This is a genomic window from Streptomyces sp. NPDC030222, from assembly GCF_055573115.1.
On the sequence record NZ_JBVICA010000036.1, the window covers coordinates 1 to 42,191 of the forward strand.

A 42,191-nucleotide genomic window follows, 5' to 3' on the forward strand; every position below is an offset into this window, starting at 1 on the left:
CACGGCCGCGGTACCCAACGCCCATGCGGACCCTGAAGTCCATCGCCCCCGTCATTCATGGCGGGGGCGGCGTCGTGTTCTGCGCTGCTCGCTGCCCGGATGCCGTGTCATAGGCCTGCGACCTTGATTGATCAACGCCGGTAACTACTATGTCCTGTCAAGTTTCTCGCCGCCCTCGCCGACCAGGTGGGCGAGGAGACCGGCGTTGTAGCCGGTACTGGCACCGAGTTCGAGGATGCGGTCGCCGGGCTGGGCTTCGAGCTGGTCGAGCATGAGGGCGACGACGCCCGGCTGTGAGGCACAGGAGATCGAGGTGCCGTCGGTGTGTCAGGCAGCACGGTGCGGGAGGCTGCGTGGGAGCTGCAGGGGTTCCCAGCGCCGCCGGACACCGTCGTCGTCCTCGCTCCAGATGAACTGCTCTTCCGGGGTGCAGGTCATGCCGAAGTCGTAGAGGGACGGTTGGCCGGCTCGTTCCCAGTGCTCCCAGCCGACGGCCACCTCGTCGGCCAGGCGGCGGGGGCCAGCCTGGCTCGCGGCTGCGGTGCCCTTCGGATCGGTGGCGGACATCGTGGCCCACGACGAGCGGCCGTCGTGCAGCCATGCCTGCGACCCGCCAGCGTCGAGCCGGGTGGTGATGCGGATGTCCGGCAGCAGCACGCGCAGCGCGAACAGCAGGCTCCCGTCCGCCAGCGCTGGTACGGATCGCGGGAACGGTGTCTCCGCCTCGGCCTGCCGGTTCCGGTGGACCTGATCCCACTCCAAGCCCTGGTGGACCTTCCGGCTAGGCATGAACATCCCGAGGCCTTGCACCCAGCCAGAGGCGGACTGACCGTCGTCGGCGACAGTGAGCGCGACGTGCCCGAGGTGCCCCCACGGGGTGACGATCCGTCCGCCGGGCCGGGTCTGCTCCACCCATGCCCACGGCACTGCCTCCACTGCGTACGTCGCGATCAGCCGGTCGTACGATGCGCCGGCCGGCCAGCCCGCCGCCCCGTCGCCCGTCTGCACCTCGACCTTGAGTCCCGCAGCCTCCAGCCGACCCTGTGCCTCGGCTGCCAGTTTCGTGTCGATCTCCACACTGGTCACGCGCCCGGGTCCCGCTCGCTCGGCGAGCAGCGCCGTGTTCCAGCCAAGGCCCGTTCTCAGTTCCAGCAACCGGTCGCCGGGGGCGGGCTTGAGCGAATCGAGCATGTCGGCCACTACAGAGCCGCAAGACAGACTCCCGCACAGCAGCAGCACCCTGCCGGCACTTCCCCCGCAGTGGCCGAAAGCGCGCTATGCGCTTCCCGTAAAGCGGCCGAACAGCGGCACCGCGTCGAACGGGTCCCGCATCCATGAACATTTCACACGGCTGCGCCGCGCCCCCTCAGTCCTGTTGCAGGGGCGTCGGCCGTACTTCGAACCCCGCCAGTCCCTCCGGCTCCTCCTCCAGGGCCTCGACCCGGTCCACCCTCGCGGCGGACGGCCCCTGCCAGGACCACCGCACCAGCCGGTCCACGGCCTCCGGGCTCCCCTCGAACACCGCCTCCACCTGACCGCCCGGCAGGTTCCGCACCCATCCGGACACCCGGTGCTCCCCGGCCACCATCCGGCACGTGTCCCGGAAGAACACGCCCTGCACGAGCCCTGTCACGATTACGCGCTGACGCACCACCATGAACCGGATCGTAGGAGTCCCAGCAGCCAGGGGCGGGCTGCGGCGCGAAGGGCGCGCGGGGCAACCGGCCGATCACGCATCCCCCGCGGCTGCCGCCGACGGCCTCCAGACGTAGCGGACGTCCGGCTCGCGTTCCTCATTGCGCAGCCCGTCCGTCCGGTCGGCCTCGACGAAACCGTGCCGTGCGTAGAACCGCTGGGCGGGCTCGTTGACCTGGAACGTCCACAAGGCCAGCCCGTCCGGGCGCCGCTGCTTGGCCAGTTCCACGAACCGGTCGCCGAGTCCGCGGCCCCACCACGGCGGATCGAGGTACAGCTGCTCCAGTTCCCCGCCGTCGAGCACCAGAAGTCCCACCGCCGCGCCCCCGGAGACCGCCACCCAGCTCTCGTGACGGGGCACGACCACATGGGAGAACCAGCCGCGCACCTCGTCGTCATCATGTGCGCGACGCACGGTCGGGAGTGCGGCGGCATAGGAGCGCAGCCACACCTCGGCCATGCCGAGCGCATCGGAGTCGTGGGCGCGCCGAAGGGTCACCTGTTCTTCACCGTTCACAGAGCGCGACTGTTGCAGAAGGGAGAACCCACCGCATCCCCTTTCCCAGTGCACCAGCCGACGCGAAATGGCCGGATCCGCCGAATGCGACACGACATCGTTGTGCGTGGTGGATCACTGTCCGTATCCGGGAGAGATCGCAGACTGGGCAGACGCGGCCCCTCCTTCTCCGACCGCCCAGCACTGTCCCCGACGACACCAAGGACCCGCTCATGAGCCGACGCGTCATCGCCCCGCGCAACCGCGGATTCCTCTACCTCGACTCCCACCCGACGGGATGCGCCCGGCTCGTCGAGGAGATGTGGAACTCCGTCCCCGCCCCGTCCCCCGCGCCGACGGCCGCTCCGGACGGCGAGGGCCCGGTGGCACTCGTGGTCGGCTCGTCCGCCGGGTACGGTCTGACCGCGACCGTCGCCGGACTGGCCCGTGCGGGGATCCGGGGCATCGGCGTGTGCTTCGAGAAGCCGGCGACCGAGAGGCGCACCGCCACGGCCGGCTGGTACCGGACCGCCGCGACCGCCGAACTGGCCCGCAGGCACGGCCGGGACATGGTGTTCCTCAACGGCGACGCCTTCTCCGACGCCATGAAGGAGCAGGTCGCGGACCTCCTGGCCGAACGGTTCGGCGGCCGCCTGGACCATCTGGTCTACTCCGTCGCCGCCCCGCGCCGCACCGACCCCGACACCGGCACCACCTACGCCTCGGTCCTTGCGCCCATCGGCCGGCCCCACCGCACCAAGACCCTGGTCTTCGAGGCCCAGGGCGGCGCCCCAGAGGTCCGGGAGGTCGAAACCGCACCGGCAGCGGACGACGACATCGCCCAGACCGTCGCGGTCATGGGCGGCGCCGACTGGGAACGCTGGACCGACCACCTGGGCGACCGCGGCCTGCTCGCCGAGGGCTTCACCACGGCCGCGCTGTCGTACGTCGGTTCACCGCTCACCGCCGCCCTCTACCGGCAGGGCACCATCGGCGCCGCCAAGACCCATCTCGAGGCCACGGCACGGACTCTGGACGAACGCCTGGGCAAACTCGTCGGGGGCCGCGCGCTCACCTCGGTCAACGGCGCGGCCGTCACCCAGTCCTCCACCGCCATCCCCGGCATCGCCCTCTACGTCGGTCTCCTCCGCGGCGTCCTCGGCGATGCCTTCGTGCCGCCCGTCGCCCAACTCGCCGATCTCTGGGACCGCCTCACCGGCACCCGCCCCCTCGACCTCGACGACGAGGGCCGCGTGCGGCTCGACACCTGGGAACTCGCCGCCGACGTCCAGTCCGCAGTCGCCGACCGCTGGCAGCGCGCCACCACCGGCACGATCGCCGAACTCGCCGCCCTCGACTGGTTCCACACCGAGATCCACCACCTCTACGGCTTCGCCGTACCGGGCGTCGACTACTCGTCGCCGATCGAGGTCGACGTGCCTTGGCCCGACGCTGTCCCGTTCCCTGTCCGTTGAGAGGTTGAGAGCCTGACCCGTCCTCTCGGCGGCTCACATGGAAGGACGCCCTCCGATTTGCCATGCACGCGCCGCCTAGGCAGGGCGTCCTTCAAGCTTCATCATGATCGGATGGCAGCAGAGCAGACCATCGGGCACATTGACGGCGTCATCCCGGGTGCGGTGTTCCATAGGCGGACAGATGTCAAGAAGGCTAAGTTGCACACTGATACACAACGGGGCATATCCAAGTTCCGTGACAAGGACGGCAGCTACGTCGCGGACGCCATAGTCCTCAACGGGGGCTATGAGGACGACGAGGACTATTGGACCTGGATTCGTTACACGGGTGCATCGCCCAAAGAGGAGCGGGACCCCAAAACCGGGCGAGTCCTCAAGGATCAGAGCTGGAACTACGACGACAACGCGTGCTTGAAGCTGAGCTACGAGCGTCAACATCCCATACGCATCATTCGCGGGTACGACGGCGACGAACGCTATTCCCTCCCGGACGACTACAGGTACGACGGGCTCTACGTCATCACGGCGATACGTACCGCTGTATCGAAGTCGCTTGCGCCGGACGGGTCGCCGGTCAAGATATGCCAGATCGATCTTGAGCGACTGCCCATGGCGCAGCAGGAATTAACCAAGGCCGAAGAATGCGTCGTCGAGATGCTGGAGCTCGATGAGGCAGAGAAGCGTCCCGAGACGCGGACCACACGGGTGCAGCGGCTAGTGAGGGATGCTGCCGCGGCGCGGCGTATTAAGCAGCTCTACGGCGGTCAGTGCCAGGTGTGTCGAATACGTCTTGTAGCGGGGGACGGTAACACTTACAGCGAAGGCGCACACGTCCGACCTCTGGGAAAGCCGCACAACGGCCCGGATGTAGAGCGCAACATCCTGTGCCTCTGCCCCAATTGCCATGTGCTGTTCGACACCGGGGCCATCTCCGTTGCAGAGGACGGGAAGGTCATTGAACGTAATCCTTCCCCCGGTGAGGTACCCCCTCCTCGCAGTCTCCTTGTGCACGCCAAGCACGGCCTCCATCCGGAGTACCTGAAGTATCACCGGGACTGGTGGGACCAGGCGTTGAATGACTTCGGTCAGGCGTAGCGGAGCCTCCGCCGTCTAGAGGAGTTTCCCAGCCTCCCGTGCTCGCGGCCTTCGCTGAACGGACGGCGGCCTACACCCCCGCCCCATGGCAGTCCCGGTACGTCGTGCCCGAGGTGCACCAGCAGTGGGCGGGGCCCGGCGGGGGCCAGGGGGTGGCGCGGCCGCGGGCGGCGAGGGTGGTGGCGTATTGGGGGAGGAGGTCGGGGGTGGCGGGGGACGAGGCTTCGGAGGCGGCGAAGGCCTCGTAGGAGGGGACCGTGCCGGTGACGATGCCGAGGTTGGGGGTGCCGGCCGCGGAGAGTTCGCGGAGGGAGGACTCGATGTGGAGGAGGTGGGCCTCGTGGGTCGGGTACTCGGTGGTGAGGGCGGGGTACGAGGCGAGGAGTTCGCGGAGTTCGGCGGCGGGCCAGTGGAGGACGGCCACCGGGAACGGGCGGGACAGGGCGGCGCGGTAGGAGCCCAGTTCGGCGCGGAGACGCTCGATCTCGGCCTGGAGTTCGGCCGGGTTGTCGGAGCCGAGGGCCCAGAGGCGCTTGGGGTCGTGCAGCTCGTCGAGGGGGACGTCCGCGGTGTGCAGGCGGTCCGCGAGGGCGTCGCCGTCGTCATGGGGGAGGCCCAGGAGGCGGCGGACCCGGTGACGGCCGAAGACGAGTGACTGGGCGGCGTACGGGACCTCCGCGTCGGGGGCGTCCTGCGGCACGGTGAGGGAGACGGCCGTCGTGAAGCTGTCGTGCGCGGCTTCCAGCTCGTCGTGGGACTCCAGGGTCTCGGCGACGATCTCCCAGGCCGCGGCGTCCTGGGGCGCGGCCGTACGGATGCCCTCGATGATCGCGCGGGCCTCCGCCTCGTGGCCGTACTCCCACAGGTTGGACGCCTTGAGTGCCTTCACCAGGTGCGGGTGGGCGAGGTCGTCTCCGGTTCCGTTCAGCAGTCCGTCGTAGAGGGTGGTCGCGCGGGCGCGGTCGCCCGCCAGTTCCAGGTGGGCCGCGGCCTGGAGGAGCAGGGGTTCCTGGTCCTCCGGGTACTGCGCCGCGGTGCGCAGCAGGCGCTCGGCTTCGGCGTGGTGGTCGGCAGGCGTGTCGGGGCGCATGGCAGACACCGTACTGCTGTACGGGGCCCTCGGAGCAGGAGTCTTCGCGCTCTGATCGGTGGCGCGTTGTCCGGCCGGGGGCGTCTGCGGGGCATGGAGAGCGGTCCAGGCTATGGAGAGTTGGGGATGCAGCCCCTAGGGTGCGCCGCGTGCGGGAGCGGACGGCGCGGATACCGGTGGTGGTGCAGCGGCGCTCACGCGGGCGTGCGGCGCTCGCGCGCGGCCTCTGGGCCGCGGCCGAGGTGGCGGTGACGATCGGCGTGGTGGTCCTGCTGCTCGTCGCGCACCAGGTGTGGTGGACCAACCGGCAGGCCCGGGCCGACGCAGGGCGTACCGCGGACGCCCTGGTCGGGGAGTGGGAGCAGCCGTCGAACGGCGAAGGCGCCGAGGAGGCCCCTGCCCGGGCGGCGTCTCCCGGCAGGGGTACCGGCGTGTCCCCGGCGCCCCCGTGGACACCCGTGCCCGGCACCGGCGGGGCGGAGGCGGACCGGCGGGTGCCCCGCCGGGACCACGCCTACGCCGTGCTCCGCATCCCCCGTATCGGCCTGGTCGCACCCGTGGCGCAGGGTGTCGGCAAGCGTGGGGTGCTCGACAGGGGATACGTCGGTCACTATCCGCAGACCGCGCAGCCCGGCGCGGCCGGGAACTTCGCCCTCGCCGGGCACCGGAACACGCATGGCGAGCCGTTCCGCCGCATCGACCGGCTGAGCCGCGGTGACACGGTGACCGTGGAGACCCGGAAGGCCGTTTACACGTACGTCGTCGACCGCACCCTTCCGCGGACCCAGCCCCGTGACACGGGGGTCATCGCGCCGCTGCCGCGCAGTGTCGTGAATCCGGCGTACGGATACGCGGAGCCCGGTCACTACCTCACGCTCACCACCTGTACGCCGGAGTTCTCGTCCGCGTACCGGCTGGTGGTGTGGGGGAAGCTGGCGTCCGCCCGGCCACGCCGGTAGTGGTCCCATCGGCGCGCCGGCGGGACGGGTCCGGAAGGCCGGCGGAACACGTCCGGGAAGGGCGGCAACCTCAAGAACCCGCCTCGCGTCTCCACCATTGGAAGATCAACAATCGGCAATCGGATCGACGAACGACCCGGGGAGGAGGAGACACGTGATCGGCCCGCGTCCTGCCGCAGGACTGCTCGTTCTCCTCCTCGCACAAGTGCTGATCGCCGACGGCCTCGGGCTGTCCGCCGCCGTCGCGGTCGCCGCGACCGCTGCCGCGGGCTCCGCGTTCGCCGTCTGCGTCGTCGTCGCCGCGCGCAGCACGCCCGTCGTGGCGCCCGACCGCATACGGACCGTCATCCGGGACCGGGCGGACCGAACCGCGTTCCTGCCCCAGCTGGATCCCGACGCCTCGGGGCGCAGACGTCCCCGGGCACCCGGCCGTACCGCTCCGACGGCCGGCGCGTACGCGTAGAGCGCGGAAGCGCGGAGAAACCGCAGAGGCAGCGGAGGCAGCGCAGGCTGCAGGGCTGAAGAGGTGGCGGGGCCGCAGCGGCAGCACAGGGCATGTGCAGGAATCACCTGTCCACGCAGGGCCGCGAGCGGGCGGGCCAGGGCTTGGACCACCGGCCCGGGCAGGGACCACGGACCTCGGCCACGGCCCAGGACTCCGGGCAGGGACCACGGACCTCGGCCACGGCCCAAGACCCGGGCAGGGACCAGGACCTGGACCACGGACCACGACTCCGGGCAGGGACCAGGACCCCGGGCAGGGGCCTCGTACGGACCGGGGTCCTGAGGCTCGGACCGCGGCACCGCATGCCCCGCATCGACACGGGACCCCGCAGACCCAGCAGTCCCCTGCCGCGCACCCTCCGCGCCTTCCCCCGCCCCGCCGGCCGTCATGCCGACCGACACACGACTTCCCGACCGGCACGACCGACCCCGGAGCTTTCCCATGTCCGTTTTCGCAACACTTGTCGACCAGCTCGCGCAGCTGCTCCAGCCGTTCTTCCATGCGTCCGCCATGGCTGCCGCGATCGTCGCCTTCACCGTGCTCGTCCGCCTCGCCGTGCATCCGCTCTCCCGGGCCGCCGCCCGGGGCGCGAAGGCCCGCGCGCGGCTGGCGCCGCAGATCGCCGACCTGCGCAGGAAGCACGGCGAGGATCCCGAGCAGCTGCAGAAGGCGCTCCTGCAGCTGCACGCTGAGGAGAAGGTCTCGCCGTTCTCCGGCTGCCTGCCGAGCCTGCTGCAACTTCCTGCGTTCTTCCTCATGTACTACCTGTTCTCCAGCAGCACGATCGGCGGCGAACCGAACGCGCTGCTCGCGCACACGCTCTTCGCAGCCCCGCTCGGTGACCGCTGGGCCGATGCGCTCGCGCACGGCGGGCTGCTGGCGGACCAGGGCGTGGTCTATCTCGTCCTGTTCGCGATCGTGGCCGTCGTGGCCACGTTCTCCTCGCTGAGGACGCGTCGGCAGCTGGCCGCCGCGCCGGCCGGGGAGGGGATGCCCGGGATGCCCGCCGGGGTGGTCAGGCTGCTGCCGCTGCTGTCGTTCGCGACGCTGGTCACGGTGGCCGTGGTGCCGCTGGCCGCCGCGCTGTACGTGGTCACCAGCACCACCTGGAGCGCGCTGGAGCGCGTGGTGCTGTACCGGGACATGCCGGGCGCGGGCGCCGCATTGGTCGCCGCTGCGTAACCGCGTAAGGGACCAGCAGGTGAGCAGGGTCTTGCAGAGCGCACGGCGGACTTGGAGGATCAGCCAAACCCCCGATGGCCGCTACCCATCGGCCGGGCCCTCGGCCGACCACCTCGGTCGGCCGACTCGACCAGGGGAGACTGGCGATGAAACTGCTGCGTGTCGGCACTGCGGGCGCGGAGCGTCCGGCGCTCGTCGACGACGAAGGCGCTCTGCGGGACCTGTCCGGGCTCGTCGCGGACATCGACGGTGATCTGCTCGCCGACGAGTCCGCGCTGGCCCGGATCCGTGCGGCGGCCGGGGCGCGGGAACTGCCCGCCCTCGACCCGGCCGGTCTGCGCGTCGGACCGCCGCTGCGGCGCATCGGCAAGATCGTGTGCATCGGGCTGAACTACCACGACCACGCATCCGAGGCCGGTGCGGCCACTCCCACCGAGCCGGTCGTCTTCCTCAAGGCCCCGGACACGGTGGTCGGCCCGGACGATCCGGTGCTGGTGCCGCGCGGCAGCGTGAAGACCGACTGGGAGGCCGAACTCGCCGTCGTGATCGGCCGTACGGCGCGCTATCTGGAGGACGGCGACGATCCGCTGTCCTACGTGGCCGGGTACACGGTCTCCCACGACGTGTCGGAACGGGAGTTCCAGATCGAACGGGGCGGCACCTGGGACAAGGGCAAGAACTGCGAGACATTCAATCCGCTCGGCCCGTGGCTCGTCACCGCGGACGAGGTGCCGGACCCGCAGGCGCTGTCCCTCAGGCTCTGGGTCAACGGCGAACTGCGGCAGGACGGTTCGACGGCCGACCAGATATTCCCGGTCGCCGACGTCGTCCGGTACGTCAGCCGGTTCATGACGCTGTACCCCGGCGATGTGATCAACACCGGCACCCCGGCGGGCGTCGCCATGGGCCGTCCTGAGCCCAAGCCGTACCTGCGCGAGGGCGATGTCGTCGAGCTGGAGGTCGAGGGGCTGGGGCGGCAGCGGCAGCAGTTCAGGAACGCGTAGCGCCTCCGGCCGGGGCGGCACGGGAGGAGCAGGGGCCGCCGCAGCGCCGAGGGGAAACAGGCGGGGCCGCCGGGATCGTGAGCGTGATCCCGGCGGCCCCGCCGTGCTCGTACCAGCGCCCGCCGAGGCGATGCCGTCAGCCGGCCTGGCCCGCGAGAAGCGCCTCGAGTGCCCGGACCACCAGGGCGTGGTCCTCCGCCTGCGGCAGACCGGACACGGTCACCGCGCCGATGACGCCCACGCCCTCGACGCTGATCGGGAACGATCCGCCGTGGGCCGCGTAGAGCTCCGGGTCGAGGCGGGAGGACTCCTCGAACGTCGTGCCCTTGGCCCGGAAGCGCGCGCCGACGAGGAAGGAGCTCTCGCCGTAGTGCTCCACGACCCGGCGCTTGCGCTCGATCCAGAGGTCGTTGTCGGCGGAGGAGCCTTCCAGGGCGCAGCGGAACAGCCGCTGGGGGCCCCGGCGGATGTCGATCGCGACCGGAGCCGAGCTTTCACGGGCCATCTCGACCAGCAGACTGCCGAGCGTCCACGCGTCCTCGTACGTGAAGCGCTTCAGCACGAGTCGTGCCTCCTGGGCCTCGATCTCGGCGATCGAGGTGCTCTCGGTGCTCTTCGCGTGCTCCGAGCGCCCCTGGGCCTCGCCGGCACCGGTCGTACCGGCTGTACCAGCCGTGGGGGCCGACTCCGGGGCCGGGGAGGCCTCGGGGATCGCGGGGGGCTCGGTGAGTTCGGAGGCCATGTGCATCGCGGGGGTGAGGGTCACGGAGGTGGTCATCGAGGCAGCTCCAGGTCCACGGTGATGCCGTCACGGGCGGAGCGTCGCGCCGCCTCCAGGACGTCGAGGGCGGCCGCCGCCTCGTCGGCGGTGACCGGGGGCCGGCCACCGTCCCGGAGGGCGGTGGCGACCGCTGCGTAGTACGCGGGGTAGTCGCCGGGTACGGAGGGGACGGCGCGGCCGCCGCCGGTGACGGGGGACTCCCCGGAGCCGACGGTGCCCCACAGTTCCCTCGGCTCGACGCCCCACGGCTCACCGGCGGCGGGCCGCCGGCCGTCGCGGAGGTCGGCCTCCTGCGGGTCGAGTCCGTACGTGACGAACCCGGCCGCCGACCCGAGGACCCGGAACCTCGGGCCCAGCTGGGCGGCGGTGGCGCTGACGTACAGATGGGAGCGCACGCCGTTCGCATGGGTGAGGGCGATGAACGTGTCGTCGTCGGCCTCCGCGGCGGCGCGGCGCACATCGGACTCGGCGTACACCCGGACCACCGGGCCGAACAGCACCAGCGCCTGGTCGACGAGGTGGCTGCCGAGATCGTAGAGCAGTCCGCCGATCTCCTCCGGGGCGCCGGACTCGCGCCAGCCGCCCTTGGGCTGCGGGCGCCACCGCTCGAAGCGGGACTCGAAGCGCTGGATCGCGCCGAGCCCGCCGTCGGCGATCAGTTTGCGCAGGGTGAGGAAGTCGCTGTCCCAGCGGCGGTTCTGGAAGACGGAGAGGAGCAGGCCGTGCTCCTCCGCGAGAGCGGCCAGGTCGCGCGCTTCGGCGGCCGTGCCGGCCAGCGGCTTGTCGACCACCACCGGGAGGCCCGCCTTGAGGGCGGCCGTGGCGAGCGGCACGTGCGTCTTGTTCGGGGACGCGATGACGATCAGATCCAGCTCGTCGGCGCGCTCCCACAGGTCGTCCGCCGACCCGGCGACGCGGATCCCGGGGTGCTCGGCGCGGGCCTGGTCCTGACGCTCGGGGTTCGCGGTGACGACGGTGTCGAGGACGAGACCGTCCGTCGCGGCGATCAGCGGGGCGTGGAAAACGGAGCCCGCCAGGCCGTAGCCCACGAGCCCGACGCGCAGCGGAGAGGTGCCGGTCATGCATTCCACTTAAGCAACGCTGTTGCCAAAGTGCAAGGGCAAGCGACAATGGCCTGGTGAACACACGGAATGCCGGGGTGAACCTGCCGGGCCTGCGGAGCCACAACGCCGCGCTGTTGCTCGATCTGCTGCGTACCGCCGGGGACGGCGGGATCAGCCGGCTGGAGCTGGCAGAGCGGACCGGGCTCACCCCGCAGGCCGTCAGCAAGATCACCGCACGGTTGCGCGCGGACGGACTCGTGGCCGAGGCGGGCCGCCGCGCGTCGACGGGCGGCAAGCCGCGCACGGTGCTGCGCCTCGTCCCGGAGGCCGGGCATGCCGTGGGACTGCACCTCGACCGTGACGAGCTGACCGCCGTCCTCGTCGACCTGGCCGGCACGGCCGTCGCCATCCGCTCCGCACCGCTCGACTTCGGCGCCGGAGCGGGGGAGGTGCTGGGGAACGCCGTGGCCGAGGTGGCGGCGCTGGTCGAGCGTCTCGGTCTGTCCGGCGCCGTACTGGGCGTCGGCGTGGCGACGCCGGGTCCGCTCGACCACGAGGGCGGCGTACTGCACCGGGTCACCGGATTCCCCCAGTGGAACGGGTACCCGCTGCGGGACGCGCTGGCGGAGCGGCTCGGGCTGCCGGTCGTCCTCGACAAGGACACCAACGCGGCGGCCCTCGGGCTCGCCCTGTCCGGGCCCGGGCCCGGCGACTCGTTCGCGTATCTGCACCTCGGCACCGGTCTGGGATCGGGACTCGTCCTGGGCGGCGCGCTGCACCGCGGGCCGCGGACCGGCGCCGGGGAGTTCGGCCACCAGGTGGTCCTGCTCGACGGGCCGCCGTGCAAGTGCGGGGGACGCGGCTGTCTGGAGGCGCTGTGTCTCGCGGCCGTGGACCGCGGGGACATCGGCGAGGCGGCCCGGGTGCTCGGCACGGGAGCGGCCAATCTCGTGGGCCTGCTCGACATCGAGCGCGTGGTGCTCGGTGGGCGCACGGTCACCGCGGACGCCCAGACGTTCGTCCGCGGTGTCTCCTCCGTCCTGGCCGAGCGCGCCCGCCGCGAGGGTGCCGAGGCTCCCGTCCCGGTGACCGTGGCCCGCGGTGCGGACCGCCCCGTCGCGGAGGGCGCAGCGCAGCTGATCCTCGCCCCGCTGTTCGGCCGTCTGGGCGACTGAAGGGCAGCCGGGGACGGTCCGGGCCCCGGCCGTGGCCCGTCATGTCCGGTTGCGCCCGTGACTCGTCGCGTACGGCGCCGCCCGTGACCGGTCACCCGCGGATGGGGGCCGTCGGGGGGATTGGTCGTATCAGTCGGGTGATCGGACCGTCGCGGCGTGGTGGGCGTGGGCCGTGCGGCTGGCAGGGTGCGGTGACGAGTCGCGCCGATCGGCGCGCACCCGGACTGACGGAATCGCGCCGATCGACGCGCGTCCGAACCGACCGACCGCCTGTCCCGCGAGCAGCAAAGGCCTCCTCATGCGACTGCGCAGTGCCGCCCTCGCCGTCGGAGTCACCGCGGCCGCCCTCGTATCCGTCGGGATGTCCGCCGCAGCCTCCGGTGGGGCCGTCGTCCCCGGGGCGGGCGCCGTCCCGGCCGACCGGCGTGAGGCCCTGATCCCTTCGGCCGTCCATGCCCCGAGCTGCGGCGATCCGGTGGGACGGACCTTTCCGCTGGGTACGCGCATCCACGGCGGGCCGTCCAGGCATCGGGCCGGCAGCGGGGCCGTCACCTGGACCATGGACCTGTCCAACACCACCGACGAGGTCTGCAAGAACATCCACCCCGTCGTCGTCCTCACCGACCGCGACCGTCTTCTGACGCCGGACCAGGTCCGGCTGGAGTTCTACGACGAGGCGGGCCGCGCGCACCCGGTGACGTTCGAGCAGACCGACGCGGACGAGCTCGTGGGCGTCTTCGACGACGGTTTTCCCGGGTTCACCGTGGCGCCGGGCCGTACGCTCCCGGTGCGCGTGGGGCTGGCGTTCTCGGCCGCCGCCCCGGCGAACGAGATCGAGGCGACGGCGGCGATCGTGCAGCGCGTCGGCGAGGACGGGGAGTGGGTGGGGGAGTCCGCCGCGTACCGTTTCAGTGTCGTGGCGGCAGCGCCCTCGCCCGCACCGAAGGCGTCGTCGACGGCCCGCGCCCCGGTGAGCGCGACACGGCCGACGCCGAGCGCGACGACGTCGACGGAGCCGCCCGCGAGCGCGACGACATCACCGGAGCCGTCGGCGGAGCTCGCCGACGAGCTTGCCAGCACCGGTGATCCGCATGTGCTGAGGATCCTCACCGCAGTGGCCCTGGCGATGGTCGCGACGGGAGCCGCGCTGCTGGCCGTGTTCCGGCGTCCTCACTGACACCGGCCGTCAGGTTTCTCCTGCCCGGCGAGGCCAGGCCCGGTGATCGCGACGCCCACATCCCCGCCCGGCCATGACGCCCACGTCCTCGCCCCACCGTGTCGTCGACTCCCCCGCCCGACCCTGTCGTCCCCGCGCCCGGTTGACGAGGGGCCCGTACCGGCGGCGGCGCCATGGGTGCGCGCCGCCCGTCGTGCCTGCGCCGACCCCTGACGTACACCTTCATCTGCGACGATCCCCCATGGACTACCCGAACGACCGAGCACCCGGCGCCCCTGGGCGCTCCGGCATCCCGGAGCACGGCCGCGTCCCCAAGTACTACGCGGTCAAGGCCCGCATCGCCCTGCTGATCGACGAGCTGGGCGAGGGCGGGCTGCTGCCCACGGAGCGCGACCTCTCGGAGCGGTACGGCGTCTCCCGCCAGACCGTGCGGCAGGCCCTGCGCGACCTGCGCTGGAGGGGCGGCTGCGCAGACAGGGCAACCTGTCCGGCCGGTCTGTTTAGGCTGGGGGCGTCGGCACAGCGTTGTGGCGGCGCCCACCCGTACATGCCCCACGGCAGGAGTCCGCCTCATGGCAGAACGCAAGCCGATCGAATCCTGGCTCACCGACATGGACGGTGTGCTCATCCACGAGGGCGTCCCCATTCCCGGGGCGGACGCCTTCATCAGGAAGCTGCGCGAGTCCGGCAAGCCGTTCCTGGTGCTCACCAACAACTCGATCTACACACCGCGCGATCTGCACGCCCGGCTGATGCGCATGGGCCTGGACGTGCCGGTCGGGAACATCTGGACGTCCGCGCTGGCCACCGCGAAGTTCCTCGACGACCAGCGGCCCGGCGGCACGGCGTACGTCATCGGCGAGGCGGGTCTCACCACCGCCCTGCACGACATCGGCTACGTCCTCACGGACCACGAGCCGGACTACGTGGTGCTGGGCGAGACCCGCACGTACTCCTTCGAGGCCATGACCAAGGCCGTCCGGCTGATCAACGACGGGGCCCGGTTCATCTGCACCAACCCCGACGAGACCGGCCCCAGCACCGAGGGCCCGCTGCCCGCCACCGGATCCGTGGCCGCGCTCATCACCAAGGCGACCGGCAAGGACCCCTACTTCGTCGGCAAGCCCAACCCGCTGATGATGAGGGCCGGGCTGAACGCGATAGGCGCCCACTCCGAGACCAGCGCCATGATCGGCGACCGGATGGACACCGACGTGCTGGCCGGCCTGGAGGCCGGTATGGAGACCTTCCTGGTGCTGACGGGCCTGACCGGCCCGGCGGACGTCGAGCGGTTCCCCTACCGTCCCTCCCGGACCGTGGACTCGATCGCCGATCTGGTCGACCGCATCTGACGTATTGACGTGCGTGGCGTCGCGGGTACGCGGCGTCCGACCGCGGGCGGCGTCGGACGCACGTATGCGGCCTCCGGCGCCGTTACGCGGTCCGGTCCGCTCAGGGCACGGCGTAGCGGTCGAAGAGGGCTTGGACGGGCTTCCTTCTCGACCCACGCGCGCGCCGCACGCAGGTCCGTGCCGCCGTCGAGTCCCCGGTCCTCCTGCTCCGCCGTCCGGACTTCCTTGCCCGTCGTGCCTGTTCCCCCTGGTCGTCGGCCGTAAGGGCAGGCTACGTGTGCCGTGGCGTTCCCCCGGACGGCGCAACGGTGCCGCCGCCCGGGATGCGGAGCACACCGGGACGCGTGAACCTCGGTCACAGGAGGTTTACGATGCGCTATCGCCTTACCACGCTCTGTGCCGCCGCCGTAGCGGCCGTCCTGGGCCCGGCGACCGTAGCGGTCGCGGAGTCGCAGCCGCACGGGACCGTCCATGTGTCGCAGTCCACCGTCACCCCTGCCGAGCGGCTGGGCCTCCAGGCCGAGGCCGCCGAGGTCTGCGAGGAGCCGAAGGGGGCGGTCGCGGTCCTGCCGGCGTTCACCGCGGCGGACCGGTTGGCTCCCGCTCATGACGGCGGGCTGTTCCTAGAGGCGCGGATCGCGTCCGGGGCGAACGGGCGCGGGGTCGCCGTCACCTGTAGGGACGGCATGGCCGCGGACGCCGGCGGGATCACGGTCGCCGCGCTCGGCGAGCGGGCCGAGGACGAGGACGAGGGTGGGGAGGGGAAGCGGGACGACGGTGGGAAGAAGGACGACGAGAAGAAGGACGACCGGGACGGCGAGAAGAAGGACGAGAAGCGGGACCACGGGGAGAAGAAGGACGACCAGGGCGGTGAGAAGAGGGACGACGGGGGCCGGGACGGCGGGAAGAAGGACGACGGGGGCCGGGACGGCGGGAAGAAGGACGGCGAGAAGAAGGACGACGGCGGCCGGGACGGCGGAAAGAAGGACGACCAGGGCGAGGAGGGGGAGGGCCGGGACGAGGGCGCGTCGCCCAGCGACGAACGCACCCCCTACGCGCCGGTGCACGCCGGCGGCGGGGGCACCGCGGCACTGGTCTCCGCCGACGAGGAGCGCGGACGGGGCGCAGTCCACGCCATGGTGGGCCTGTGCGTCGCCGGTATCGCCGCCGTGGCGGTGGCTCGCCGCAGCGCACGGCGACGGCACGGCGAGCACTGACATGGCAGCGAGGAACGAGCAGGGCGGTGCCGGCGGCGGGCGGATGGTGACCGGAGCCGCCTGGGCACTCCTCCTCCTGGGGCTGTGGCTGTGGGGCCGCGGTGCCGTCGACGTTCCCGCCGCTTCGGCGCCCACCACCGGGGACGTCGCCGCGGTCGGCCGACCCCTCGGGCTGCCCCTGCCGCCCGCCCACGATCCGCTGCGCGGGGAGGTGCCCGAGCGGGTCGAGATCCCCTCCATGGGCGTGGCCGCCCCGGTGGTCTCGCGTGGTCTCGACGCGTCCGGCGCGATCGACCCACCGCCGTACGAGACCCCCGGCACGGTCGGCTGGTTCGGTGAGGGCACCCGGCCGGGCGGAGCGGGCACGGCCCTCTTCGTCGGTCACGTCGACACCGAGAAGGAACCGGCCGTCTTCTACAAGCTGAGCGCCACCCGCCCCGGCGAGAAGGTCCGGGTCACCCGGGAAGACGGCTCCGTGGCCGAGTTCACCATCGACGACGTGCAGGTCTTCCCCCGGGACCACTTCGACGCGCACAAGGCCTACGGCCCGCGCCTGCCGGGCCGGGCCGAGCTCCGTCTGATCACCTGCGGCGGGACCTACGACCGTGCGGCCGGTTCGTACACCGCGAACGTCGTCGTCTCCGCGTACCTCACGGGCTACGACCGGAATGCGGCTTCCGCCTGAGCTCTTCCCTGCCTGCCGCGTGCATGAAGAAGGCCCCTCACCTCTGGTGAAGGGCCTTCGTTTCGCGTGCGCCGCCAGGGACTCGAACCCCGGACCCGCTGATTAAGAGTCAGCTGCTCTAACCAACTGAGCTAGCGGCGCCTGCTGACCTGCATAACTCTACCCGACGCAGAGGGGTGCTCCTGACCACCCCGATGAGTGGCGTCGGTGTGCCGTCTCGCCCGAGGCCCGGTGTGTAATTCATTCTGTGTACTTCGGTCCCTCTTGGTCGGATATGTCCGGACCGTTGAGAAGCTGACGCCCATGCAGATCCGTCAAATGATCTTGAAAGAGCCCAGAAACGGGAGGCAAGCGCGTGAGGCTGCCGGTGTTCGAGGAAATCAGGCCCGCCATCGACTGCGGCTGCGCGGGGTGTGTCCTGCAGCGTCGCCGGCGCCCGCACGCACTGCCGCGCCGGGAGGGAGGACATCCGTCGGCGCACGGCGCCCGCCGCGCGCTGGTGCTCATGACGGCGGCCGGTGTGGCGCTCGGCGGTGGAGGCGCCGTCGGCGCGGCGAGTGCGGTCGGTCGCCCGGGTGACACGCCCGGCCCGCCCGCGACCGGCCCGGCGACCCAGCGCCCCGCGGCGACGCCGACAGGCCCGGCGGCCGAGCGCCCGGTGCCCGGGCCGGCCGTACCGGGCACGTCGAGCCCGATGCCCGTGCGTCCGGCCGGCATCCCGCCCCGGCCGAGCGGCGCCGGACTGGGCACGCGTCCCCAGTTCCCGGATCCGGAGACGCCGCAGGGCACGGCGAGCCCGCTGCACGGTGGAAGCGCCGGGCGGCCCGCGCCGCCCCGTGGCGCCTCGCTGCCCAGGACCACACGCAGTGAGATCATCGCCAGGGCCAAGCACTGGGTGCAGGAGCGGGTCCCGTACAGCATGGATGAGTACTGGGCGGACGGCTACCGGCAGGACTGCTCGGGCTATGTGTCCATGGCGTGGGACCTCGGCAGCAACGAGTGGACCGGCAGCCTCGCGAGCTTCGCGACCCGGATCACGGAGGACGAACTCGAACCGGGGGACATGCTCCTCTTCCACAACCCCGACGATCCGACACGCGGCTCGCACGTCACGATCTTCGGGGGATGGGCGGACTTCGCGCGGAAGTACTACATCGCGTACGAGCAGACGAAGCCGCACACCCGCAAGCAGGTCACGCCCTACACCTACTGGATCAACTCCGAGAACTACGTGCCGTACCGGTACGACGGCCTGATCACGGCGGAGGACACCAATCCCCACCGCGGCGCGGAAACGGTTCCCGATACTGCGGCGGCCGTCACCCTGGCCTCCCGCCCCGGGCCTGGCGTGAGCCGGGCCGCGGGCGAGCAGGCCACGGGTGCGCCGGCCGCGAATGCACGGCCCGCTCGGGCCGCCGCGTTCCCCGGGGGCCGGTACTTCGGCCCGGGTGCCGACAACGACTACGTGACCCGGCTCGGGCAGATGCTGATCGCCCGGGGCGGCCAGCGGTTCTACCGGAACGGGCCGGGTCCGCTCTGGTCCGAGGCGGACCGGCAGGCGACGCGGGCGTTCCAGCTGGCCCAGGGCTGGACCGGTGCCAACGCCGACGGGCTGCCCGGGCCGGGCACCTGGGCGCTGCTGTCGACGGGCAAGGGGAAAAGCATCGCAGCGGTCCCGGCAGCAGGACCAGGACGACCGGCCGCGCCCGCCGCGCCCGCCGTGCCCCCCGCACCGGCCGCGGGACCGGCCCCGTCCGTCGCCGCGTTCCCGGGCAAGGCGCACTTCCGGCCGGGGCAGGCCAACGCGTACATCGAGAAGCTCCGGCGGCAGCTGGTGAAGAAGGGCTTCGGGGATCACTACACCTCGCCCCCGGGTCCCCGCTGGACCGAGGCGGACCGCCGCAATGTCGAGGCGTTCCAGCGCGCACAGGGCTGGCACGGCACCGCGGCCGACGGCTACCCGGGCCCTGAGACCTGGCGACGGCTCTTCGCATGACGGACGCATCGATGAACCGGCCGACCAGGGGAAACGCCCCTGTCCCGTGGCCGGAGCCCGACCCGGACCGGCAGCCGGACCTCGGATCGGTCCGGTTGCCGGACGTGGATCCGGTCCGGAGGCCGGACCCGGACCGGCGATCGGACTTGGGCGTGGGACCTGGCCCGGGTGCGCGGCCGGACACGGACCCGGCCGGGGACCCGGGACCGGACCCGCGATCGACCTCGACCTCGACCTCGACCTCGACCTCGCCCCCGACGTTCGACCTGCCACCGGTCCCGGACTCCTCGCACACCGGGAACTCCCCTGTCACCCCGAACCTCTCCTTCATCCCGGACTCCTCGCACACCGGGAACCCCCCTCTCACCCCGAACCCCTCCCTCACCCCCGACTCCCCGACCCCCGACTCTGCGGCCCCCGCGATGCCCGACCCCGGGAGGCGAACACCGATGAACCGGACCACCCCGCGCCCCGAGGACTTCGAGCCGGAGTCCCCCGAGCCCTTCGGGCTCGTGTCCTCGTCGTACCTGCCGAACGACTCACCGGCCCCGGCGACTTCTGCGGTGCCCGGCCCGGCCCGGGACCCCCACCCGGACCCCGACCCGGCGCGGGTGCCGGGGCCCGGGCCGGAGCCCGAGCCCGAAGCGGCCGGGGCGTGGGCTGCCGGTGGCCGGAACCCGAGCCGGTACAGCGCGGTGATCAGGAACGAGACCACCGCCGAGATCCCCGTCCATCTCCTTTTCCGCGACGACACCGAGCCGTTGCCGGTCATCGGCAGGCGTCCGCAGGAGGCGCCGGGCGGCTCGTCCCCCGTAGGCGAACAGCGCAGGTCCGTCCCCTCCGTCCAGTCCGCACCCGCCGTGCCGGCCGCGCGGTCCGCTCCGGCGGCCGATCCCCGGATCTCCGAGCGCCCGGGTCCCGCCCTGCCCGGCATGGCGGCCGTGCTCGTGGGGATCGTCGCGCTCCTCGGGTGCGGGGCGCTCCTGTGGTGGGCCGGCGCGGTGCCCCTGCCGCTGCTCGCGGTGCTCCGGCTGCCGGCGTTCCCGTACGACGGGATCGGCATCGGCCGGTGGGCGCTGCTGGTGCTCGGCATCGCGGTGGCGCTGTTCGCCTTCGGGGGGCTGGGCCGGGGCCGGGCCGGCCATGCGTGGGTGCTGTCGCTGCACGGCGGCTACCGGGGGAGCGTGCGCCGCACCGGACTGCTGTGGATGAGCCCGGTGATGCTGCGCCGCAGGATCGACGTGCGGCTGCGGCACTGGCGGAGCGAGCCGATGTCGGCGGTGGACGCGGACGGCACCGCGCTCCGGGTCGTGGTCCTGGTCGTGTGGCGGATCAGGGACACGGCGCGAGCGGCGCTCTCCGTGGCCGACCACTCGCGGTATCTGCGGGAGCAGGTGGAGTCCGCGCTGACGCGGGTGATGTCGCAGTTGCCCGCGGACGCGTTCCACGGCGACGGGCCGACCCTGCGCAACGCCGAGGCGGTCGGCGAGTCGCTCACCCGGACGCTGAAGTCGGAGGTGGAACCGATCGGTATCGAGGTGTACTCCGCGCAGCCGACGTCCATCGAGTACGCCCCGGAGGTGGCGGAGTCGATGCAGCGCCGCCGCATCGCGGCAATCGACGCCAGGCACCGGGACAGCGTGCTCACCTCGGTCATCGACGCGGTCGACGACACGGTGAACCGGCTGACCGCGCGAGGGCTGGTCGACCTGGACGACTACGAGCGCAAGGCGCTGATCAAAGATCTGACGGTGGCGTTCTACACGGGGAGGGAGCCCCGCCTCTGACACCCGCCCACGTCCCGTACTCGTCCCGCACTCATCCTGTACGAGCCGTACGAGTGGTCTGGACATGTCCAACCTTCGCCCATAGCCTGAGAGTTGGTCCAGACCAGAACCACTGTCCCGCGCGCGCGTGCACAGCTCACGGAACTCCCCCACGTTCTCCAGGAGCGACAGCATGCGGAGGAAGAGACTCAGTGCGGCCGTGGTCGGCCTCGTCGTGGCGGGCGCGTCCCTGCTCGCCACGGGCAGCGCGGGCAGCCACGGGTACACCGACACCCCGGTCAGCCGGCAGAAGCTCTGTGCCAATGGCACGGTGACCGGCTGCGGTTCGATCCAGTGGGAACCGCAGTCGGTCGAGGGCCCGAAGGGGTTCCCGTCCGGCGGGCCGGCGGACGGGACGATCTGCTCGGGCGGCAACGCCCGGTTCGCCCAGCTCGACGATCCGCGGGGCGGTGCCTGGCCCGCCACCAGGGTCGTCCCGGGGGCGGGCTACACCTTCCGGTGGCGGTTCACCGCACCCCACGCCACGACCGACTTCAAGTACTACGTCACCAGGAACGGCTGGAACCGGAACGCGCCGCTGACCCGGGCGGCACTGGAGCCCGTGCCGTTCCTCACAGTTCCCTACCACGGTGCCCGTCCCCCGATGACGCTCACACACTCGGGAACCATGCCGGCCGGCAAGACCGGGCGGCACCTGATCCTGGCCGTGTGGACGATCGCGGACACCGGTAATGCGTTCTACGCATGCTCGGACGTCCAGTTCTGACAGCGGAGAACACCGGCGCGGCGGTCCCCCCAAGGGGTCGCCGCGCCGCATCGGTGCGCTACGGGTCCGGTTCACGCCGACGGTGCGGCGTTGCGCACAGTGCCGGATCGGCTGCCGTGTGTGGAGGGGGGAGCCGTCTGCGGAGGGAAGGGGCGTACGAAAAAGCCCCCCGCTTCCGCGAGGGGCTTTTCCCGTCTGTGCGCCGCCAGGGACTCGAACCCCGGACCCGCTGATTAAGAGTCAGCTGCTCTAACCAACTGAGCTAGCGGCGCCTGCTGACAGCAGTAATACTACCTGCCCTGGCGGGGTGCTCGTGACCACCCTGGTGAGCCCCCCCGGGCGCCCGCGGGGATCACCTTCGAACCGGCCCCCTCCGGACACGGGCGGGACGGTCAGATCGCCAGCGAGAGCACGACCGGCGCGGCCCTGCGGTTCAGGGTGTCCGCGGCGGCGCGCAGCCGGTGGGCGTGCTCGATCGGAAGCGACAGGGCGAGGCAGCCGACCGCGGAGCCGGCCGTGAGCGGGACGGCCGCACAGACCGTGCCGAGCGCGTATTCCTGGAGATCGAGGACCGGCACCGTGGGCGGCTGGCTGTCCAGCTTCGAGAAGAGCAGCCGCTCACTGGTGATCGTCCGTGAGGTCAGCCGGGCGATCCGGTGCCGCGACAGATGGTCGCGCCGCCCGTTCTGGTCGAGCTGGGTCAGCAGGCACTTGCCGACGGCGCTGGCGTGGGCGGCCGAACGGAAGTCGACCCACTCGTTGACCTTGGGCGTGCAAGGACCGTCCGCGAACTGGGTGATCTTGACCTCGCCGTCGATGTAACGGCTGATGTAGACGGCCGCGCCCACCGAGTCGCGCAGCTGGTCCAGGGTCTCCTGGAGCTTCGCGCGCAGCGCTTCCTTGCGCGTGACGCCGGAGCCGAGCAGGACCGTGGAATCGCCGATCACATAGGCGCCGTCGCTGACCTGCTCGACGTACCCCTCGGTGCGCAGCATCCGCAGGAGTGAGCTCAGATGGACGGTCGGAAGCCCGGTCTCCCGGGCGATCTGGGCGTCGGACACCCCACCGCCGTGCTTGGCGACCGTCTCCAGGACGCGCAGGGCGTACTGCACCGAGTGGAACGGCGCGGTCGACTCGGGCTTCAGCGCCACGGTTTCCCCCTAGCAGGTCCAGCAGGATGTGACCGTAAGCTTTCCGTTCCACGATAGCTGCCAAGTCCCCGGCCGGGAGTGGCTGTTGACGAGATTGACGGCCGGAATCAGGCGCATGGCCTGCGACTCGCCACTCTGGCATATGCCACTGTCATGAGCGGCGAAGGGAACATGAGGTCAGCGCCCCGAGCGGCCCCCTCCCGGGGCACCCTCCCGCAGGGAGGGCGTTGCCTGCACGAGGTTGACGTTCGCGCCGGTCGCGGCCACTTCCGGGCTACCTGTGGGTAGGTGCGGCGGGTGTCGGCGGGCGTCGCCGCATGCGCCCCGGCGGACAGCCGAGGGGACTCGTCAGGCGGCCGCGAACCGTTCGTGATCCCGGGGCGGCCGGTGGCACCGGGCCCGGCGGCCCTCACACTGCCGACGGGCTCGCGCCGATCATGCCGGCGATCCGGTCGGCCGCCACCGCGCGCGAGTACAGCCAGCCCTGCCCGGTGTCGCAGCCGATCCGGCGCAGCCGCGCCGCCTGCCCCGCCGTCTCCACGCACTCGGCGGTGACGGTGAGACCCAGCCGGTGCGCGAGCTGCACCATCGCCTCCACGATGGTCTCGTCGGCCGGGTTCGGGTGTGCCCCTTCGTCGTAGCGGAAGCCGCTGACGAACGAGCCGTCCAGTTTCAGCACCGAGACCGGCAGACGGCTGAGATACGCCAGGTTCGAGTAGCCCGTGCCGAAGTCGTCGATGGCGATGTGCACGCCCATGTCGCTGAGCGCCTGGAGCGCCTGCAGGGGCCGGCCGGCCGAGCCCATCACCGCGGACTCGGTCAGCTCCAGCTGGAGCAGCTGCGGTGCGAGTCCGGTGTCGGCGAGGATCTCCGCCACATCGGCGACCAGGTCCGAGTCCCACACCTGGCGCACGGCCACATTGACGCTGACGAAGATCGGCGGGATGCCGGGGTGCTCGATCTGCCAGCGGCGGGCCTGCCGGCACGCGGTCCGCAGGATCCACTGGCCGAGCTGTACGATCGACCCGTCTTCCTCCGCAATTCCGATGAACCGGTTCGGGGTCAATGTGCCGAACTGAGGATGATTCCATCGCACCAGGGCCTCGACGCCACGCACTGCACCGTTCTCCAGGCTGACCAACGGCTGGTACTCCAGGGAGAATTCACCGCTCTCGATGGCCGGCCGCAGTGAACTGGACAGCGCCTGCCGGGTCATCCGGTGGGCGTTGCGCTCGGGGTCGAACAGCGTCCAGCGGGCCTTGCCGTCCGCCTTCGCCCAGTACAGCGTGGTGTCGGCGGCCTGCATGAGTCGCGTCGCGGTCGTTCCCGCGGCCGCACGTTCCACCACCCCGATGGACGCCGACACCGACAGCCGCTGGCCCGCCAGGTCGAACGGGTGCTGCAGCGCGGCCAGTACGGACCGGGCGAGGTCGGCCAGCTGTTCCGTGCCGGCGGAGTCCTCGACCAGGAGCGCGAACTCGTCCCCGCCCAGCCGGGCCACCAGATGGCCGCCGCTGCGGGTGTAGCCGTCGCTGTCGGCGCACTCGGTGAGCCGTCCCGCGACGGCGGAGAGGAGCCGGTCGCCGACCCGGTGGCCGAGGGTGTCGTTGACGGCCTTGAACCCGTCGAGATCGAGGTAGCAGATGCCGATCCGGCCGGTGCCGGAGCCTTCGGCGGCCGCGGCGAGCGCGGCGGACAGCCGCTCGAAGAACAGGGTGCGGTTGGGGAGCCGGGTGACCGGATCGTGCATCTGGAGGTGCCGCAGCCGTGCCTCCAGCTCCCGGCGGTCGCTGATGTCGGCGACGGACAGCAGCACCCTGGCGCTGTCCGGCACGGGCGCCACGGTGACCTCGGTCCACAGCGAGCGCCCGTCCGGGTGCTTCAACCGCCGGGTGCAGCGCAGCCGGGACCGCAGCCCGTCCAGCACCTCGTGGTACCCGTGCCAGGTACGGGCGTCGGAGCCGAGGTCGAGCAGGTCGACGGCCGGCTGCTCGCGCAGCGCGGTGGGTTCGGCGCCGAGCAGCGCGCCGAAGGCGTCGTTCGCCGCGACGACCAGGCCGTCGCGGTCGACGACGGCCATGGCGAGGCGCGCGGTGTTGAAGGCGGCCCGGTAGTCGTCGGCCGGGACGGCGGGGGTCCTGCGGAGGGGCTGCCCGGTCCCGAGATGGAGCCGCGAGGGCTCCGGGCGGCCGGCGTGGGCGCACTGCTCGGCCGTGTCGAACCCCGCGGTGAGGTCGAAGGGTTCCGCGAGGTCGAACCGTTCGGTCCCGTGGGCGGAGGTGGGGGCGGAGGTGGGGGCCGGGGTGGGTGTGAGACCGGGCCGGTGACGGTCCGGATCGGTGCGGGGCCGAACGGGCGGTTCCTCCGACGCTGCGTTCTCACTTTCGGTGATCGCCGGTCGTGCAAGGCGGGGGTGCCGCTCCGGCCGCTCGGAGGTACCGCTCACCGCTCGCTCCCGCTGTGCGCTCGTCGTGTACAGGTGTCGTCGGAGTCGTCGGCCGGAGCGCGGAGATCCGCCCCCTGGCGGAGTCCAGGCAGGAAAGTGTGCCGATCATAGAGGCTGCCGGGAGGACCGATCCAGCTTCTCGCGGCTGGCGCTTTCCCCCGGAAGGGGGGCGCGAGGCCCTCCGAACGGCCTTCATCGGGGTGGGCCGATCGTTTCTGCGCGGGTCTGACGGCCCAGGTCAGTGACGCGACCGTTTGTGACTTTCCGTGAAGTCCTCGGCGTGTCGCGCCTGTCACCATCCGTCACCCTCCCGGGGCAGTGCAACAGGGCAAAGTCCTATAAATCACAAGAAAGTGGTTGAGGTGCCCCGCATTCCCTTCCGGAGGTAGACGTGGAGCCTCAGCAGACACCGGAGGGAGTGGAGCGATCGCGGCTGCGCAGTGGTGCCGCGCTGCTCACCTCCCTGACGGCGATCGCCGCCATGACCCTGGTGGCGGGCCCGCACGCGGCGGCCCGGTCCGCCATGCCGTGCGCGTTGCCGCGCACCGCTGAGCACCACTCGCTGGGCCTGGACACCTGGAACGACGCCTATGTGCGCCCCGACCGCCCGCTCGACGCCGTCATGGTCTTCCTGTCGTTCCCCGACTCCGAGCCGACGGTCACCACGGCCGAGCTGGCCGCCGACCACTTCCCGGCGACCTCGGACTTCTTCCGGCGCGCCTCCTACGGCACGTTCCGGCTGCGCGCCCACGCCGTGCCCGCCTGGATCCGGATGCCGAAGGCCTCGACCGCCTACGCGATAAAGCGGGACTGGGACGACCGCCATCGCACCGCCTATCTGCGCGACGCGCTCGCTGCCGCCGATCCCACGGTCGACTTCTCGCGGTACGACGTCGTCTACCTGGTCGCCGACCCCAACGCCCCGGGTGTCGACTCCGACGCCACGAAGGTCGTCAACTTCGAACGGCCGATGCGGGCCGACGGCACCGACATCGCCAGGGTCGTCACCGTCTTCGAACGCCATCCGCCGGACCCCCGGGTGCTGGCCCACGAGACGGGCCATGTCTTCGACCTTCCGGACCTCTACCACCGTCCGCAGGACGGCAAGGGCGACTGGGACACCCACGTGGGGGACTGGGACCTCATGGGCAGCCAGTTCGGACTGGCCCCGGACCTCTTCGCCTGGCACAAGTGGAAGCTGGGCTGGCTCGGACGGGACCAGGTCCACTGTGTGCAGGGCAGCCGGGAGGGTCCGTTCACTCTGGAGCCGATCGCGGCCGAGCGGCGCCGGGGCACCTCCGGCGGCACCCGGCTGGCCGTGGTCCGCGCGGCGGCGGACCGCGCGATCGCGATCGAGGCGCGGAGCGCGACCGGCAACGACGGCACGACGTGCACCGAGGGAGTCCTGGTCTACCGCGTCCGCGCCCAGACCGCCTCGGGCGGCGGCCCGGTCGAGGTGCTGGACACCCACCCCAGGACCGACGCCTGCTGGGACCGCTCCGTCTACCCCCCGCTCGCCGACGCCCCGCTGGGCGTGGGTGAGACCTACCGGGTGCCCGGCGAACGGGTCACCGTGCAGGTGGTCGACCGCACGCCCTCCGGGGCGTGGACGGTGCAGGTGCGCACCGGCGAATGACGGCGGCGGCGGTGGACACGGACGGGAGAGCCATGGCTGAGAACGCACGAAAAGGCCCCCCGCTTGCGCGAGGGGCCTTTTCCGTCTGTGCGCCGCCAGGGACTCGAACCCCGGACCCGCTGATTAAGAGTCAGCTGCTCTAACCAACTGAGCTAGCGGCGCCTGCTGACGTCGTAGACCTTAGCATCCTGATCCGAGGGAGCAAAAATCGATATGCGGACCCCGGCGGCGGAGGTCGCCCTGGCCGCCCGTACGCATGCCCAGAGCAGCACCTCGGGTCCCGGCAGCCAGGGATTCCGGGTGTCCGGCGCCACCACCCAGCGGGCGCCGCCCGGCCCCTGCCCGCCGATGAACGGCGGCACGGTCACCGCGTCGCCCGCGCCGTGACAGAGCAGCGGCGGCACCTCGCGCGCGTACTCCTCCCACTTCATCAGGGACGGCAGCCGCTGCGCCGTGCCCGGTGCGGCGAACAACAGCATGCGCCCGCGCTGCACCGCCACGGGGCCCGAACCGGGCCCGTCGGACCACAGCCGGTCGAGCACCCGGCGCCCGAACACGGCGGGAACGTTCACCACGTCGAACACCGTCCCGCACGACAGCACCCCGGCCACCGAGGGCCGTGCCTCCCATGACGCGAGTGCGTCGTCCGGGTGCGCCGCCGCAGAGGCGAGCCAGGCGGCGCCGTCCGCCGTCACATCCGCGGTGTGCCGACCGCGTTCGTCGCGGAGCAGGGCGAAGACGTCGTGCGCGCTGTGGATGCTCATGGCACCCACATCTACTGGGTGTGGCGAATCCCTTTCCGAGAGTTACCGGAAACCGGGACACGGGCCTCCGGTAACCAGTAGGGTGCCCCGGCATATGCCTCGGGCGGGATCCGTACGGCGGGATCCGTACGGGAGATCCGTGCAGCGGGATCCGTACGGCGGATTCCTGCCGCCCCCGTCAGGGAGTCCGGCCGCCCAGCAGGTCACGGCCGAACTCGACCATCTTCCGGGCGTAGTCCTCGGTCCACTCGGCCCGCTCGGCGATGTCCGCGTCCGTGAGCCGGTCGAACCTCCGCGGGTCGGCGAGCTGGGCCGCGGCGAGGGCCTGGAACTCGACGGCGCGGTCGGCGGCGGCGCGGAACGCGACCGCCAGCTCGGTGGCACGGGAGAGCAGCTCGCCCGGGTCCGCGATGGACTCCAGGCCGAAGAAGTGCTCGGGGTCGCCGGCTGCCTCCGAAGGCTCGAACAGCAGCGGGGCCGGCCGAAGCCTTCGCTCGCGCTGCTCGCTCCGCTCGGGTTGCGCCATCGGTTGTCCTCCTCGTCCCCTGCCGGTCCCGCCGTCGGGACCACCCCCCATTGTCGCGCGCCGCGAAGGACACCTGCTCGCCGAGCCAGCGTGCGGCGATCGCCCGGAGGATGTGGCCGTGAGCGAAGACCAGCACGTCCCGGTCCTCGGAGCGGGCCCACGACACCACCTCGTCCGCACGGTCCGACAGCTGCGTGAGGGTCTCCCCGTCCCGCGGCCCGTCGCGCCAGATGAACCAGTCGTGCCGCTCGGCCTTGATCTCGGCCGACGTCAGCCCTTCGTACGCGCCGTAGTCGAACTCCATCAGGGCGTCCCATGCCTGCGCACGGTCGCCGAAGCCCGCGAGCGCGCAGGTCTCACCGGCACGCGAGAGCGGGCTGGTGCGGACCTCGGTGTCCGGGAGGCCGTTCCAGGGCGCCCGGTGCAGCCGTTCGCCCAGCAGCTTGGCCCCCCGGCGGCCGTCCTCCAGCAGCGGGATGTCCGTCCTGCCGGTGTGGCGGCCGGACCGCGACCACTCCGTCTGTCCGTGGCGGGCCAGCAGGATGCGCGGTGCCATGTGTCGTCTCCCTGAACGTGCGGCTTCGTGGCGTACATCATCTCCCGTGGGGTATCGGCGGGCCTCCGCGCCGTCGTGGGCAGCAGCGCCGCCGAGCAGGCGGGGCGCCGCGGAGGAGGCGGGGCGCCGAGGTTAGGGAGGAAGCCGCCGGTACGGCAGGGAAAACCGCGGAAGTCGCCACGGAAGAGACCGTCCTTTCCCCGGTTGTCAGTGGCGGATGCGAGACTTCCGCGGGTGAGCGCATCCCTGGGCAGCGGCACCCCGCCGACGCCACGACCGACACCGGGCCCGGCGCCGGCTCCCCGTGCGGAGGAGACCGCCCCGGTCCCGGCTCCGCGACCGGAGACGGCCCTCCGGCAGCAACTCGCCGAGCTGCGCGGCCCCACGGTCGCACCGCACCCCCTGGACGCCCGCGCACTGGCCGCACTGGCGGCGAACCCCGGGTGCCGGAGACGCGCCCTCCTCGACGGGGCGGGGGTGAACAAGGCGGTGCTCGCACAGGCCATCGGCTCGCCCGCGCCGTTCGGCCAGTCGCAGTTCGCCTTCATGCGCGGCAACGCCTTCGAGGCGCGGGTCAAGGCGGACGGCGGTGCGGATCTGCTGCGTCTGGTGCACGGATGCCTCGGCGGGGGCGCCGCGCCGGACCCGGGCAGCACCCGGGTCCCCGATCTCGCCGCGGCCGGCCCACAGGGCCGTGCGGCGCGTACGGCGCTGGCCCTGCGGGAGGCCACCGAGGCCGGCGAGTGGACCCTGCTCGACCATCCGATGCTCGCCCTGGAGGTCGCGGGTTCCCCCGCCTACCTGGAACCGGACGCGGTCGTGGTCCGGCCGGACGGGCGCTGGACGGTCGTGGAGATCAAGTCCTTCCCGGTGATCGACCGTTCCGCCGATCCCGCGAAGGTCGGCGCCGCGGCCCGCCAGGCCGCGGTGTACGTGCTGGCGCTGGAGCGGGTCGCGGGTCTTCTCGACGGCGCCGAGGTGCACCATGAGGTGCTGCTGGTGTGCCCCAAGGACTTCTCCAACCTGCCGACCGCCTCGGTCGTCGACGTGCGGAAGCAGCTGTCCGTGACCCGGCGTCAGCTCGCCCGGCTCACCCGCGTCGAGGAGATCGCCGCCGCACTGCCCGAAGGCACCTCCTTCGACCCGGGACTTCCCGCCGGCGAGCTCACCGCCGCGGTCGAATGCCTCCCCGCCTCGTACGCCCCCGAGTGCCTGTCCTCCTGCGAACTGGCCTTCCACTGCCGCGAGCGGGCCCGGGACGCCGGCGCGGTGGAGTCCGTCGGCCGCGCCGTCCGCGGCGAACTGGGCGCCCTCACCACCGTCGACGACGTCCTCTCGGCGGCGCACGGCGTCTCCGGGGACCCCGACGACCCGACGGTCGCCGCCCTCCGCCGCGCCGCGGCACTCCGCGCGGAGGCCCTGGAGACGGCCGGGGTGCGAGGAGGCCCGGAATGGTGACACCACGCTCGTACCACCACCGGGCTCCGGCCCGGCAGTCCGCCGGAGGTGCGGCCCCGGGACGTGCCCGGAGCGGGGGGAACGCATGTCGCTGATCGAGACGCTGGCCCGGCTGGAGGCCGTCAGAGCGGGACGGGCGCAGCCCGCCGCCACCGTGCGGCACCGCCATCTGTCCGGCGAACCCCTGGTGTTCGTGCCGCTCACCACCGCCGGCGAGGCCGGTGCGCCGCTCGGCGCGCTGGTGGGCACCGACCGGGAACAGCCGCGGCTGCTCGTCGTACCGCAGCCGCGCGACCGCGATCTGCGCTTCGCCTTCCTGGCCGACCTGGCCGACGTCGTCCTGCCGTACCTCGACGCGTACGCCGATGTCGTCGAGCCCGCCGAGCGCAGCGAGACCGACCCGGAGACCGGGAAGAAGGTCAAGGTCGAGGTCGAACTCTGCGCGGACGCACCGCAGTTGATCGTGCCGACCAGGGCGGGCATCGACTTCGTGAGGCTGCTGGGCCGTTCCATGCGGTTCCGGCGCACCGTCGAGCAGGACCCGGACACACCGCACCCGGCACCCCCCAGGGTCCCGCTGCTCGGCCGCTGGCTGACCCATTACGGCGAGCGGGCCCGCGTTCCCGGCTCGTCGCTGCTGATGGCCGTGACGGATCTGCTGAACCGGCACTGGGCGACGGGCCAGTCCACCCTGGAGGACCAGCACCTCGGCGCGCTGCTCGCCTGGATCGACCCGGAGGACGGCACGTCGGGCGCCGAGGCCGCGCTGCGCGCCGAACTGGCCCGGGACGCCGAGGGGCAGCTGCTCTGCCCGCCTGCGGGCCCCGCGACCGACCCGGCGTTCGACAACAAGCTGCTCGCGCCGGCCATCGAGCGGTACGACCGGGCACGCAGTGCGCTCGCCGCCGCCGAGGACGGCCTGGACGCGGACCGGGGGCTCGCCGCGCTCGGCTCGGCCGAACAGGAGATCCGGGCCCTGCTGGAGAGCCGGATGCGGCCCGCCTGGGACGCGGTGTGGCACGCCCTCGACCTGCTGCGGGCCCTTCCGGAGGCCGCACGTGCCGAGGAGCGCTGGACACCGGACCGCTGGTCGTTCACCGGCCACCGCGACCGGGTGAGGGCGGGGGAGCCCCCGCAGCCCCGGATCGACGACGCGGTGGCCGCCGCACAGAAGCTCGCCTCGCGGGAGACCGCCCAGGCCCGGCTCGACGCGCAGGAGGCGCTGGACGACCCGCTGGTCATGGCGGGCCGCAGACTGTCCGGGGAGGCCTTCGCCGGCGAGGTGACCGAGGTCGTCATGGCCTACAGCGAGTCGAAGCGCCCCACGCCGCGCCCGCTGGTCACCGTCGTCACCGACGACAGCCCTCACCTCGGCGAGGGGACGAAGGTCTACCGCTCCCTCGACGGCAGGCCGCAGTCGGCGGAGTTCGTGGAGCACGCGGAGGACGGCGCGATCGTGCTCCGGCTCACCGACCGGATGGGCCGCGGGAAGGAACCGGCCGAGGGCTCGGTACCGGAGAAGGGCGACCGGGTCTGCTTCACCCTGTTCGAGCACGAGCAGCGTGGCGGCCCCCGGCTCCCCGACCCGGAGCAGACCCCGTGGACGCACGGCGGTCCCCGGGACGCCGACGACGAGCGCCAGACCCGCCCGGACCCGCAGACCGAGGAGGACTACCTGTGACGACGCCCGTGTTCGATCCCGGCGCCGAGGCCGGCCGGGCCACCGCGGCGATCCTGGACGACACCCTGCACGGGGCGCACCGGGGAGTCGTGGTGGATTCCCCGCCGGGGGCCGGGAAGTCGACGCTCGTGGTCCGGGCGGCGACGGAACTGGCCGCGGCGGGACGTCCGCTGATGGTGGTCGCGCAGACGAACGCACAGGTGGACGATCTGGTGCTGCGGCTCGCCGAGAAGGAGCCGGAGCTGCCGGTGGGGCGGTTGCACAGCAGCGACAGCGATCCGTACGACAAGGCGCTGGACGGACTGCCGAACGTCCGCAAGTCGGCGAAGGCAGCGGACCTCGCCGGGCTGGACGTGGTCATCTCGACGGCCGCGAAGTGGGCCCATGTCCAGGGCGTCGAGCCGTGGCGGCACGCGATCGTCGACGAGGCGTACCAGATGCGTTCGGACGCGTTGCTCGCCGTCGCCGGGCTGTTCGAGCGGGCTCTGTTCGTCGGCGATCCTGGGCAGCTGGACCCGTTCGCGGTGGTCGGGGCCGAGCAGTGGGCGGGCCTGTCCTACGACCCGTCGGCCAGTGCGGTCTCCACACTGCTCGCGCACAACCCCGAACTGCCGCAGCACCGGCTGCCGGTGTCCTGGCGGCTGCCCGCCTCGGCCGCACCGCTCGTGTCCGACGCGTTCTACCCGTACTCGCCGTTCCGCAGCGGCACCGGGCGCCAGGACCGCCGGCTCTCCTTCGGTGCGCCGTCCGACGGTTCGGGGCCGGACCGGGTTCTCGACGAGGCCGCCGAGTCGGGCTGGGGGCTGCTGGAGCTGCCGGCCCGCCGTACGCCGCGCACCGACCCCGAGGCGGTGGGGGCGGTCGCTCTCGTCGTGCGCCGGCTGCTCGACCGGGGCGGGCTCACCGTCTCCGAGCGGGCCCCGGAGCCCGTGCCGCTGACCCCGGACCGTATCGCGGTCGGCACCGCCCACCGTGACCAGGCCGCGGCGGTACGGGCCGCGCTGGCCGGGATGGGGGTGACCGGTGTCGCCGTCGACACGGCGAACCGTCTCCAGGGCCGTGAGTTCGATGTGACGGTCGTCCTCCATCCGCTGTCCGGACGGCCGGACGCCACGGCGTTCCACCTGGAGACCGGCCGACTGTGCGTGCTGGCGTCCCGGCATCGGCACGCCTGCATCGTGGTGTGCCGGGCGGGGGTCGCGGACCTGCTCGACGACCATCCCTCCACGGAGCCGGTCCAGTTGGGCGTGACGGTCACGTTCCCGGACGGGTGGGAGGCGATGCTCTCCACCTGGGAGCACTGGTCGGACCACCGTGTCTCCTGGCGGCCTTCATGAGCCCCCGGCGCATTCGACCCCAGTGAATTCATATAAGTCGATTATCCCTGTCGGGTGAGGAATTCCCTTCCGGCGGTCCGGTGAAACGGCGCAATGGTGCAGTGAAGGGGATGTGTTGCACGTGGCGCGTCGTCAGCTCTGAAGCTGCTTCGCCTCCTTTGGGGCGGTCCCGGCTCTAGATGCCGAGCAGTAGGTAGGTGCATCGTAAAAACACCGAAACGCCGGTATTGCTGCTCGCAGCGACGGATGAGGTATTCGGGCTGTACTCCCGGAGTTCAGCCGGAATTCGTTTCGTCGTGCATCACGGTATGCGCGACGTTCCGAAGCGCCTTACCGGTCCGGCGTGGCCGCTCCATTCCAGAAAAGGAGACCGCACCATGGCAGAAGAAGTCGTGGCCTCGTTCCCCGGCCCGCTGAACTCGTTCTCCATCAACCTCGTGCTCCAGAACGCGAGCAGCTCGCAGGTCCAGCAGGTGGGCCTCAGCGGCCGCACCGCCAAGTTCCCCGTGACCTGGGACAGCATGGGCACCTTCTCCGGCCCCGCGACCCTCACGAGCACCGCCGGTGTCGACACCGAGGTCGTGGTCGCCAGCTTCACCGGGTTCGACCCCGGTGAGCAGGTGGCGTTCTCGGGCGTCGACCCCGACTTCACGGGTTCGCCGAACGCCGGCGTCAGGGTGCTCGACCTGGCCGGGACCCGCATCTTCGTCCAGTTCTCGGACGGGACGTCGGCATTCGGTGAGTTCCAGGTGACCACCGCGGGAACACTCCGCGCGGTTGCCACGAAGTAACCGGACGCATGAGAGGCGAGCAGCCGAGACCCCACGCCTCGGCTGCTCGCCGGCACGAAGGGGCCACCGGCGGAGGGTCCTGGTCCTCCGTGACGGATCCTTTCCGGTGGCCTCATCCCATTCCCTTTCATCACCCCTGCTCGGGCGCGATCCGGTGCTTTGTCCTCCTGGCGACAGGGGACCGAAAACGGGCGGCACGCCCACGGACTCCTCACACCAGGCGGAACGCCGATTCGTGACGGTCCAGGAATTCGGAGACACCCGCCGCACGGCGATGGGGGAGGAGCATCCGTACGGTGTCGGTGAGCATCGATTCGATCCGCGCCGATCTCACCTCGCCCATGAGGTCCATCACCTTGTGGCCGGCCGCCGCGGCCTCGTCGGGTGCGCCGGCGCGGGCCAGACCGTCGGCCAACTGCGCGCGGTAGAGGGCGAGATTGCGGGCGAAGTGACGGTCCTGGAGGGCCACGGCGCGCCCGGCGTGGCGCGCCGCGAGGGGCCAGTCGCCGAGCAGCGACCGGCACTGGGCCTCCAGCATGTGGAGTTCGGCCCTCAGGAAGAAGCTCATCCACTCCGGGTCGTCCGTGCCCGGCCCCCGGTCGAAGAGGTCCTTGCCCCGAGCGAGGGCCTGTTCGCAGGCCGTGCGGTCGCCGAGCCCCGCCCAGCCCCCTGCCTCGCGCAGCGCGAGGAGGGACAGCAGCCGGGACGAGCCCAGGCGGCGTGCCGCGCGCTGACCGGCCTGGGCGGCACGCACCGCTTCGCGGGGACGGCCCGTGTCGCGCGCGAGGAACGAGGTGTTGCAGAAGGCGTGCGCCTCCAGTGCGGTGTCCCCGGACATACGCGCGGTGGCGAGCGCCTCCGCGTAGTGGGAGCGCGCGTCGTCCAGCCGCCCGGAGTCGTGCGCCAGCCAGCCCACCGAGATGGAGAGTTCACCGACGCTCGCATGGAGCCGGTCGGCGACGGCGCGGCGGGTGGCGTCGGCCGAGTCGAGCAGCGCGTACGCGGCGCGCAGCGGCTGGGCGGCCCGCTGGTACAGGCCGTCCGCCCCGTGCCGGTCGTCGAGCAGACGGATCTTCCGTACGGCTTCCTCGACGGCGGAGACCTCCGCGTCGCCGGTGCGCCGGACGGGGCCGGGGCCGAGCCCGAGCGAGACGGCCGCCATGGTGGCGGTGCCGCTCGTCATGAATGCGCGACGCAGCACGTCGCTCTCCTCGTCGTTCTGGGGCGGGTCGGGTGGTGTCGTCGGTCCGGCAGCCGTACGCGCCCCCCGGCCGCGCACCGCCTCCCGCGCCGAGAAACCCAGGTCCGTCAGCGTCAGGCCGGGGAACATGTGCCGGAACACCCGCTCGTACGCGTAGTTGGGGCAGCGGATCTCGCCGGCCTCCACCCGCCCGACGTACCGGGCGTCGCAGGCGACCTGCTCGCCGATCTCGCGTGCGGCCCTGCGGACCGCGGCCGCGAACTCGCCGGGCGAACGCTGTCCCCTGAGCTGCCGGAACATCCGGTTCGGCTCCGTCGGCCGGTATTGCGCTGGTGACGACGCCATGGCCAACCCTCTCTGGCGGTTGGTGCAGCCGGAACGCACGGTGGCTCCGGCGGTGCACGAAAGTACCGGCTGTCCCGGGCCTCTCACCTGAAGTTTGGTAATAAACCGGATATCTCGGCCGCGATCTGCCATGAACTGCCATCCTTTTCAGCGGCGTGCCGCCGTAGCCCTTGACGGCGACGGGCGTTGAACCCTGCGGAGACGAGGAGGGTTCGCCTTGTTGAACACCGGAATGGACCTCACTGCGACAACCGCCCGCGAGCACCGGACCGCCCGGGACTTCGGCGTCCCGTGCGCGCCGCCCGGGGCGCCAGAACCGCTCGACCTGGTCACCGTGCCCGCCCGCCAGGGCCTGGAGGCGGTCGACATCATGCGCCGCGGAGCCGCCCCCGACGCCATGGGCCCGGTGCTGCACGACGGCGGCGACACCCTCGGCTTCCTCGTGCCGCCGGGCACCGCGGCAGCCTGGGACGTGCCGGGCAGTGCCTGCACCCGCACGGACGGACGCGGGATCGCCCTCCCCGGCGACCCGGGCCCCGCCGTACCCCCCGCGCCCGGCGGCGGGTGGCTCCTGCCGCCCGGCGCCGACGACGTCCCGGTCACCGACCCGGCCGCGCTGCGCGCCGCGCTGGACGAGGCGGCCCGCCTGATCGAGGCCGCGGACAGCTGCCGCTGACGCGTGGCGACGGGTCCACGCTCCGGAGCGTCCGCGTCCGGCCGCGTACCCGTAGGACGTCCGTGCCCGCAGTACGTCCCCACGGGCGTCCGCGCCCGCATCCCCGAGTACCTCCCCACGGACGTCCGCCGCCACCCGCCCTTGCGTGAGCCCTGGCCGCACGACTGTGCGACCGAGCGCGGTCGGCGTCGATAATGAGGTGGTGGCGAAGAGCAGCAGGCGGCGCGGGCGTACAACCCCCGAGACGGTCGTCGAGCAGGTGGACGGCGGTACCGCCGAGCTGGTACCGGACCCCGACCGGTCGCGCGGCTGGACACTGCTGATCGACGGCGCGCCGCAGTCCCACGTGGACCTCGACGACCCCGCCGCGCTCACCTTCGAGTACCAGCGGCGGCTCGGGCACATCGCCGATCTCGCCGCCCCGCCCCGGCAGCCGTTGAACGCCGTGCACCTGGGCGGCGGCGCGTTCACCCTGGCCCGCTACATAGCGGCGACCCGTCCCCGGTCCACGCAGCAGGTCGTCGAGGTGGACCGGGGGCTGGTGCGCTTCGTCCGGGCCCATCTGCCGCTGGACCCCGGCGCGCGCGTCCGGGTGCGGACCGCGGACGCCCGTGCAGGCCTGACCCGGGTCCCGGACGGCTGGGCCGACCTGATCGTCGCCGACGTGTTCGGCGGTGCCCGTACGCCCGCCCATCTGACCAGCACCGAGTTCCTCACGGAGATACGCCGGGTGCTGCGCCCCGACGGCTGGTACGCGGCGAACCTCGCGGACGGGCCGCCGCTCGCGCACCTGCGCGGCCAGATCGCCACGGCCGCCGCCGTCTTCCCCGAACTCGCCCTGGTCTCCGACCCGGCGGTACTCCGCGGCCGCCGCTTCGGCAACGCGGTGCTGCTGGCCTGCGCCCGCCCGCTGCCGGTGCCCGAACTGACCCGCCTCGTCGCCGGCGACCCCCATCCGGGCCGCGTCGAACACGGCCGTGCCCTCATCGACTTCACCGGCGGCGCGGCCCCGGTCACCGACGCCGCCGCGCGGCCCTCGCCCGCCCCGCCGCCGTCCGTCTTCCGGTGACGCCCGCCGGCTGTCTTCCGGTGACGCCCGCCGTCCGTCTCCCGGTGACGCCCGCCGGCCGGCCGGTCCCGGCGGTGCGCGACGGTGTCAGCGTTCCTCGGTCTTCACCATCGGCGGATGGTCGTTCCATGTGCAGAAGACGTCCGACTCCCGGCCGTCCTTGCTGAACGTCACACGGATCCACTCGGTCTGCTTCCACACCTGCATCTGCCAGCCCGAGTCCGGTGTGGCCGAGACGAGTTCGGCCGAGGCGGGCCCGATGTCGAACGCGACCAGGCCGCCCGCGACGGTGTAGCTCTTCACCTGGCCCGAGGCGGCGGCCGACGGCGGCTTCACCGGCGAACGGGAGGATGCCGGTGCGGGGGAGTCGGCATTCCTGTCCGGTCCGTCTGCTCCGGACGGCGGTGTGGACGCGGAGCCGGATGCGGTACCGGACGGGGAACCGCCGGGCGTCGGCGTCCTCGTGGCGGTGGACTCATGGGTCGACGAGGCGGCCGGACGGCCGCCCTGTGTGGTCTGCCGTCCTGCGGGAATGGGCAGCGCCCGCGGGGGGTCGTACACCGTACCGGCCATCACCGTGTGCACGCCCCACCAGGACAGCGTGACCGCCGCTCCGGTGGCGAGCGACCACGCGAGGCCGTGGATGAGTCCCTTCCGCATCCGGGCCATAGTGCACCACCCGCCACTCCCGTGTCGCGTGGGGGCCCGGGATGCGTGCGGCCGCCCCGGGCTCCTCCCGCCCCGGGCCAAGGGTCCCCCGAATGGCGTACGGTGCCGCCCATGGCAAGTGTGCTCGTGGTCGAGGACGACCAGTTCGTGCGCTCCGCCCTCATCCGGCACCTGACCGAGGCCTCCCACACGGTGCGGAGCGTCGGTACGGCCCTGGAGGCGCTGCGCGAGGTCGCCCATTTCCGTTTCGACGTCGTGGTCCTGGATCTGGGCCTGCCCGACCTGGACGGGTCGGAGGCCCTGAAGATGCTGCGCGGCATCACCGACGTACCGGTGATCATCGCCACCGCACGGGACGACGAGGCGGAGATCGTCCGGCTGCTCAACGACGGCGCCGACGACTACCTCACCAAGCCCTTCTCGGTGGAGCACCTCTCGGCGAGGATGACCGCCGTGCTGCGCCGGGCGCGCGCCTCGGCCGGGGCCGAACCGCCCTCCCGGGTCATCCGGGTCGGCGGACTGTCCATCGACCCGCTGCGCCGGCAGGCGGAACTCGACGGCGTACAACTCGACCTGACTCGGAGGGAGTTCGACCTCCTCGCCTTCCTCGCGGGCCGGCCCGGTGTCGTGGTGGCCCGCAAGGAGCTGCTCGCCGAGGTGTGGCAGCAGAGCTATGGCGACGACCAGACCATCGACGTCCATCTGTCGTGGCTGCGGCGGAAACTGGGCGAGACCGCGGCCCGGCCCCGCTATCTGCACACCCTGCGCGGCGTCGGGGTGAAGCTCGAACCGCCGAACGGGACGCTCGCATGAGATGGGCCCTGGTCCGCGTCTGTCTGGCCGTCACCGCCATGGTCGTGGTCGCCTTCGCGGTGCCGCTCGCGCTCGTGGTGAAGGAGATGGCCGGGGACCGGGCCTTCTCCAACGCCGAGCGGCAGGCCGCCGCGATCGGCCCCACCCTCTCCATCACCACGGACCGCGACCAGCTGGAACGCGCCATGGCCTCCACCCAGGCCGGCGCCGCGGGCCGGATGGCCGTGCACGTGCCGGGCGACGACGGGGCGTCCGGCACCAGACCGTCCGGCAGCACCGTGTCGTCCGGCAGCGCGTCGTCCGGCGCCGCGTCGTCCGGCGTGGAGCGGGAGATCGGCCGGAGCCGGGCCGCCGCGAAGGACCTGCGCACCACCAGGGAACTGGGCCGGGCCACCATCGCCGAGGTGGACGGCGGGTCCGTGCTGCTCCAGCCCACCGCGCTGAGCACCGGCGCGATCGCCGTCGTCGAGGTGTACGTGCCCGAGGGCGAGGTCACCAACGGCGTGACCACGGCCTGGCTGGTCCTCGCCGCCGTCGGTGTCGCGCTGGTCTTCGGCTCGGTGGCCGTCGCCGACCGCCTCGGCGTCCGGATGGTCCAGCCCGCCCAGCGGCTCGCCGGAGCCGCCCACGACCTGGGCGAGGGCCACCTCGGCGCGCGCGTCCCCGAGGAGGGCCCGACCGAACTCCGGTCGGCCGCCGTCGCCTTCAACGCCATGGCCGACCAGGTCGTCCAGCTCCTCGCCAACGAACGGGAGCTCGCCGCCGACCTCTCGCACCGGCTCCGCACCCCGCTGACCGTGCTGCGGCTCAACGCGGCCTCGCTCGGCGAGGGCCCCGCCGCGGAGCAGACCCGGGCGGCCGTGGAGCAGCTGGAGCGCGAGGTCGACACCATCATCAGGACCGCGCGGCAGTCCAAGCCGCAGACCCGGACCACCGGGGCCGGTGCCGGCTGCGACGTCTCCGAGGTGATCCGCGACCGGATGGCCTTCTGGTCGGCGCTGGCCGAGGACCAGGGCCGCGACGTGCGGCTCGCGGGCGTGGACAGCCCCGTGCACATCCCCGTCGCCCGGCCCGAGTTGGCCGCGGCGCTGGACGCGCTCCTCGGCAATGTGTTCCGGCACACCCCCGAGGGCACGGCGTTCGCGGTGGACGTCCACAACGCCGACGACGCGGTGATCGTCCTCGTCTCGGACGCGGGGGAGGGCATCGCGGACCCGGACGCGGCGCTGGCCCGTGGCAACACCGACGGGCGGCCCGGCTCGACCGGGCTGGGCCTCGACATCGTCCGCCGGGTCGCCGAGTCGACCGGCGGCGACGTGCGCATCGGACGGTCCGTGCTCGGTGGCACCGAGGTCAGGATCTGGATCGGCCTCGGCGCGCGGGGCGGCGCAGGGCGGCCCGCCCGCCGTGGCCGCCGGGGCACTCTGCGCCGCCGTCGCGGGACTCCCGCAACCGCCGCGGCGAGCGTGAGTGGTCTCGACCATTAATCGCTCCCGATGGCGTCCTTAAGCGCACCCTAAGAACCTCAACCCGCGTCCCGATACGGCCGTTTGTCCGATTCCGGCTCGCTAGCGTGCTGCCGCACCCCCACTCACGGAACCCCAGAGGCAGGCATGCGATGAGCAACACCCATCGGCGCAGGGCGAGCACGAGGACCAAGGCCATCGGCTCGGTGGCGGCGGCAGCGGTCGTCGGCGGCGCGGCGTTCGTGCTCACCGGCACCGCCCAGGCCGCCGGCCCCGGCGCCGTCTACACCCGGACCAGCAGCTGGGACAGCGGCTACACCGGCCAGTACGTCGTCACCAACGGCAGCGGAAGGAGCCTCGCGGACTGGACGCTCGAATTCGACCTGCCGGCGGGCACCCGGATCAGTTCGCTGTGGAACGGCGAGCACACCGTCTCCGGACAGCACGTCACGGTGAAGCCGGCCGCCTGGAACAAGCGGCTCGCGGCCGGTGCATCGGTCACCGTCGGCTTCGTCACCGCCGCGAGCGGCAAGGCGGGCGACCCGGCCGGCTGCCTCATCAACAAGGCCAAGTGCTCCGCGGAGGGCGGCGCCACCCCCGCCCCCACCGGCCGGCCGACCGAGCAGCCCACCACCCCGGCCACCCCGACGCCGACCGCCCCCGCGCCGACGGCGACCAAGCCCCCCACGGCCACGCCCGGCCCGACCCAGCCCCCGACGGGCACGCCCGCGCCCACCCCCACCGCACCGGGCACACCGGGCCCGGCGAAGTTCGCCCCGTACGTCGACACCTCCCTCTACCCGGCGTTCGACCTGCTGGACACCGCCGCGAAGACCGGGGTCAAGGAGTTCAACCTCGCGTTCATCACCTCCGGCGGGTCCTGTGCCCCGCTGTGGGGCGGTGTCACCGACCTGGCGAGCGACCGCGTCGCCTCCCAGATCGGCGCCCTGCGCGCCAAGGGCGGTGACGTCCGGGTCTCCTTCGGCGGCGCGGCCGGCCACGAGCTCGCGCTGAACTGCTCGTCCGCCGCGGACCTGGCCGCCGCCTACGGCAAGGTCGTCGACCAGTACAAGCTCACCAAGGTCGACTTCGACATCGAGGGCGCGGCGCTGCCGGACACCGCCGCCAACTCCCGCCGCGCGCAGGCCATCGCCCGGCTCCAGAAGTCGCACCCCGGCCTGGACGTGTCGTTCACCCTGCCGGTGATGCCCGAGGGCCTCACCCAGCCGGGTGTCGACCTGCTCGCCGACGCAAGGAAGAACGGTGTGCGCATCGACGCCGTCAACATCATGGCGATGGACTACGGACCGGCGTACAGCGGCGACATGGGCACCTACGCCGTCCAGGCGGCGACCGCGACCCAGGCGCAGATCAAGGGCGTGCTGGGGCTCTCCGACGCCGACGCGTGGAAGACCGTCGCCGTCACCCCGATGATCGGCGTGAACGACGTCGTCACCGAGATCTTCACGGTCGAGGACGCCACGCAGCTGGTGCGCTTCGCCGAGGAGAAGGGCATCGGGTGGCTCGCCATGTGGTCCGGCACCCGTGACAAGCAGTGCCCGGGCGGGGCGAAGAACTCCGCCGACGCCACCTGCAGCTCCGTCCTCCAGGAGCCGCTGGCCTTCACCAAGGCGTTCGCCGCCTACAAGTGACCCCCTGGTCCATCCTCCCCCAGCGCCCCGGCCGGACCCCATCCCGGCCGGGGCGCGCCCCTGTCGGGTGATTCCGGATTCCCTCTTCCCCTTTCGTCCCCGAACAGCCCCGTGAGTCGGCCGACGTGTAGCGGGCCGCCGCGGGCCTGCTGGCCTAGATTCGGGGCATGACTGTTCTGATCAGGCTCATCGGCGAGTCGGAACCCGTCGTGTGGCAGGACGAGCATTCGGAGAGGGGAGCAAGCCAGTACCTGTACGAACTCCGGGAGAGCGGCGCCCTGCTCGTCCACGCCCACATCCACTCCAGGGACGACCACGGCCGGGTCACCGAACGCCACCGCCTCGAGGTGGTCTACGGCCCGGCTGCCTGGGCGGAGGTCCGGGGAGACCACTGAGGCGGCCCGTACCGACGGGCTGCGTCGGCCGTCCCGCCCCGGGTGCGGCGCCGGGTGA

At 72.4% G+C, this 42,191-nt stretch carries 37 protein-coding genes, 3 tRNA genes and 3 pseudogenes; 26 read left to right on the forward strand and 17 right to left on the reverse strand.

The annotated features are described in order from the left end of the window. Window positions 1–168 precede the first annotated feature (168 nt). The 4 genes and pseudogenes from ACZ4Z5_RS32330 to ACZ4Z5_RS32345 form a co-directional block, all read right to left on the reverse strand. Window positions 169–324 (reverse strand): annotated as a pseudogene (locus ACZ4Z5_RS32330) (methyltransferase, FxLD system); the annotation flags it as partial. A gap of 3 nt (window positions 325–327) precedes the next feature. Then, on the reverse strand, window positions 328–1,239 hold the full coding sequence (locus ACZ4Z5_RS32335; RefSeq protein WP_468269664.1) for a methyltransferase domain-containing protein: 912 nt from the start codon (window positions 1,237–1,239) through the stop codon (window positions 328–330). A gap of 127 nt (window positions 1,240–1,366) precedes the next feature. Then, entirely contained in the window at window positions 1,367–1,657 is a 291-nt protein-coding gene (locus ACZ4Z5_RS32340; protein ID WP_468269666.1) for an acylphosphatase, read from the reverse strand. A 72-nt stretch (window positions 1,658–1,729) separates the two neighbouring features. Beyond that, window positions 1,730–2,155, reverse strand: a complete 426-nt coding sequence (locus ACZ4Z5_RS32345; protein WP_468269731.1) for a GNAT family N-acetyltransferase — start codon at window positions 2,153–2,155, stop codon at window positions 1,730–1,732. Between the two features lie 269 nt (window positions 2,156–2,424). Between ACZ4Z5_RS32345 and fabV the strand changes: the two genes are divergently transcribed. Both fabV and ACZ4Z5_RS32355 read left to right on the forward strand, forming a co-directional pair. Then, window positions 2,425–3,666 carry an enoyl-[acyl-carrier-protein] reductase FabV gene (gene fabV / locus ACZ4Z5_RS32350; RefSeq protein WP_468269668.1) on the forward strand — a complete coding sequence of 414 codons (1,242 nt, stop codon included), beginning with the start codon at window positions 2,425–2,427 and terminating at the stop codon, window positions 3,664–3,666. Between the two features lie 111 nt (window positions 3,667–3,777). Next, entirely contained in the window at window positions 3,778–4,761 is a 984-nt protein-coding gene (locus tag ACZ4Z5_RS32355; RefSeq protein WP_468269670.1) for a YDG/SRA domain-containing protein, read from the forward strand. A gap of 70 nt (window positions 4,762–4,831) precedes the next feature. On the opposite strand, the gene ACZ4Z5_RS32360 is transcribed toward ACZ4Z5_RS32355, so the two are convergent. Further along, window positions 4,832–5,851 carry a tetratricopeptide repeat protein gene (locus tag ACZ4Z5_RS32360; protein ID WP_468269672.1) on the reverse strand — a complete coding sequence of 340 codons (1,020 nt, stop codon included), beginning with the start codon at window positions 5,849–5,851 and terminating at the stop codon, window positions 4,832–4,834. A gap of 149 nt (window positions 5,852–6,000) precedes the next feature. Between ACZ4Z5_RS32360 and ACZ4Z5_RS32365 the strand changes: the two genes are divergently transcribed. The 4 genes from ACZ4Z5_RS32365 to ACZ4Z5_RS32380 all read left to right on the forward strand — a co-directional run bounded on the left by ACZ4Z5_RS32365 (window position 6,001) and on the right by ACZ4Z5_RS32380 (window position 9,501). Further along, entirely contained in the window at window positions 6,001–6,810 is an 810-nt protein-coding gene (locus ACZ4Z5_RS32365; RefSeq protein ID WP_468269674.1) for a class E sortase, read from the forward strand. Window positions 6,811–6,964: 154 nt separating this feature from the next. Further along, window positions 6,965–7,273, forward strand: a complete 309-nt coding sequence (locus tag ACZ4Z5_RS32370; protein WP_468269676.1) for a DUF6412 domain-containing protein — start codon at window positions 6,965–6,967, stop codon at window positions 7,271–7,273. 483 nt (window positions 7,274–7,756) lie between these two features. Beyond that, window positions 7,757–8,497, forward strand: a complete 741-nt coding sequence (locus tag ACZ4Z5_RS32375) for a YidC/Oxa1 family membrane protein insertase (RefSeq protein WP_468269678.1) — start codon at window positions 7,757–7,759, stop codon at window positions 8,495–8,497. Between the two features lie 146 nt (window positions 8,498–8,643). Then, on the forward strand, window positions 8,644–9,501 hold the full coding sequence (locus ACZ4Z5_RS32380) for a fumarylacetoacetate hydrolase family protein (protein WP_468269680.1): 858 nt from the start codon (window positions 8,644–8,646) through the stop codon (window positions 9,499–9,501). A 136-nt stretch (window positions 9,502–9,637) separates the two neighbouring features. Here the strand turns inward: ACZ4Z5_RS32380 and ACZ4Z5_RS32385 are convergent, their stop codons facing one another. Next, complete coding sequence (locus ACZ4Z5_RS32385) at window positions 9,638–10,243, reverse strand: heme-degrading domain-containing protein (RefSeq protein WP_468269733.1); 606 nt, start codon at window positions 10,241–10,243, stop codon at window positions 9,638–9,640. A gap of 32 nt (window positions 10,244–10,275) precedes the next feature. Further along, window positions 10,276–11,364 carry a Gfo/Idh/MocA family protein gene (locus ACZ4Z5_RS32390; protein WP_468269682.1) on the reverse strand — a complete coding sequence of 363 codons (1,089 nt, stop codon included), beginning with the start codon at window positions 11,362–11,364 and terminating at the stop codon, window positions 10,276–10,278. 56 nt (window positions 11,365–11,420) lie between these two features. Here ACZ4Z5_RS32390 and ACZ4Z5_RS32395 point away from each other — a divergent pair, with 56 nt between their 5' ends. From ACZ4Z5_RS32395 to ACZ4Z5_RS32420, 6 genes and pseudogenes are all read left to right on the forward strand, one after another. Next, window positions 11,421–12,521, forward strand: a complete 1,101-nt coding sequence (locus ACZ4Z5_RS32395; RefSeq protein ID WP_468269684.1) for an ROK family transcriptional regulator — start codon at window positions 11,421–11,423, stop codon at window positions 12,519–12,521. Between the two features lie 298 nt (window positions 12,522–12,819). After that, window positions 12,820–13,698: a hypothetical protein gene (locus ACZ4Z5_RS32400; RefSeq protein ID WP_468269685.1), complete on the forward strand. Its 879-nt coding sequence runs from the start codon at window positions 12,820–12,822 to the stop codon at window positions 13,696–13,698. A gap of 241 nt (window positions 13,699–13,939) precedes the next feature. Further along, window positions 13,940–14,178 (forward strand): annotated as a pseudogene (locus ACZ4Z5_RS32405) (GntR family transcriptional regulator); the annotation flags it as partial. Window positions 14,179–14,270: 92 nt separating this feature from the next. Next, window positions 14,271–15,050, forward strand: a complete 780-nt coding sequence (locus tag ACZ4Z5_RS32410) for an HAD-IIA family hydrolase (protein WP_468269687.1) — start codon at window positions 14,271–14,273, stop codon at window positions 15,048–15,050. 371 nt (window positions 15,051–15,421) lie between these two features. Further along, window positions 15,422–16,267, forward strand: a complete 846-nt coding sequence (locus ACZ4Z5_RS32415; RefSeq protein WP_468269689.1) for a hypothetical protein — start codon at window positions 15,422–15,424, stop codon at window positions 16,265–16,267. A 1-nt stretch (window position 16,268) separates the two neighbouring features. Continuing rightward, window positions 16,269–16,952 (forward strand): class F sortase, encoded by a 684-nt coding sequence (locus tag ACZ4Z5_RS32420; RefSeq protein WP_468269691.1) that lies wholly within the window; start codon window positions 16,269–16,271, stop codon window positions 16,950–16,952. A gap of 67 nt (window positions 16,953–17,019) precedes the next feature. Here ACZ4Z5_RS32420 and ACZ4Z5_RS32425 read toward each other — a convergent pair. Then, a tRNA-Lys gene (locus tag ACZ4Z5_RS32425) sits at window positions 17,020–17,093 on the reverse strand. A 214-nt stretch (window positions 17,094–17,307) separates the two neighbouring features. Between ACZ4Z5_RS32425 and ACZ4Z5_RS32430 the strand changes: the two genes are divergently transcribed. From ACZ4Z5_RS32430 to ACZ4Z5_RS32440, 3 genes are all read left to right on the forward strand, one after another. Beyond that, window positions 17,308–18,948, forward strand: coding sequence for a peptidoglycan-binding protein (locus ACZ4Z5_RS32430; RefSeq protein ID WP_468269693.1), 1,641 nt, complete (start codon window positions 17,308–17,310; stop codon window positions 18,946–18,948). Between the two features lie 449 nt (window positions 18,949–19,397). Further along, entirely contained in the window at window positions 19,398–20,735 is a 1,338-nt protein-coding gene (locus tag ACZ4Z5_RS32435) for an SPFH domain-containing protein (protein ID WP_468269695.1), read from the forward strand. Window positions 20,736–20,907: 172 nt separating this feature from the next. Beyond that, on the forward strand, window positions 20,908–21,501 hold the full coding sequence (locus ACZ4Z5_RS32440) for a lytic polysaccharide monooxygenase auxiliary activity family 9 protein (RefSeq protein ID WP_468269697.1): 594 nt from the start codon (window positions 20,908–20,910) through the stop codon (window positions 21,499–21,501). A gap of 198 nt (window positions 21,502–21,699) precedes the next feature. On the opposite strand, the gene ACZ4Z5_RS32445 is transcribed toward ACZ4Z5_RS32440, so the two are convergent. The 3 genes from ACZ4Z5_RS32445 to ACZ4Z5_RS32455 form a co-directional block, all read right to left on the reverse strand. Next, window positions 21,700–21,773 (reverse strand) — tRNA-Lys (locus tag ACZ4Z5_RS32445). 120 nt (window positions 21,774–21,893) lie between these two features. After that, a complete protein-coding gene (locus tag ACZ4Z5_RS32450) occupies window positions 21,894–22,652 on the reverse strand; it encodes an IclR family transcriptional regulator (RefSeq protein WP_468269699.1) in 759 nt (252 codons plus the stop codon). Between the two features lie 409 nt (window positions 22,653–23,061). Next, complete coding sequence (locus ACZ4Z5_RS32455; protein ID WP_468269735.1) at window positions 23,062–24,732, reverse strand: putative bifunctional diguanylate cyclase/phosphodiesterase; 1,671 nt, start codon at window positions 24,730–24,732, stop codon at window positions 23,062–23,064. A 757-nt stretch (window positions 24,733–25,489) separates the two neighbouring features. Here ACZ4Z5_RS32455 and ACZ4Z5_RS32460 point away from each other — a divergent pair. After that, the gene (locus ACZ4Z5_RS32460) at window positions 25,490–26,734 is read left to right on the forward strand and encodes a M6 family metalloprotease domain-containing protein (protein WP_468269701.1); all 1,245 of its coding nucleotides are present in this window, start codon (window positions 25,490–25,492) and stop codon (window positions 26,732–26,734) included. Between the two features lie 88 nt (window positions 26,735–26,822). Here the strand turns inward: ACZ4Z5_RS32460 and ACZ4Z5_RS32465 are convergent. The 4 genes and pseudogenes from ACZ4Z5_RS32465 to ACZ4Z5_RS32480 form a co-directional block, all read right to left on the reverse strand. Further along, window positions 26,823–26,896 (reverse strand) — tRNA-Lys (locus tag ACZ4Z5_RS32465). Then, the gene (locus tag ACZ4Z5_RS32470) at window positions 26,887–27,498 is read right to left on the reverse strand and encodes a hypothetical protein (RefSeq protein WP_468269703.1); all 612 of its coding nucleotides are present in this window, start codon (window positions 27,496–27,498) and stop codon (window positions 26,887–26,889) included. The genes ACZ4Z5_RS32465 and ACZ4Z5_RS32470 overlap by 10 nt, the downstream gene beginning before the upstream one ends. A 178-nt stretch (window positions 27,499–27,676) precedes the next feature. Beyond that, the gene (locus ACZ4Z5_RS32475) at window positions 27,677–28,024 is read right to left on the reverse strand and encodes a hypothetical protein (protein WP_468269705.1); all 348 of its coding nucleotides are present in this window, start codon (window positions 28,022–28,024) and stop codon (window positions 27,677–27,679) included. A 55-nt stretch (window positions 28,025–28,079) separates the two neighbouring features. Continuing rightward, window positions 28,080–28,580 (reverse strand): annotated as a pseudogene (locus tag ACZ4Z5_RS32480) (histidine phosphatase family protein); the annotation flags it as partial. Window positions 28,581–28,814: 234 nt separating this feature from the next. Between ACZ4Z5_RS32480 and ACZ4Z5_RS32485 the strand changes: the two are divergent. From ACZ4Z5_RS32485 to ACZ4Z5_RS32500, 4 genes are all read left to right on the forward strand, one after another. Then, on the forward strand, window positions 28,815–30,038 hold the full coding sequence (locus tag ACZ4Z5_RS32485) for a hypothetical protein (protein WP_468269707.1): 1,224 nt from the start codon (window positions 28,815–28,817) through the stop codon (window positions 30,036–30,038). Between the two features lie 85 nt (window positions 30,039–30,123). Then, window positions 30,124–31,719: a hypothetical protein gene (locus tag ACZ4Z5_RS32490; RefSeq protein WP_468269709.1), complete on the forward strand. Its 1,596-nt coding sequence runs from the start codon at window positions 30,124–30,126 to the stop codon at window positions 31,717–31,719. Beyond that, window positions 31,716–33,056 (forward strand): AAA domain-containing protein, encoded by a 1,341-nt coding sequence (locus tag ACZ4Z5_RS32495; protein ID WP_468269711.1) that lies wholly within the window; start codon window positions 31,716–31,718, stop codon window positions 33,054–33,056. Before ACZ4Z5_RS32490 ends, ACZ4Z5_RS32495 begins: the two co-directional genes overlap by 4 nt. A 377-nt stretch (window positions 33,057–33,433) precedes the next feature. Next, complete coding sequence (locus tag ACZ4Z5_RS32500) at window positions 33,434–33,847, forward strand: hypothetical protein (protein ID WP_468269713.1); 414 nt, start codon at window positions 33,434–33,436, stop codon at window positions 33,845–33,847. 211 nt (window positions 33,848–34,058) lie between these two features. On the opposite strand, the gene ACZ4Z5_RS32505 is transcribed toward ACZ4Z5_RS32500, so the two are convergent. Continuing rightward, on the reverse strand, window positions 34,059–35,393 hold the full coding sequence (locus ACZ4Z5_RS32505; RefSeq protein ID WP_468269715.1) for a tetratricopeptide repeat protein: 1,335 nt from the start codon (window positions 35,391–35,393) through the stop codon (window positions 34,059–34,061). A 217-nt stretch (window positions 35,394–35,610) separates the two neighbouring features. On the opposite strand from ACZ4Z5_RS32505, the gene ACZ4Z5_RS32510 reads away from it, so the two are divergent. After that, complete coding sequence (locus ACZ4Z5_RS32510) at window positions 35,611–36,069, forward strand: hypothetical protein (protein ID WP_468269717.1); 459 nt, start codon at window positions 35,611–35,613, stop codon at window positions 36,067–36,069. A 202-nt stretch (window positions 36,070–36,271) separates the two neighbouring features. Continuing rightward, entirely contained in the window at window positions 36,272–37,138 is an 867-nt protein-coding gene (locus ACZ4Z5_RS32515) for a spermidine synthase (protein WP_468269719.1), read from the forward strand. Window positions 37,139–37,225: 87 nt separating this feature from the next. Here the strand turns inward: ACZ4Z5_RS32515 and ACZ4Z5_RS32520 are convergent, their stop codons facing one another. Next, complete coding sequence (locus tag ACZ4Z5_RS32520; protein WP_468269721.1) at window positions 37,226–37,807, reverse strand: hypothetical protein; 582 nt, start codon at window positions 37,805–37,807, stop codon at window positions 37,226–37,228. Window positions 37,808–37,918: 111 nt separating this feature from the next. Between ACZ4Z5_RS32520 and ACZ4Z5_RS32525 the strand changes: the two genes are divergently transcribed. From ACZ4Z5_RS32525 to ACZ4Z5_RS32540, 4 genes are all read left to right on the forward strand, one after another. After that, complete coding sequence (locus ACZ4Z5_RS32525; protein WP_468269723.1) at window positions 37,919–38,620, forward strand: response regulator transcription factor; 702 nt, start codon at window positions 37,919–37,921, stop codon at window positions 38,618–38,620. Beyond that, window positions 38,617–40,107 carry a HAMP domain-containing sensor histidine kinase gene (locus ACZ4Z5_RS32530; protein ID WP_468269725.1) on the forward strand — a complete coding sequence of 497 codons (1,491 nt, stop codon included), beginning with the start codon at window positions 38,617–38,619 and terminating at the stop codon, window positions 40,105–40,107. The genes ACZ4Z5_RS32525 and ACZ4Z5_RS32530 overlap by 4 nt, the downstream gene beginning before the upstream one ends. Before the next feature lie 131 nt (window positions 40,108–40,238). Further along, window positions 40,239–41,738 carry a glycoside hydrolase family 18 protein gene (locus ACZ4Z5_RS32535; protein ID WP_468269727.1) on the forward strand — a complete coding sequence of 500 codons (1,500 nt, stop codon included), beginning with the start codon at window positions 40,239–40,241 and terminating at the stop codon, window positions 41,736–41,738. A 167-nt stretch (window positions 41,739–41,905) separates the two neighbouring features. After that, window positions 41,906–42,133 (forward strand): hypothetical protein, encoded by a 228-nt coding sequence (locus ACZ4Z5_RS32540; protein ID WP_468269729.1) that lies wholly within the window; start codon window positions 41,906–41,908, stop codon window positions 42,131–42,133. Window positions 42,134–42,191: the final 58 nt, after the last annotated feature.

Bases quoted from the DNA above. Each gene is read 5' to 3' on its own strand.
- ACZ4Z5_RS32440 (WP_468269697.1), top strand. From the start codon at position 20,908: ATGCGGAGGAAGAGACTCAGTGCGGCCGTGGTCGGCCTCGTCGTGGCG.
- ACZ4Z5_RS32475 (WP_468269705.1), bottom strand. From the start codon at position 28,024: ATGGCGCAACCCGAGCGGAGCGAGCAGCGCGAGCGAAGGCTTCGGCCG.
- ACZ4Z5_RS32415 (WP_468269689.1), top strand. From the start codon at position 15,422: ATGCGCTATCGCCTTACCACGCTCTGTGCCGCCGCCGTAGCGGCCGTC.
- ACZ4Z5_RS32380 (WP_468269680.1), top strand. From the start codon at position 8,644: ATGAAACTGCTGCGTGTCGGCACTGCGGGCGCGGAGCGTCCGGCGCTC.
- ACZ4Z5_RS32455 (WP_468269735.1), bottom strand. From the start codon at position 24,732: ATGGCCGTCGTCGACCGCGACGGCCTGGTCGTCGCGGCGAACGACGCC.
- ACZ4Z5_RS32435 (WP_468269695.1), top strand. From the start codon at position 19,398: ATGAACCGGACCACCCCGCGCCCCGAGGACTTCGAGCCGGAGTCCCCC.
- ACZ4Z5_RS32540 (WP_468269729.1), top strand. From the start codon at position 41,906: ATGACTGTTCTGATCAGGCTCATCGGCGAGTCGGAACCCGTCGTGTGG.
- ACZ4Z5_RS32530 (WP_468269725.1), top strand. From the start codon at position 38,617: ATGAGATGGGCCCTGGTCCGCGTCTGTCTGGCCGTCACCGCCATGGTC.
- ACZ4Z5_RS32345 (WP_468269731.1), bottom strand. From the start codon at position 2,155: ATGGCCGAGGTGTGGCTGCGCTCCTATGCCGCCGCACTCCCGACCGTG.
- ACZ4Z5_RS32490 (WP_468269709.1), top strand. From the start codon at position 30,124: ATGTCGCTGATCGAGACGCTGGCCCGGCTGGAGGCCGTCAGAGCGGGA.
- ACZ4Z5_RS32410 (WP_468269687.1), top strand. From the start codon at position 14,271: ATGGCAGAACGCAAGCCGATCGAATCCTGGCTCACCGACATGGACGGT.
- ACZ4Z5_RS32500 (WP_468269713.1), top strand. From the start codon at position 33,434: ATGGCAGAAGAAGTCGTGGCCTCGTTCCCCGGCCCGCTGAACTCGTTC.
- ACZ4Z5_RS32470 (WP_468269703.1), bottom strand. From the start codon at position 27,498: ATGAGCATCCACAGCGCGCACGACGTCTTCGCCCTGCTCCGCGACGAA.
- ACZ4Z5_RS32520 (WP_468269721.1), bottom strand. From the start codon at position 37,807: ATGGCCCGGATGCGGAAGGGACTCATCCACGGCCTCGCGTGGTCGCTC.
- ACZ4Z5_RS32535 (WP_468269727.1), top strand. From the start codon at position 40,239: ATGAGCAACACCCATCGGCGCAGGGCGAGCACGAGGACCAAGGCCATC.
- ACZ4Z5_RS32355 (WP_468269670.1), top strand. From the start codon at position 3,778: ATGGCAGCAGAGCAGACCATCGGGCACATTGACGGCGTCATCCCGGGT.
- ACZ4Z5_RS32385 (WP_468269733.1), bottom strand. From the start codon at position 10,243: ATGGCCTCCGAACTCACCGAGCCCCCCGCGATCCCCGAGGCCTCCCCG.
- ACZ4Z5_RS32525 (WP_468269723.1), top strand. From the start codon at position 37,919: ATGGCAAGTGTGCTCGTGGTCGAGGACGACCAGTTCGTGCGCTCCGCC.
- ACZ4Z5_RS32420 (WP_468269691.1), top strand. From the start codon at position 16,269: ATGGCAGCGAGGAACGAGCAGGGCGGTGCCGGCGGCGGGCGGATGGTG.
- ACZ4Z5_RS32360 (WP_468269672.1), bottom strand. From the start codon at position 5,851: ATGCGCCCCGACACGCCTGCCGACCACCACGCCGAAGCCGAGCGCCTG.
- ACZ4Z5_RS32340 (WP_468269666.1), bottom strand. From the start codon at position 1,657: ATGGTGGTGCGTCAGCGCGTAATCGTGACAGGGCTCGTGCAGGGCGTG.
- ACZ4Z5_RS32375 (WP_468269678.1), top strand. From the start codon at position 7,757: ATGTCCGTTTTCGCAACACTTGTCGACCAGCTCGCGCAGCTGCTCCAG.
- ACZ4Z5_RS32390 (WP_468269682.1), bottom strand. From the start codon at position 11,364: ATGACCGGCACCTCTCCGCTGCGCGTCGGGCTCGTGGGCTACGGCCTG.
- ACZ4Z5_RS32400 (WP_468269685.1), top strand. From the start codon at position 12,820: ATGCGACTGCGCAGTGCCGCCCTCGCCGTCGGAGTCACCGCGGCCGCC.
- fabV (WP_468269668.1), top strand. From the start codon at position 2,425: ATGAGCCGACGCGTCATCGCCCCGCGCAACCGCGGATTCCTCTACCTC.
- ACZ4Z5_RS32505 (WP_468269715.1), bottom strand. From the start codon at position 35,393: ATGGCGTCGTCACCAGCGCAATACCGGCCGACGGAGCCGAACCGGATG.